Consider the following 57,671-nt stretch of genomic DNA (forward strand, 5'->3'; position numbering starts at 1 on the left):
TTCATCATATCTATTCTCACCCATAATGATTGTTTAACTTACGCTCTCTCAGTATAAAAAAAAACCGCCAACATGATGTTAGATAATTGCGATAATGGCTAAAAAATTTACACAATAAAGTGACACTCGTCATTTTATTGACTAGCTATGTTAGCATTAAATCATTAATATGGCGCTCCATACAGAATTAACACCTGTTAAATAACAAACCGGAAGTGACTCAAGAATGAAACAATTACCACGAAGAGTATCGAGCATTATGCTCATCGCATTAATTGCATTCATATCTGGCTGCTCTACCCTTCCTTTAGCAACCTCATCCGAAGAGCTGAAGGTCAATGCTACTGAGCTGGGAAACTATTGGTTAGTGGAAAATGGGGCATTAGACTGGTCAGCTTTACTTAACGGTACTAACGGCGGGAGTAGCTTTTCAGCTACCTTTACCATTAATACGCAAGGCCAAATAGAGAATTTAAATCTGGAAAAGATTGCTGGCGATTTTAAGACAGATAAACAGATGCATGCAGATTTTTCTAAGCAGACTTTTATCGCAACTAAGACTAATTATCTACGTCAAGCTGTGACCATCACGGCTCTAGTAAACTAACACTCGCCTATTTACGACTCCTTGTTATTTAGATAAGCACAAAAAAGGCGCCGATAAGCGCCTTTTCATTAACGAGTCAACTTATGTAGCGACTCGTGCTACATGTTGTACCCATCCTTCGGGGCCTTCGATATTCCCCTTCTGAATATCTGTGAGCACCTGATACAGGCGACGAGTATTGTCACCGACATGGCCATCACCTACCGTAACAACCCGGTTATCTTCGAAGATGTACGAGCCAACGGGTGACACGACGGCAGCGGTACCAAAACCACCCGCCTCGATGATCTCGCCGGATTCGATATCCGCGATAAACTTATCTAACATCACCGTCTCTTGACGCACTTCACAGCCGAGCAACTCACCCAGATCCAAGATAGATTGCGAGGTGATCGATTTAAGTATGGTATCGGTAAAACTTGGAATGATCACAGTGCCATCTTTGAGGATATGAAAGTGATTCATGGCGCCGACCTCTTCGATCTGCTTGTTGCTGGCATCGAGGTAAAGCACCTGTGCGGCACCATACTCGGCAGCAGCCTTACCGGCTTTCAACGACGCGGCGTAGTTACCCGCGGCCTTAGAAGCTCCGGTACCACCCGATACTGCACGGTGGAAGCGCTCACTGATAAGCAGACGAATCGCCTTATCGAATCCATCAGAGTAATAGGGGCCACTCGGGCTCAGCATCACACAGAAGGTATATTGCTCACTCGGGCTGACAGACAACCTATCTTCGGTGGCAAAGATAAAGGGACGAATATAGAGACAAGCCCCCTCTTGCATCGGGAACCAGAGTCTGTCCACATCGATCAAGGCGTTAATGCCTTCCAGTTGCATAGCTTCAGACAGGCCTGGAATACATAAAATATCGGCAGAACGATTGAGTCGCTCCGCATTTTTGTCTAAACGGAAGGTGTAAATTTCGCCGTCTTCATGCATAAAGGCTTTCGCACCTTCAAACACTGACTGACCGTAATGCAGGGCAATTGCACCGGGTGCAACTTCAAATGGCCCATAGGGAACAACTCTGGGATCACACCACTGGCCGTCGCGATAATCCATTAAAAACATATGATCGGTTCTGAGGTTACCGAAGCCCACATCTGTTTCAGGCTCGAACTGCTCAGTACGGCGCTCTAACGCAGGTTTTAAATTATAATTTATTTGCATTGCTTACCACCTTGATTACTGAATAAGCAGCGTATGGATGCAAGGCAATAAAGTCAAGGGGAATGGGGCTTGTCACTAAGATAAGCCACCTATTGAAGTGTAAAGTTAACGCGTTTTTTCGCTTAGCTATCCGGGCGATTGCCGAACAAGCCGATCGGGTCATTCACTCTACTTATCGTCGCGGCAAGTCAGTTGCTTGCCTATGCCCAAACAGGTCTCACAGCTTCGGATCTTAGTCTTACCTTTATCGAGGAACTCACTGATCAGCAATCTCATACCCTGCATCATCTCCTGAGTAATAGGTCGCTTCCATTGATATCGATTCATCAAACGGCTGATGTGTCGCAGGCTGGTTTCATCATCGGCCGTGAAATACTTCTCGTCCATTAATCGGCTTTCATAGGTCGATGATGCACCACCGAGGAAAAAGTAAAGTGACTGGGTCAGATCGCGAATATCGAGTTCGGTGGCATCAAGCTCCCCCGAAATAACGGCATCTTCCAATGGCACACGAATACAACTCCAGAATAGATTGACCCTATTACGAAGCACCTCTATTTTTTCAGGGCTCGCCATCTGCCAGAACATACTATTTATTGATACAACTCTCAAAATATTAAATATTGGGCTACGCTTAACAACTTCAAAAGTAAATAAAATAGGCAAAACAGATCTTTGGTAAATATCTAACTCTGGATGGTTTTGTATAAAAACAGGTATTTGAGTCGATGTTGTGTTTCTTAAAAATAAACAAACCAACACATCTTCTTTTGACTCAAAATATTTATACAGAGTATTAGTTGAGCACTCAGCCCCCTTAGCTATCTGCGCGAACCTGAACGACACAACACCCTGTTTATCAATAAGATCTTCAGCAACATCTAATAACTGATTACATCTAATCGCATCACAATGACTGCTGGGACAACGCATAATTAAAACCCTTAAATATCATTTCAACATCTATACTATTCCGTTGTTACCAATTAGATACTTAAAAGAAACATTTTCTTGAGCATCACCACAAAAAACTTTCTCCCCAAATACAAAGTGTGATTTCACGCATATTTGGATAAGTCATCCAAGCATATTGTTATCCCAAGTTAACCGGAGGTAACAATATGCAAACAAGACGTTCATTTTTAAAATTTGGTGCGGGAGCTGCAGCCGTTGGTGCACTGGCTCCTCTCACCGTCAGCGCGAATTTATCAGACGTAAAATGGGATGAAGAACACGAAGTGGTCATCGTTGGTTCAGGTTTTGCTGGACTCGCAGCGGCCGTAGAAGCGGGCAAGCTGGGAGCCAAAGATATCGTCATATTCGAGAAGCTCGGCGTTTACGGCGGTAACAGCACACTCAACGCCGGACAGGCCTGCTTCGCCAATACCGATCTGCAGAAGCAACTCGGCATCGAAGATAGCGCAGAACTCATGGTTCAGGACCAACTTAAATCGGGTCGCGGCTATGCCAGCGAAGAGCTGTTGAGACACAGCGCAGAGCTGGGTCCATATATCTATCAACTCACCAAAGATTGTGGCTGTATCTATCGCGACCATATCATCAATACAGGCGGCACCAGCGCAACCCGTAGCCATCAGGTCATCGAACGCAGCGGTGCCGGCTTTATCCGCCCGATGTTGAAAGCGGCACGCGGCTATGGCGTAAAAACTAAGATCCGTCATAAATTTGAACACCTTATCACCGCCAAAGATGGCACGGTACTCGGTATTCAGGTTCGTAAAGGATATCACTTCGGTCACGAAGACTCTGGCAAACTTATCAATATTCGCGCCGAGAAGGGTGTCTTGATTGCAACTGGTGGCTTCGGCGCCAACGTCAAATTCCGTCAGGCACTGGATCCTAACTTAGGGGCTGAGGTGGGCTGTACCAATGCTCGGGGTGCTACGGGTGACGGTCTGATTGCCATGATAGCTGAAGGCGCAATGCCGGTTCACCTGAGTTTCATTCAATCGGGTCCTTGGGCATCACCTGATGAGGGCGGATTCGGATACGGTGCAGGTTTCTCTCTCTATAACTTCCCGCATTCTGTCGCCATCGACCGCAACACTGGACAACGTTTCATGAATGAAACGGCTGATCGTAAAACCCGAGCCGATCTGGAAGTTCTTCGCCGTGATAAAGATGGCAAGCCAAACCCAGCGCTGCTTATCGCACCGAAACACGAAGCGAAGAAAGATCCATCTATGGCTAACGTGCTGAAATATAACGTTGCCTGGGAGTTCGATAGCGTCGAAGCGATTGCCAAGCATTTCGATGTGCCGCTAAAGCCTCTTAAAAAGCAGATTGAAGACTGGAATACCTACGTTAAGGCCGGTGAAGACTCTCAATTTGGTAAGCGTATGAATATGAGCACAGGAATCTATCTGACGGCACCTTTCATCGTTCAACGTCTATGGCCAAAGGTTCATTACTGTCAGGGCGGTATTCAAATCAATACCAAATCCGAAGTGATTGCAGCAAAAACCGGTGAAAAAATCCCAGGCTTATATGCCGCAGGCGAAGTCTCGGGTGGTGTTCATGGCGTCAGCCGTCTAGGTGGGTGCTCGACTCCTGAATGTATGGCATTTGGTGTCACCGCCGTACGCTCAATGATGAAAGCATAAGGACTACAAAATGAAAAAAATTAACACATTACTTCTGCTCATTCTCGGTACCTGTCTGGCGATGTCAGCCCAAGCGCAAAACAAGAGAGAGTATCACGAGATGGTCTATGACTCAGGTTGTAAGTCGTGTCATGACCAAGGCATGAAAGCCTTTCCATCCGATAACTCATGCCTGCAATGTCATGACATGGCTGAGTTAGCAGAGCAAACAAAGCGTGAGGGACACGATGCCAAACAGAATCCTCACGACAGTATGCACTATGGCCAGGAAGCCCCCTGTATGGAGTGCCACGGAGAGCACACACCAAAGAAGGCCATCTGTATGGACTGCCATAACTTCAAATATCCAAAATTCAAGTATGAACATAAATAGTTCAATACTTTAGTAAAAAAGTAACTAACCCGAAGTGCCGCTATTTGGGTTAGTTAAACGATATTTTTAAAACCTTGTTGAGAATAAAGATAAAACTCTCCCCATTAACACAACTTATTTCATTATTTATCAACACTTAAAAAGGATTCATATGATAGCTGCCAGTATACGAAAAACCATGCTCGTGGGTTCACTTTGTGCCATAGCCACTTCGGCTAACGCCGGCTATGAAATTCAATTAGATGATGCCAGCAAATTAACATTTGGTGGTTATCTAAAAGTAGATACTCGCTATGTCGATGGTGACGTGGCCTATAAAGACTTTTGGAGCGGTACAGGAACCCCGTTACCTGAAGCAACTTCACAGTTTAAAATCTTTGCCAAAGAATCTCGTTTCAATATGAAATTTGAACATGATGATGTCACGGCGTTCGTCGAAATGGATTTCTATGGCAGCGGAGGTAACGAGATTATTTCAAATTCTTACAGTCCCCGACTTCGTCACGCCTTCATCAAGTATCAAGGCCTTACCGTGGGCCAAACTTGGACCACCTTCATGAACACCAGTGCGATCCCTGAGTCTGCTGATTTTGGCGGCGCTATGGTTGGTCTGGCATTTATTCGTCAGGGACAGGTACGTTACGATATGGGCAACTTTCAGGTCTCCATCGAAAACCCTGAATCGTTTGGTGGTGACGCCAGCAAAGACAAGCTACCCGATGTCGTTGCACGTTATAACTTTAAGGGTGACTGGGGCAATATCTCGGTGTCGGCCCTAGGGCGTCAACTCAATACCAGCCTCGGGAAAAGTGAAACAGCAGTAGGGGGCTCTATTGCCGGTCGACTGAAAACTTTCGGTAAAGATGACGTAAGGTTTCAGTTCCACAAAGGTGAACTTGGTCGATACGTAGGTGTCGCAGCAGCCAAAGATATCGTCGATGAGCAGGTCGAAGATAGCACCGCCTATATTGCCTCCTACCGTCATTACTGGAATGACACGCTGAGATCGACCTTGCTATACGGAAATATACAAACTGACTTAGGCGATGCCGACCATACTCAATGGAGTATCAACATATTCCAGAATCTAACGCCACAATTAGCAGTAGGTTTCGAATTGGGTAACTTTGCCATGAAAGATAAAGACGTTGATTCTAATTACGCTCAATTATCTGTGAAGTACGTCCTCTGATTCTACCCATAAATTGAGATTACGACGCCACGGTGTTCCCCGGAGTAACGTTCTCATTTTAATTTGGGCCACAAGCAGTACTCATCACATCGACATATTAGGCTCAGCCTTCGGTTATTCAACGAAGGCTTTTTTCTTGAGATGATTTAACCCGCTAACCGCTGTAATGAGTTGCTGTAGCTCTCGTCTTTTTTTTGAGAACAGGCAAGTGCACTACATGCCGCACATGTCATATGTTCACGATAGTGTTTATCGAAAAACTGCGTCGTTTGCGCCTCGAGTGAATCGAACAACGCCTGATTTAGCGGCTTCTCCCATCGGTATTGGCCCATCAGCTTAGATAGATGACGGTAGCAAGTATCACGACGATTCGACAGGTATTCAGGTGCAATGAGCTCGCTCTCAAATTGGGTCAATGACCCCGTCAGATAAAAGGCTATTCCCTGTACCAGCTCTTTAATCTGTAGCGGCGTCGCATCTAACTCTCCGTTATCCACTGCTTCATGAAGAGAGGCGGTAAACCACTCCCAGAATGCATTGATACGCTTCTTAAATCGCTCCACTTTCTCATCGCTGGCCAGCTGCCAAACCATGGTATTGACCGACACAGAACGCAGGGTAAAGAAACTCTTGCTGCGCTTTATGGTTTCGAAGGTAAACAGGATTGGCAGCAGTACTTTCTCCTGGGCCGTCAGCTCAGGGTGCTTATCGATAAAGATAGGTAAGTGGTTTGAAGTCGCACTCCTGAGAAACAGGCAGACTAAGACATCCTCTTTCCTTTCGAAGAACTTATACAGGGTTCCCGTAGAGCAGCCTACCTCTTTAGCCAACTGCGAGAACTTAAATGACACTATACCTTGTGACTCGATCAGCTGCTCTGCGGCATCGAGTATTTGGTTACAGCGTATCATGGGCAATGCTTCAGTAGGACACTTCATCAGTAAAACCTTATTTAGTAATTAAGCCGATTATGCGCTGTTAACAAATATGAATTATAGGTCTCCTTTCACTAATCGGGATTAACTTCACGCAAAAATGAATTTATTAGCAGGCTTTGTGAGTTACCTCATGTAAACATTGCAGCGAGAGTTATTAACCCCATATAGAATCCCTTCACATTTTTAACCTTCTAGTGAACCTGTCTAGTACATCCGAATTTTTTCGAGAGAAAAGATCTTCGAGATCTGCTTCACGAATAAATTTGTCACTGAAAAAAGGGCGTGACTTAGTTCACCTTTACTCCTTCGGGTTCCCTTTATCTTGGTGTCATTCCGATGTTGAGGGTACACAAATGCAAGATAGAAGAAGTTTTTTAAAACTAGGTGCCGGTGCGGCGCTAGGCGGGCTGGCATCGACCATGCCAGGTACTGTTATGGCCAGTGAGTGTGGCGAGATAAAGTGGAACGAATCGGCCGATGTGATTGTTGTAGGTTCTGGTTTTGCCGGGCTTTCTGCGGCGTTAAATGTTAAGCGTAGTGGCGTCGGCTCAGTATTAGTGCTGGAAAAGATGCAGGTCTTCGGCGGAAACTCTGCCATCAATGGCGGCTGGTTAGCGATCCCTAAGAACCCAACTCAGCTAGCCCAAGGCGTGAATGACGACTCACCGGAAGAGCTGGTTAAAGATCAGATCATCTCCGGACGCGGAATGCAGAACGAAGAGATGCTTCGTCAGATAGCGAATCGTGCACTTGATGCCTATGACCTGTGTATCGAAACAGGTGTTAAATTCCGCAAGGACTTTAACATTCAGGTCGGTGGCCATAACAAGGCGCGTGCTATCCGTACCCAACACGGTACCGGTGGTGACATCACCACTAAGCTCTATGAAGCCGGTGTAAAAGAGGGGATCGATTATCGCCTGCAGCATTACATCGAAGACTTCATCATGGATGGACAGGAGATCATCGGTCTTAAGGTTCGTCAAAACTACCGCTTCCCGGATCTAAAAACCGGTAAGAGCATCTATATCAAGGCTAATAAGGCGGTTGTCCTCGCCAATGGCGGCTTTGCCCGCAATATGGAGCTACGCGCCGCAGTCGACCCATCTCTGGATCCGTCCCTCGATGGTACCAATGCCTTAGGCGCGACAGGTGAAGTCACCCTGACGGCTATGGCACATGGCGCACTGCCGGTACATATGAACCTGATTCAAACCGGTCACTGGGGCTCACCCGATGAAGGCGGCTTCGGTTGGTCAAATGCCCTGCTCTCTATCGGCTGGCACGAAGGGATCTCTGTCAGCGTACTGAACGGCAAGCGTTACATGAACGAGAGAGCCGATCGTAAGACCTGTTCGGAAGCCATCATGAAGAACCGTTATCAGGACGGCTCACCGGCTTACCCGATCGTCTTCTTTAACCACAAAGATCATCCGGATGATGACCGTGTCGTTCGCGCACTTCGCGATGATATGGCATGGAAGGTCGACAGCTTCGAGCAGCTGGCCGAAAAATTCAATATTCCTCTGACCCAGTTGAAGCAGACGGTGAAAGAGTTTAATGCACAAGTCAGCACACGTCAGGACCCTCTCTTCGGCCGTAAGATGGATACCGCAGTAGAGCTAAAACCACCATTCGTCGTATCACGCATCTGGCCTAAGGTTCACTACTGCATGGGTGGTTTAAAGACCGATATCGGTGCCCGGGTAATCGATGGTCGCTCCATGAAACCTATCAGAAAACTCTATGCCATCGGTGAAGTGACAGGTGGAGTCCACGGCGAGGCGCGACTGAGTTCTACTTCGTGTCTGGAATGTCTGACGATGGGTATCGTCGTCTCTGAAACTATTAAAAGCGACGTGTAAGGGTGATCAATATGAGCAAATTACTATTGGCTTTACTCGTTGGACTATCCCTGTCAACGAGCGTATTTGCCGGCGATCTGGTGAAGATGAAAGGCAAGACTGAAGGACGAACCAATCATGAGTTTATCTATGAAGATGGCTGTCAGAGCTGCCATCAAGGTTCAGGGAAAAAGAATGCGACTGATAGCGCCTGCGTAGAGTGTCATGGCGACATCAACAGCATAGAAATTGACGAGAGTAAGTTGGCAATCGAAGAAGCCAACCCGCATAAGTCATTCCACTACAACCAGGGCGCCAGCTGCTTAGCTTGTCACGGCGAACACGAGAAGAAGGCACCGGTATGCGCCGAGTGTCACCGTACCTGGTTCGATGTGATGTAACGAGTTCGAAAACTTAAACATAAAACACAAAAATACTAAATGGGTAATGATGATGAAAAAATCCACCAAGTTCATGTTGTCGATAGTGGCGACAGCGATAGCACTAACCGGCTTTAACGCCAGTGCAGAAGAGCAGGAAGACGGGATCAACATAGGCGGCGCCGTACGCGTTAACTATGGCTATAAAGATTACAGTGAAGCCTCGAAGGATAAGGGTGGCGATCTGACTTTTGATATGGCTGCCATCAAGTTTAACGGTAAGAAAGGTGACTGGGGATTAGCCGCAGAGTACCGCTTCACCTCAAGCACCGACTACATCAAATACGGCTACGGTATCTACAATATCGATCCTGAATGGCAGCTACAGTTTGGTATCAACAAGGTGCCATTCGGTAACCGCGAATTTATCTCTAACAGCTGGTGGTTTGGTATTCCTTACTACTTAGGTTTTGAAGACGACCATGATGTCGGTGTTAAGGCCGTTTATAACAGCGGCGGCTGGCATACAGACTTAGCCTTCTACAAGAATGCTGAGTATGGTCCAACAGAAAATAAGCGTTACGCGACCGATCTATACACTGGCACCATCAATGGCACCGAGTATAACAACGAAGAGACAAACCAGGTTAACGTGCGTCAGACCTATACAGCTGAACATGAAGGTGGTCAAACTACCTTCGGTGGTTCTGTTCAATATGGTCAGATCTACAACAACAAAACCGGCAATACCGGCGATAGCTACGCTGCGGCTCTTCACCTGGACAGCAGCTACAATGGCTGGAATCTGCAACTGCAGGCGATGCAATATGAATATGATGCGGCAGATTCGGTCGATTCAAACAAGATTGGTGTATCGGTAGTAAGCTGGCAATATGAGATCGCCTCTAAGGGTCAAGCTTATAGCGCTAATATCGCTAAGACCTTCAAAACGGACTGGGGTAGCGTGAAGTGTTATAACGATTTCGGTCTTATGACCCCTGACGTCGATGACAGCAGCTACGACAACAGTATGCAAAACGTCACAGGCTGTGCAGTTTCAGCAGGTCCAACTTACACCATGATCGACTTCGTCATGGGCAAAAACATGACCTTCTCAACCGCTAACAATGACCATGTCGGTCTGCCAGAAATGGGCGATGACTGGGACAAGCGCGTCAACATCAACTTTGGTTACTACTTCTAGTAATCAAAACCTAAGTACTCGCTGGTTCAGGGCCGCTCCCGCATCTGAACCAGCTCTTACTGCAAACATAGTAGCTCAACCTTCTGATTTTAATACGGATCATGCTTCATATTAGTCCATGACTTTTACTTACTGATTTCCCCGTAGATTATTGAATCAAGCCCTATTTTATAGGGCTTTTTTTTAGACAAATCCCTTCATGTAGAAGATTATGAACATAAAAACAACCTTATCGCTTACCCTACTGCTGACTCACCTTCCGGCCCTTGCTGCCACAGAGACCGAATATGAGCTGGGTGGTTTCCTCAAGGCCAATGCCCGCTACGTCGACGGCACCATCGCTTTCCAACCCAGCTGGAACGGGGATGGAACGATTCAGGAGGAGGCCAAACGCACCCAATTTGGCGCCCAGGAGAGCCGGTTTAACCTCAAGCTGACCCGGGGAGAGGTCACCGGGTTTGCCGAGATTGACTTTGTCGGATCTTCTCAGGGCAACCCTGTCATCTCGAATTCTTACAGCCCGAGACTCAGACATGCGATGATCCAATACCAAGAGTTCACCGCCGGTCAAACCTGGTCAACGTTAGTTAACACCAACACCTTCGCCGAAACGGCAGATCTTGGTGGTCCCTTAGTGGGGCAAGCTATGGTAAGACAAGCGCTGCTGAGATATCAAACAGAGCATTGGCAGATAGCCCTGGAAAATCCCTACACCTATGGCACACAAGCCAGCGATATCCAGGAACAAAAAGAGTGGGTAGAGACAGATAATGACTATATTCCCGATGCCATCGTCCGTTACGACCGGCAAGGTAACTGGGGAAATGCATCACTGTCAGGTTTAGTCAGGTACCTCGATCCAAGCGATACGGCGCAGCTGGGCCTTGGCGGTTCACTGGCGGCTAAGATAAATACCTTTGGTAAAGACGACCTGAGATTTCAACTGCACTACGGTAATCTGGGGCGCTATGTCGGAACCGATGCGGCTAAAGATATCATTCAAGGTGAAATCGAAACAACGAGCTCGGCGATGGTCGCCTATCGGCACTTCTGGAGTGAGACGACCCGTTCAACTGTTTTCTATGGTCACACCCGTACGGAGGTGGAACAGACGGATCGCGCTCACTTCGGCGTGAACCTGTTCACCAGCTTAACACCGGGGCTCAGAGTCGGAGTTGAACTCGGTCGTTATCAGATCGACGATAGTCAAGACTCTTGGTCAAACAAGCAGGTACAAACGGGGCAATCTAACTATGCTCAGTTCACCCTGCAGTTTCATATTTAATTAGCAATGGGAATGAGAACCTAAGCTCAGATGAGTTTTCAGGTAAGAATATTCGCGAGCTCTGTCACGAATAAGTTTGCTGCTAAAAAGAGTGCGTGATCCAATTCACCTTTACAGCACCATTATCACTTTATTGTTAGTTCAAGCCCAAAAGAACAAGCACAATATCGCAGCTTTCGGGCACCAAGCCATAACAGGATATGAATGATGAAACTTAAAATGATGTTCGGCCTTGCCGCGCTAGCTTCAACCACAGCATTGGCTGCGGGTCCACAGTGTAACCATGCACAGCTACCATTCCAGCAGATGACGCCGGTTCCTTATGACAGCACTCCATATTCGCCAGAAGATACTATGCCAGCCCAGTGTAGCGACCCTATGGTCGAAGCCTATATTGCCGACTGGGAAGCGGGAAAAATCGATTTTAACAGCATCAAGTCAAATGACAGCATTGCCGTAGATCAGCGCTTCTGTAAGACCATGGACGACGAAGGCAACATCATGGAAGCCAAGAACTGTGACCTGAAAAATGCTCCGGTTGGATATCTGTGGAAAGAGCTTTCAGACAGCCCAATGGTAATGGGTATCACAAATGGCGGTAAGTCAGATCACGCACCACACTTCCACGGTCAACCAGAGTGTTACTATGTGGTTAACGGTGAAGGCAAGACCCTTGCCGACAACAAGTTCCAAACCTTAGGAACGGGCCAATACTTCTACATTCCCGGGGCCACTATTCACAACACTCCTATCATGAGCGATAAAGGTTTAGGTGTGATGTACTGGTATCCAAAGAATGCACATTTCGATGGCTTCAAGTACTACTGGCGTAAAGACGTGAAGAACCTTCGCGTTGCAGAAGAGGCATTCGATCGTGTGGATGAGATCCGTAAACGCGATCTAAACTTAGGTCCATATGGTACCAACGAAGCTTTCTTCAAGAAGTAAATCGTTCATGATCCGCGGCCGGGAATCATCGGCCGCAATATCTTCAGCTTACCCGTACACTATCTAATAACTGCCGGTACTCACACCGTTCAGATAACTTCTCCGGCTCCTCCTCTATTGAGTCAGTTTAGGCACATAATATATTGGTTAGACTCTCTGAACTAAGTCACTTCATTATTCAAATCAAGCCAGTTAACAGATATAGAACAAATATCCCACTCAAACGAGACAAACCAGAGGTAAAATTGCAACACCATAAAAACAAAGAGATATTTTATGTGGTGGAGAGAGGAAAAATCAAAACTTAGCTGTATTTCATACGGTAATACCATTCAGTCAGCGTTCAGCTAATGTCACTTAATATGCCCTCAACGAAACAAAATAACGATTAATTCTGAGAGTGAGAGCATATTATGAAAAACAGATCTTTAGTTCTGGCAGCAGTAGCAGCAACAGCAATTTCAGCCCCTACCTTCGCAGCAGATTGGTTTGTCGGTGGTACCGTCGGTGCACAGCAAAACAAGTATGAAGGTTCAGTCACTGTAATCGATCCAATCGATCCAGGCTTCAATGTTCCTATGACTGGCTCAGAGAAAGAAAACAATGCTGTATACGAACTACGTACCGGTGTTTACTTAAACGACCAGAACCGTGTTTATGGTACTTACTCTTACAACTCAGATGACTTCGCAAAGCAGCAGAGCTTATTGATGTCATATGACTACCTGGTCGGTTTAGGCGATAGCAATAAGCTAAACTGGTTCATCGGTGCAACAGCAGGTGTTAACCACGTCAGCCCAGATACAAGCGTGGTCGGCTCGAGCAACAACTTCGTATGGGGTGGTCAAACTGGTTTGATGTATAAAATCAATGACAAACTAAGCACAGAAATTGGTTATCGCTACCTTAAGCAAGATTACGATGTATCACACTTTGAGAGTGCAATTTCACCAGCTGCGGCAACGGGCCCAGGCATTCAAGCTAACATGTCACTCAATGACAGCCAGCAACTGTACCTGGGTGTTGACTACCGTTTCTAAGCTAATCGCTTAAAAGAGCCCCGCAAGGGGCTTTTTGCTATGAGAAATATAAAAACTTATCCAACCTCAATTCTTCGTTCAGCCCTCTTCCTGTAAAGCCTCTCTTCGAGAAAATTTCCCATTGAACCGAGTCAATAACAAGAAAAGCCCAACGGCTGTCATTCCAACGATAAGCCAAACGGCATAGCCAGGCAGATCCAGATTAATCAATTGATAACCCAAGAGGGACGTGAGAGCTGCGATCATTGCAAAAGGGAGTTGAGTGATAACATGAGAGTGAGGCTCACAACCGCTGCTGGTTGCGCTCAACACGCTGGTATCTGAGATGGGAGAGCAGTGATCGCCAAAAACGGCTCCGGCCATTACGGCGCTGAGCCCAGGAATCAACATAGTCACATCGACTGCAGAGGCAATTTCGCCACCGATGGGGATCATTATCGCAAATGTCCCCCAGCTGGAGCCCGTCGTAAACGCCATCACGGCACACAATAAAAAAGTGCCGGCGAGAAGAAAGTGCACAGACAGAAACTGCTCGGCCCAGCCAGCCAATAACTTAGCGACACCTAAATCCTTAATAACGGCGCCGATCATCCAGGTAAAGATTAAAATACCGATAGCAAAACTAATGCCCTGAATACCCGCCAATATATCTTTCATCAGCTGACTTAAACTTCGCCCGGAGTGTTTAAGCAATAGGACACAGGTGAGCGTTGCCAATATACAGGCATTTCGCATCGAACTACCGATATCGGCATTCGACAGCCAATCGGTGATGCTCCAATGTTCGGACGCCGCGCCTCCCGACCATAGTGTGAACCCAATCGAAGCGATGAGCAGTGTTGCCATAGGGACACCTAATAACCAGGGGCTGCCTACCTGCACAGACTCTGAAACCGTATCGGTATTCTTAAGTGACTTAAAGCCGCTACCAAACCAGGCGGCCAGCAATGACAAACCGATGACAGTAATCGCATAAAAGTTAATTTGAGCCATCTCCATAAATGCCTGTAATGGAGAGACTGGCAACAAGGTGATCCCAGCCAGTATCGCCATCACATAAGGCCCCCAACTTGAGAAAGGCAGCAATGAACATAAAGGGGAGGCATTGGAGTCAACTAAATAGGCGATCTGCTCTTTGGGCATAGCGTAACGTTGACTCAGTGGCTGACAGACATGGCCCACGGCGATACAGCTAAAGATCCCGTCGATAAATACCACCCAGCCTAAGAAAACGACACCCAACCTCGCCTGCCTGCCGTTTCGAATACGGTGATACAGCCAATCGGCAAACGCATTGACGGCTCCGCCTCGTGCCAGCAGTTGAGTCATCGCGCCAAGCAGCACCATCGCAATTAACACATTCAAGTGCCAGGATTGCCAACTTCCATCGGCATAGATCTGCTTACCTGCCGTTACTGCTAAATATTCCAGCGTCATGAAGGGATTAAACAAGGCAATCATAAGGGCCCCGGAGAGTATTCCAACGCCTAAAGCCAGGAGCGTTCGCCTAAGTGTCAGGGCTAAAATGAGGGTAAGAGCCAAGGGTAAGAGTACGGCAACACTCGTTGTCATTGAAATGTTCCACGAGAAAATAAAGAAGATAATAAGAACAACATCATAACACGTACAAAAAAAACACGATTCATACTAAATTTTTGAACATTCAGCATAATTAACTATTCACTACTGTATCTGCACTGATAGAATCACACTACCATCCAGAAACTACTAGGACTCCCCATGAGCCTTGAACTACTGTCCAAACTGGAGACAAAAATCCAGGCAGCACTCGAAACTATTGAGCTACTAAAAATGGAGCTTGAAGAAGAGAAGCAGAAAAGTAATAGCCTGACAGAGCAAAACCAACAGTTGAGCCAAGATCTAAATTCTTGGAATGAAAAAGTCACCGGACTTGTTGGCTTGCTCAATGAAGAAGTGAACTAAAAAACATCTATAGCATTGGCGAAGATCTAAGCAATCTTCGCTTCGCTACTTTGAGCTTCGATAAGCTCATTCAGCTCCAGAATTGCCAGTTTCACATTCGGTTGTGTTCGCCTCGGTAATAAAAATCTCCCTTTCTCAAACTCTAATCGACCTAAGTCTTTAACCCAGATCACCCCAGATAGAAAAATACGCGCGTGCTTAACGATAAGCTTTGGTGCATAGACAGGAAAAACTCTCACATAGCCTCCGACCGCTTTATTATTAATATTTGGATAATACTCTGTCTTCGACAAGTCTTTTACCCTTAGAGTTTCATTAAAAATAATTTTTTTTTGGAAAGTTGTAAACCAAGCCTTACTACAGAAAAAATCTCATTGTCTATCAGACCAATAGCTAGCGAATAACCTTAAATTGACACTTGCCAATAAATTGACTCCCTGTTAAATTAGACTCGTTACTCAGGGTAAAACTGAGCCTGATGGCTCGATGACCGTATTTCTTGCGACCAGGAAATACGGTTTTTTTTATGGCTTTCAAAGACAGCATAATCAAATTCACGACAGTAAAGCAGTAAGACAACGATTGCCTGAAACATTCGCGGCTAAAGCCGCTCCTACATTTCAAAGACATGTCCCATATGGGGCAGAAGACGGAATGCCGCAACGATGTCGGGAACATCATTGGCCATGGCCAATCGACATAGCTCTCAGTTACAACTTTTTGTGACAACTCTTTGTTACAAGAAGTCCAGACATAAAAAAGGAGCCATCAGGCTCCTTTGATCGATATAACAATATACCGTTTACTTCATTACAAGCTTACTTCATCGTAGTCAGGTAGTAAGCGATATCGAGAAGCTCATCATATGACTTGATAGCGCCGGTCTCTACACGGTACTTACCATTAACTACCAGAGCTGGCACACCAGAGATTTGAGCATTGGATGTAGCGCGCTTCATCTGTGACATTTGAGCACTCACCATAAACGAATTTGCCGCGGCATCGAAATCTTTTCCATCCACGCCATTGGCGATAAATAATAGACGAATGTCGTCACGATTAGTGAAACGTTGTTTCTTGTCATGTATTGCGGTGAACAGTGCATGCTCAATTTTTGCATCGACTTTTAGCTGATGTGCAACGGCGAAGGCACGTGACATCTCGATACCCATCTCTTTACCGATAAACTCGACATGGTTCTGCTTAAACGTGACACCTTCAGGCTTATTCGCTTTGATCTTTGGCACTTCAGTCTTAGAAAAATTGTAGCAGTGGCCACAATAGAATGAGAAAAACTCTGCAATTTCAGGCTTCGCCGTCGCAGGACCCTGGTTGATTACGGTGTAGTGAACACCCTCTTTGTAATCGGCTGCAATGGCAGCAATGGGGGCTATCAACATAGCAACGGCAATAAGTAATGCTTTTTTCATGCTTTTATCCTTTATAACTCTAAAGCGAATTCTATTTAATTCATCGGAGACTAACATAATCTATATTTTGAGAGTATCTCAAGCTTAAAGTTCAATTTTCTGTTACAAAATGAGTTGCTCATGATTAGTAATTGGGTATCAGGCTCAACACCGGCTCATCGAGCACGGCTAGCTGCTCTTTAAAAGAGAGGATCTGCTGCTCCCAATACTTCTCTTCCGCATACCAGGGAAAGTTCATCGGGAAGGCGGGGTCATCCCACCTGCGACTCAACCAGGCATTATAGTGCAGCATTCTCATCGCCCTCAGGGGCTCAATAAGGGTTAACTCTCGGATATCAAACTCACAAAACTCTTCATAGGCCTCAAGTAAGATCTCGAGCTGAAGTAATCGCTGCGACCGATCGCCGGTTAACATCATCCATAGATCCTGAACCGCAGGCCCCGTACGTGCATCATCGAGATCGACAAATCCCGGACCATCTGGCGTCCACAGGATATTACTGGGGTGAAGGTCGCCATGAAGTCTGATCTGTTTATGAGGCTGCTTAAACCAGATCTCTTTAGATTTTTCTAATACCTGTTCCACGATAGTGAAATAAGGGACGACCAGCGATTGAGGTACATGGCCAGACTCTTTAAGCCAGAGCAAGGATTCGTCACCCAACATTTGTGGATTAACCACGACTCTATGTTCAAACTTTGCCTGCTGTGAGAATTGATGAATACGGCCGATGAAACGACCGGTCGCCTCCAACTGCTCCAGGTTATCCACCTCAAATGAGCGACCACCTATCGATGGAAACAGCGCGAATCTGAATCCCTGATAATGGTGCAGTGAACGCCCATCGATAATCATCGGCGTCGCAATGGGGATCTCTTCATCGACCAACGACTGTGAAAAGTCATGCTCCTCCTGGATCTGCTCATTGCTCCAGCGCTCTGGACGGTAGAACTTAACCACATAACGAACACCGTTATCACATCGAAACTGGTAGACACGGTTCTCATAACTATTAAGCGCCAATAAACCCGTTTCCGGGTATACACCCAGACTCTCAATCGCATCTAAGATCAGATCTGGGGTTAACGCCCGAAAGTGAAAACCTGAACCTTGATTAACTTGACTCATATTTGAGACTCCAACAGGCCAGCTAAGTATTCCAGCACTTCAAATTCGTCATCGTTTTCAACCGATAACCAGCAGATATCACCATAGAACTCATAATTAAGCTGCATATGCGTACCTTCAAACTCCAGTAACCACTGATGTCTATCGGCTCCCCACTGTCGGTCTAATACACGCGAGTCGCTCGCCAGAGCCAATGACTCGGCAAACTGTTCAAACTGCTCAAAATCAATAGCGGCCTGAATAGACAGACTCTTAGATTCTGGATTGAGCTGTAATGAATCTAACTTCATTAAATATGATCTCTTTTAAATCTCTAATACAAATCGGTAAAAATGGGGAGGTTAATGACTAAAAAGACTCGAGTATACTATCGCAAGTCAAGCCGCCGTCCTCGGTAGCAACACACAAGTGACCGCATTGAAAGCTGCCAACACCGGAGTCACTTAACCTAATCAAGCCTTTTCCCTTGGCAATGCATTGCTCCGATGTCGCATAGTAGCCCGAAATATTTTCACTCAAGGTTACCGACTCGGGGATCTCTTTCGAGTCAACATAATAAAACAGTGTCCACTGCGGATCTTGGGTACAAGCCGTCAAGCTTGAAAGCGACAGAAACAATAATACCAACCAACGAAAACGCATAAACTCTCCACTCATTCACGAACTCAGCCCAATAAAAAAGGCGAAACTTAGTTCGCCTTATTTTACACCGCTTACGCTAATATACCTAAACCACTTAGAATCGCTTGAGTATATTAACTATCTACCTAATTACTTCGCCGCTTTGGCCTTGGCCTTTTCGATTCGGGTTATTCGCCCTTCGAAACCGGTAACGGTACCGTCGAGCACACCATATTCGATCGCCTTCTGGCAAACGCCAATGGCACTGTCGAACCGGCCATTATCATTGAGAAGTGTAGATAAATGCATGAAGCCCACCCCCTTCTCCGAAGATGGTGATTCGAGTTCTGCAAATACCGATAGGTATTCGGCCGTTAATCCCGCCCCATATGCGCTGTACTCAAGTTGTTTGCGTTGCTTATAACATTCAGCAATCGCCCCCAATAAAGCCTGATGTTTAACGGCTTTCCCGGTAGAGCCTCGATAATCTGATAGGGCTTGAGATAACTTAGCGTTCTGCCAAGATTCATCAGTGGCTACCACAGGAGTATCCTCCACAGCTGGCTCTGGCTCTGGCTCTGGCTCTGGCTCTGGCTCTGGCTCTGGCTCTGGCTCTGGCTCTGGCTCTGGCTCTGCAGGAGTATCAGTCTCTGGTTCACTCTTTACAACTTCAGCCTGCACCTTAGGCGCTTCTTTAGTCTCAAAACTGATCCCTTCATCTGCTGGAGTGGAAACCTCTTCCACTTCAACCTTTTCCGCCTTAGCCGTGTCCCCAGAAAAGGCATGGCTCTCATCCTGAATATCTTCGGCTGAAGCGCTGTCGAAAATCTCTTTTTCAACAGGAGTATTCAAATCCTGTTTCAGTTCCTCTTCGGCCAGTCGCTGAGCTCGTTTATATAGATAAACCCCTAAAGCAACTAGCAAAATAATGGCTATATATTTCATTGTCGTCCACCAGTGATTGACTTTAATCCATAATACCTGACCGACTCATTAACGCGAGTTTCAGACCACCTCAAAAACAGCTGAGTAAGACAGTGATTGAATGAGTCGGTATAAATAATCAGGCTATATCTATTCCATCTGTATATGTACAGATAGTAACCGATATTATTAATTCATTCTCTTGCTTTAAATCAAGTATTTATATCTCTTTTTCAAATATGTATCAAAATAAAACGACTTTTATGCCTATTTCGTCCTTGTGACAAGCCTTCCACTCCATAAATCTGAATTTTGCTACACTGCGTTTTTTCAGATATCGACAGCAAAGATGCAAAATATCCTCATCGTAGCCCATGAAAGCCCCTATGGAAGTGAAAAACTTTTTAATGCCTTACGTATAGCTATAGCGCTCAAAGAGCAGGAAACTGAAGTTATTAATTTAAAAATATTTTTAATGTCAGATGCTGTCTATGGCGCAGTGAAAAACCAGGTAACACCAGATCTGAGTTATAACATCCAGCAGATGTTGGACATTCTGATGGCACAGAGTGTCCCGGTATCCTTATGTAAAACCTGTACCGATGGACGCGGAGTGTCGCAAGAGATGCTAATCGAGGGGGCAATCATAAGCACCTTAGGCAAGCTAACTCAATGGACGCTGGATGCAACTAAGATCATGCATATATAGATAGCACACCATGAGTCACTTTCGCCCTTGTCATCGATTAGAGAAAAGGGCTACCAAAGATAAACTATCCGCCCTTTTTGTGCAGCTCTTCATACTTTACACATTCTATTTTGTTTCAAGTTGCCTCAAACGCTAAAGTACCCTAGTAATTTACTAGGGTATTAGACGCCTGACCTATTTAAAGGTTTAAACTTAAACGCTAAAATAGTGCCCATAATATATTTATAGTTTCAGTTAGAAAATTAGGTGTTGGAGAATAATAATGGCAGAGCATCAACTACTCAGTGGCAAATTATTACGTGAGTACAACACCATCCTTGCTATGGTTGAGATCTACTGTAAGGCGCATCATCATAATAAGCTCCCAGAGTGTCAGGAGTGCCAGGAATTTCTGGAGTACGCCCACACACGCTTGGACAGATGTCCCTATGGTCAAATTAAACCTACCTGTAATAAATGCCCGGTACATTGCTATAAGCCTCATATGAAGGCAAAGGCGAGAGAGATCATGGTTTTTTCGGGGCCTAAGATGCTGCTGCCACACCCCATCATGGCTATTCGGCACCTGTTTTCTGAACGTACTCCTGTACCTGAGACGGTACCGGTCGAGTTTTCTAATCGACATATTCGAAAAAACAGAAAAAATCACGCCTAACCAGCTCTGGATATTCGCCTAACAACCGCTCTAATCGACGATGACATTAGAGCAACTCTCCCCTGTTAAGTACTTAACTCACCGATAACTCAGATTGCCATTTTGAGCAGACTTGTGTGACATGCTTAAAATTTATTCTATATCTCTTGCATCCGGGTATCTCTTGCCATGACAATGAGTTGTTATGAATGAATTAAGTACCTTTCTCACTCAAGGTTATTGGTGGTTGTCTCTGCTCGGCGGTATTCACTGTATCGGGTTAGGTCTCTATATTCGCTATATTTACAGAGACAGCAGTGGTAATCACAAGCTACTGGCTGGTCTATTTAGTCTGATGGCACTCTATTTTTTTACCGGTATGCTTAACCGGGATAACTCCCCGGCACCGATACATTTGCTCTTTACCTTAATCATTCCAGTCTATTTTCTCCTTATGCCTCTGCTTTATCTTTATTGCTATCGCAGCCTGCATAATATTCGTGTCCCCATAAGCCTATCTAAACACTTTTATCTCCCAATTCTGATCGCCATTGTCATCTTTGTCGTATCACTATTAAGTTATGACTTCGCTCCCGATGGCGAGTTATTACAGAACAGTGCCGGCCCTGGCCTCATGGATTTCAAAATAGGGGCCGCTTTACCCGCGTTACTTAGTCTGCAGACCGGTTTCTATTTCATACTCATTATTCAGATGCTGAGAAAGTATCGGGGGCGTTCAGGCAGGGTACATCTGGAGAGTCTAAAGGATATTAAGTTCCGCTGGCTGTTAGTGCTCACCCTAGCCATGATGAGCAATTGGCTGGTACGTACCGTCTTAGTCATCTTGCCATTTTATATGGGCGACCAAATCTCTGAGGTCACCCAGGCGTTTACCCGATTAATACTGCTGTTGACCGTCTATCTGCTCGCCCTCTATGGGCTTCAACAAATAACCAAAGCGGCCTACTTACGGGGACGATTCATGCGTCAATCCGAGCAAAATCCTACGAGGACTAAAGCCAGTAGTCAGCTCCTCAACTCCGAAGAGCTCAACTACCTGCAACAGTTGATGCAGGAGGATAAAAAGCACAATTAACGCAATTAGCTGACACGACGGGAGTCGACCTAAGCCTTGGTTTCATAACCCTGTAAGAAACACCTTACCGCCTGAACTGAGTATCGCATCATCTCTTCATCGGACGGGATATCCATGCCCAACACCACATCCTGAAAATAGTTTCCTCTGAGCAAGCCCATAAGCTGAGCGCTTGTCAGTGCAGGATCCTCAAGGACTATCTTTCTCTGCTGTGCTTTGCTCTGTAAAAATTCGCTGAGTCTGTTATAGAAGCGATGGGGACCACGAGACAAGAAAAATTCGACCAACTCTTTGTCGCGGCGCGCTTCCGCCACTATGATGCGATACATATCGATGATAGGTTGCGAACATAATGCTCTGAGATAGTCGTAACCGAACAGGGTCAGCTGTTCCGACAGACTAGAATCACTATCAGTATCAAACTGAAATACGTTGCCAACCTCTTCGGTACAGCAGGAAATGACCTGAATCAATAATCCCCTCTTGCAACCGAAGTAGCTATAGAGGGTCTGTTTCGAGCCGCCACAGACCTCGATGATCTGATCTAAACTGGTCTCGGAGTAACCTTGTTCGAAAAATAGCTTAGTCGCTACCTCTATGATTTTTTGTTGCTTTTTCAGCGTGGATGGACGCATTCCAGTACCTCTTGTTCTGAGCCTTAATTAAAACAGTTCTGCGCGTTTCATGCAATTTATGCCCGGACTTTCACCTCCAAATGCCCGTTCCCCAACGACTACCCGCACTCGTGATGAACACTATTTCGGAGTCGGTGGTGAAAAAATAGCTTGATCTAGTTATAACAAATCACTTATCGTACTGTCCAGTACGGTACAGTAAGTTAAGAGAGAGATCATGAATACAAAAATTAAGGCGCTCGTTATTGCGCTGGCACTGATAACCACCACTGGTGCCTCCGTTAACACTTTTATGGCCAACGCAGATAGTATCAAGACCGACAATGCTTATGTCCATGGCGAGATCACTCAGATAAGTGCCGAAGCCTCCGGAAGGATCACCGAGATTTTTGTCACCGATAATCAACTCGTTCAAGCCGGAGACCTTCTGGCCACAATCGATCCCCGGGATTACCTTGCCCGCCGAGAGCAAGCCCGAGCAGCCCAATCCATGGCAGCTGCATCCTTAGAGAACAACCGTAGCCGAACCGAGTTGCAGCGGGTCAAGATCGACGAAACCGCGGCCTATCTGGAGGTCGCTCGTGCAACCTATGAATTGGAACAAAGAGAGTTGCGACGCTATTCGGAACTGGTTAAGACCGGAGCGGTCAGTAAGACACTTCACGATGCCCAAACCAATAAGGCAAGAATTGCCGGCGCCAATCTTGAGGCGGCGAAGCTCAAGCTCACTGCAGCAAAATATCAGCTAATCACTTTACAAACCGAGCGCGCACAAATTATCGCACAAGAGCAGCAAACCCGTGCGGCGCTGGAGCTGAGTGAACTCGAATTACAAGACACGCAAATATTGGCTCCCATTACGGGGCTTGTCGGTAATCGCTCACTACAGCTTGGCAAATTCGTCAAGGCAGGCTCAGGAGTGCTGGCCATAGTGCCTATCGATAATTTATGGGTGCAAGCCAATTACAAGGAGACTCAGCTGACTCATATAAAGCCCGGACAAGAGGTCGAGGTATTATTGGATATGTTTCCCGGCACTGAGTTTAAAGGCAAGGTAACCAGTACCTCCCCCTCTACCGGAGCCCAATTCAGCCTGCTGCCACCCGATAACGCCACCGGCAACTTCGTTAAGGTGGTTCAACGCGTGCCGGTAAAGATCCAACTCGAGATCCCCGCGGAGCTTCATGGGCGTGTCGTACCCGGACTTTCGGCAGAAGTGACAATTGATACCGAAAGTGACTCTGGCGCGCTTGGTCTGGAGGAGTAAGCGATGAACCGCCGCCATGAACTTATACTACTGGTCACCCTGGCCATGATCCCCTTCGGCATTACCTCGGCAGTTTATAATGCCAGCGCAGCCGAGATAGCCGGAGCACTCGGGTTATCTGCCGACGATACCTCTTGGCTGAATATTCTCTATATTCTGGCTCAGCTGCTCGTCCTGCCACTCGCATCCTGGCTGGCATATCGTATAGGTGCCGTTGCGCTGCTCATGGGCGGGGCCATGTTCGGCCTGATTAGCACCCTGATACTGGGATTTACCACTGAGGTGCCGGCGCACTTTCTGGCATGGGTCGGACTGGGAGTGGCTGCCAGCGCTATGCTGGTTGCAGTACAGGTACTTGTACTACGCAATCTATCCCTCAAGGAGATTGCACTGGCAGAAGGCTGCATGTTGCTGATGACGACGCTGTTACCTATGGGAGTTTATCCCTGGATATTGGCGGAGCTGGCCGAAAGTGGGCTCTGGCAGCTATTATTCGCCGCTCAAACGAGCCTATATATCATCTTGCTGGCCTGGCTATGGATGCGTCCCTTCCATGGCGAAGACAAGGTGCTCCCCATCAGGTTCAATCTGCTTCAGGCAGGTCTTATGGCGGGGGCCATCACGGGAGCGGTTCTTCTGCTGATGCGTGGCCAATTCTATAACTGGTTTGACAGCCAGATCATCATTAATCTGGCCCTGAGCACTACAGCCCTCTCACTTCTGTGTGCACTCGCCATCAAGAAACAGTGGGGACGGGGTGAATTTATCCGCTCCGACGTATTAAGACCCAATAAAAACAAGGTCTCCATGTACAATGCCGCCCTCGCCGGGTTCGCCGTACTGGGCACCTCTATGCTGATTGGTGTTTATCTCGGCAGCGTGCTCAAATACAGCCACAGCGAACAGGGGTGGGTTCAGCTGCCCGCCTTCTTCAGCATGTTCCTGGGGCTTCTGGTCAGTATCTGGGTCAGCAATCACCCAAAAATAAAGGCCGATGCCGTAGTTCCCATCGGGGTCTTGCTGATCGTAATTTCCAGCGTGTTCCTCTCCAGCAGCAATGCGGCAAGTGGCGCCAGCGACCTGCTACCGGCGCTGATATTACGCGGTTTTGGGGTCGGCTTGCTCAATGTGACGGTAACCATCTCTATTCTTTCCAGCTTCAAGAGAGAACATATTCCCCAGGGCGTAGCTTACTTCTATCTTTTCCGAACCCTGGGCGGCATAGGAGGAATGGCATTCTTCTCTCGCATGATGAGCCAGGAGGCCTCGGGAGTGCTAAGTGTACTGGGGGAAAACTTTAATCCGGAAAAACCGGCCTTCATCCGGCAACAGGCAGCCATGATTGAGGTTCTCAACCACGGGATGCTTGAAGCGACACCGGCTCGTGTCGCCAGCCTGTTGGCTGGTCAGCTACAGACCCAAACCGCAGCCGTCGCCGGAGGCAATAACTTTCACTGGTTCATTATCTCCCTTTTCGTTCTCGCCCCGGTCTTGATTCTCGGCAAGAAGTGGGTGGCCAAAAACGCCTGAACCCAAAATGCGCCATGCCAGGGGCAGGTTTACAGCCCCAGGCCTGGGTCTCGAAAACCTGCCAGAGCACGCTTTTTATTTAGGGCATGATCTATGACCCTATATCGGCGAGTAAGACTATCTGTTTTAACCCTTTTCAGCATCACGAAAAATACTAATTATCGTAGCAATGAGGATGAAGTTTGCGCTAATGTATTGACCCAAATAGTTATGATACCAATCGGCATAAGATTTGAATCTCCGACCTGAGAGTCAGAATTTCAACATCAAAAATAAAATGAGAGGGATGAAGATGGGAAGGGCAAATAAACTCACCGTGTTGGCCGTGATTTCGGCTGGACTATTTTTAGGTGGTTCGGCAAACGCGTTAGCCTCGCAGCGAACTCATCAAATCACCACCGATGATTTTTTCGATATTGGGGGGATGAGCAGCGTACAGTTAAGCCCCGATGGAAAACGAGCTGTCTGGCTCGAGGCGCGTTGGGATAAAGAGCTGGATAAATCCCAGCGAGATCTATGGCAGGTTAATACCAAAAACAAAAAAACCACCCGCCTAACCTTCACCAATGAGAGTGAGTCCAGTCCACAGTGGAGCCCAGATGGTCAGTATATCTACTATATTGGCAAGGTGACCCATGAAGACAAGAAGGCCCCTTACAATGGTAAGAGTCAGGTCTTTCGTATCAACCGAGATGGCGGCGATGCCGTGCCCGTGACCAAAGAGGTTGAAGGAGTCAGTTCTTTTTCACTCAGTCCCGATGGTAATACCCTTTACTTCTTAGGAAGTAAGACGGTCAAAGACAAAGATGAGTGGGCTTCAATGCGTGCAGACCACAGCGCGCCCAAATACGCTCATGGTGAAAGAAAAACCAACCCTCTATATAAATTAGATCTTCAACACTTCAAACAGCAACTCATTCTGGATGATGACAAGGTCGTATGGAATTTCAGTGTCAGCGGTGATGGCAGTAAAGTTGCCCGAATTACGACATCCGATAACGAGCTGGTCAATCTTGAAGGTTGGTCCGATATCGAAATTTATAATACCCAAAGCAAGACCAATGAGGTGCTGGAAGATACGGCATGGCGCGAACAGGCTCCGTCGCCCTATGGCTGGCTACTCGGGCTCGATTGGCACTCAGATAACCAACAGCTCGCCTTTCGTATCGACTTCGATGGCCACCCGGGTAAGCTGTTCGTCTCAGATACTAAGACTAAGTCACTGACTGAAGTGACGCGCATCGATGATGTGACGCTAAACTCATCAGATATTCATTGGCGCCCAAACAGTGATGAACTCTGTTACCGCGGTGCGGATCACGCCCGGGTAAAGCTCTTTTGTACTGAGGTCGAAGACGGCGAACAGGGCGATACCAGAGCGGTAGTGAATGGCGATCTTGTGATCGGTAGCTACAGCTTTAGCCACAACGGCAAGAAGTTAGCGTTTAGCCATAATGGGCTGGACCACTTCTCAGATATGTTCATTGCCGATGCCGATAGCAGGCGTGCCAAATTTAAGCGCATTACCAATATCAATCCTCAGGTCGATAGCTGGATGTTGCCGCAAATATCTGTCGTAAAATGGAAGGCCACCGATGGCAGCACAGTCGAAGGTATCTTAGATCTCCCGGCGGGATATAAGAAAGAAGATGGCCCACTGCCGTTAATCGTGCAGATCCATGGTGGTCCCACCTCGGCAACGCCTTATGCCCTGCAACACAGGTCTTACGGCCGCTCTACATTTACCGCAAATGGCTGGGCTCTACTGTCGCCAAATTATCGTGGCTCGACCGGGTATGGCGATAAGTTCCTCACCGAACTCGTGGGTCAGGAACATGTCATCGAGGTCAATGACATCATGGCTGGCGTCGATCACTTGATTGGCGAAGGGATTGTCGATGGTGACAAGATGGCTGTCATGGGATGGAGCAACGGTGGCTACCTTACCAATGCTTTGATCAGTACCAATGAGCGCTTCAAGGCGGCAAGTTCCGGCGCCGGCGTGTTCGATCAGCGCTTGCAGTGGATGCTGGAAGATACCCCTGGCCACGTAGTCAACTTCATGGAAGGCCTCCCATGGGAAAAACCGGAAGCCTACACCCACGGTTCATCACTCACCCATGCAGACAAGATCAAAACACCAACGCTTATCCATATCGGTGAGAATGATCAACGCGTTCCAGTCGGACATGCACAGGGTCTATATCGTGCACTCAAACACTATCTCAATGTACCGGTAGAGTTGATCGTATACCCGGGCGAAGGTCATGGACTGAGTAAGTACCAGCACAGAAAAGCTAAGATGGAGTGGGACCAGAAATGGTTCAATCACTACGTCCTCGGCAAAGCTATCGATTAATGCTTTGTTCAATGAATCACTGAACCTAAGCTGACCATCAAGTAAAAAAGCGCCATAACTGGCGCTTTTTCATTTCCGGCCATTCATTTCTCACACTTTGATGCGTATGCTAAATACACTAAACGCACTAAATGTATGCTTTTTGAAACGGAGTCCAAAATGAAAAAATTCATCTCAGCTATCTCTATCGCAACCTGTTTTATCGCCACTGTTTTCGCTACCCAAGTTGCCGCTGCCGATGACAGTTATTCAGAAGCTATCGCGAATTTTAAACAGGCCAGTGACACCCATAAATTTTTCAATAACGCCTACGGTTACGCCATATATCCTACAGTAGGAAAAGGTGGATTCGGAATTGGCGCCGCCTACGGCAAAGGGCGTGTTTATAAGGGTAATAGTTACAAGGGAGATACCAGTCTCTCTCAGCTATCTCTGGGCTTTCAGATTGGCGGTCAGGCCTACAGCGAGATCATCTTCTTTAAAGATGCCAAAGCCTATAACGAGTTTACCAGTGGCAGCTTCGAATTCGGTGCTCAAGCCTCTGCAGTGGCAATAACCATTGGGGCTAACGCTCAGGCCGGAACCACAGGTAACTCCAGCAGCGCAGGTAAGGCAGCGGCCAAAGCGGCCTACATCAACGGCATGGCAGTATACACCTTAGCTAAGGGTGGCCTGATGTTTGAAGCAGCCCTTGCAGGACAGTCATTTACCTTCGAAGAGAAGTAGATAAAGAAGGTTCTAGTTACTAGAACCTAGGGACTCGAACCTTCTTCTATTTTGTTGTCGGATAACGCCTGCATTTGCGGCAAATTTGTTGTGGATGTTTGTGCTAGCGTAGCGTGAGCACAAAAAAGCCACGGAAAATCTCTCCAGCCAGCGAGGCTGACGAGGCAAGATGGCCTTGTTAGGCTTTGCCACTGATTAAGTGCCAACGCTGTTTTAGGCCTAGTGCGTATGTTAAACCTAGGAGTAAACATATGCCCGAACTAATGAGCCAAAAGGTTAACGAGTTATCTGGAAAAGCTGGCATTATGAAATAAAACCCCAGCGCTCGGGCTAACAATACAACTGAAATTAGTGCTAAACCAAGCCGAACCAACGGCAACTTAATAATTAAACCAGCACCTGAAAACGCGTAGGTAGCCCAAAGCAATAGAACAGCAGAAATTATGCTAGTGACAGTAGTTGGGTAAGAGTGCCCGCTTTCAGCCATTTGAGCCATCTGTTCACCAGCACCGAGAAAGCGATACCAATCACCACCAAATACTATGCACCCGATATGAATTAACGCAGCGAATACAGTAAGCACTCCTGCTATTTGTAAAAGGTTTATTCTTTGATTTTTCATCTACACTCCTTGTGAAGCCTATCCTTATTAGTTAGCTGTTTTTGACCCTACGTTTTACAGTAAACTTTTTAACAGCCAAATCAGCCAGTACCCAGAGCAAAACAAATACACCCGTATCTATAAGAAAGTTAATCAAATCAAAGGGGGCTGTAATGAAGTTATAACTAAAGTTGAAAAAGCTGAAAATCAACTTAGAGCCAATATAGGCTACTAAGAATGGAATGATGTAATTCATGTTTAACCTCATGAAGCACCTTAGATGCTGACAGTGATTTATATACAAAACTTGGTTGTCGATATGATAGGCCGATCTATAGGCAAGTTTCGTGTTTTATAAAGCTCACTACCCAAGTTTTAGATGGACTACGCAAACTTTAATAACCTCACACTTGGTTTTCACGTAAAAATGGCAGCCAAAGAACAGCTAACAGCTTATTCAATAGCAGCATGATAACGCACTTGGCTGCTTGCTTAGTTAGATAAAGCTATCATCTACAACTCATTGCCGCAAAAAGATTACTTTTTATTTGGTGAGGAAAAACACTCAGAACTGTCCGGTAAAAAGAGGTGTGGAGGGGTTATGAGGTTTGCATAATGCTTTCCCTGGTTTCACAACAAGCTGATATTTAACGGATAAAGGCTAATCGAAGAGAGAAAATAACCTAGTGTAGATGCGGCTGTGACCGTCCGTGACAGGGATGTCACGGCCGAGACTATAGGGATATACTCGTGTCGTGTCACAGAAGTAGCTACACATCCTCCGCCGGGCAGGCGTTAGATAACAATGAAAATCAAAGTTATAAACACACTACCCAATACAAGTAGACCCAAACAAAAAAATGTAATCAGCCTTCATTCGAAGGCGAGCTACTCATGTCCCCAAGGCGCCGGCGGCAGCGCCACAGGTTTAGTCAGATCGAAATCCACCCTGAAATCACGCTCTTCACGAGTCAGCCTATAGGTAAACTCCTGTGGCTTGATATACATGTGCCACACGTTGGTGACTGACACATCTAAGCCATTCTCTCTGAAGTTATTAATCGAGTAGGCATCAACCGGGAAAGACTGCTCAGTCGCGCTGCCCATATCCGATGTCATACCACCATACATGGTCACCTTGTCTTCCGTGCCGTCTTGATGACGATGATCATGAGCTAGATGCAAACCATACTTAGTCTTGGTGATAACCCAGGTACGGGAGTGGTCATCACCCACATGAAACGGCACCTTAAGTTCACTGTCACTGCACTCACGAACATGCATGATCAGTGATTTTCCACTAAACGCCGAATCAGCACTGTTGCCAGCGGTGACTCTTCCCTCAAATGCTTTACCACAGTGCGCAGCAATACTATCGAAAAAGGCATCTTGCTCTGGTGTCGTTGCCAACGCAGGCAATGAGAGCAGAGATACCGAAGCAGCCAACAGACCAAACGTTGAGTGTTTTGTTGTTTTCATTATTTTCTCCGTTAATTTGTCTATCTTTCTATCTGTCTATTCATAAGTCAAAGAGACTAGCACAGAGAGATAAATTAAAACTGAATACTCTTTAACGATTAAAAGGTGAGCGACTCAACAGTTTATCTGACGCTTTGGTTCAATGAGCTTACTGGATAGAGATTGATGCAGAGTGTGATGTTCTTAAAAAAAAGACCCTCTATAACAAACGTTATAGAGGCAACCAAATATGGTGATGTGGTTAGGTTTGATGAACTTGGAATGCTTGTTTACAACCTTTAGCGGCACTATCCATTTTGTGCCCCTTCAAAGTCGTGGTCTCTTTGCAGGAAAACCTGCAAAGAGTATGTCGATAATGATTAAAACTATGCTGACTATAAGTTTGAGAGATGACTATCTGTAACGAATCACCCTCCCAACAGGCTCGTCTGAGGGAGGGTTACTTCTCATTTACCGTTATGCCTTCTCTACACGCACCGGTACACCGTGACGGCAGTTAGCACCAGTCCAGTAGTCGTTGAGCATGCTGGCCTTAGCGTTACGGGTTGGATCCGACGGGATCATTTGATTGATCGCGACGCCACCCGCACGTTCCTTAAGTCCTGGCACCGACTTGCCATTGATGACGCGGTCATCACCTCCAAAGCCTTGTGAGTGTCCAAACCCGTGGGATACACATACAGCCCCTTTAGCAACTCCTGAATCGGTCTGCAACAGACCAACGGCAGGCTTGCCGTTCGCCGTTATCAGCTTCACGCTATCGCCGTCGCTTAAGCCCTGCTCACTGGCTGTATCTTGATTCATGTAGACAAAGTTAGTCGGGCTAATTTCGGCGATACGCTTATAGGCTACCGCGTAGTTAGAGCGCACTGTTGCCTTGTAGCTTGAGAACAACAGAGGATACTCAGACTTTGGCCAATGACTCTCCCAGGTATCTCCATTCCAGAATTTATGCTCCTGATAGGTGATAGTGCCTGGATAACGCTCTCCGGAATAGGCATGACGCAAGTGTGTAACGGCTTCATGATAGATCTGCAGACACTTAGCACCCGCACCTTTTATAAACTCACCGTCATAGCGTTCATCCGCCACATAGTAGCCACCGCGTGACAGTAGAGACTCGACCTGACTAGATTCAGCTGGAGTCAGTCTTGGGGTCAGCGGTTTCATCGCATAATCCAGCCCGGCCCACTCTCTGTCCTCAGCCGTCACCTTAGGCAGGCCTTCACACTGAGCCGCCACGTTAGCCAGATATTTAGCATGCCAATCTTCGAAACATAGCAGATCAGCCTGATGGCCATCCGCGTGAGCGATAGCACCTTTACCGAAGCCAGGTAGCTTCATCTCTAAGGCGATATCGATCAACAGCTGCTCCATACACACATGCTGACCACGTTCGTTTTTAACCGTTCTCGGTGTGACCAATGGCGCTGCGGCTACGACACCCAGCATATGGGATCCCCACATACGATCGGCCGCATACTCTTCCAGCATTGAACGATCCGGAATGAAATAGTCCGCATAGCGGTTAGTTTCATTCATGTGACAATCGATGCCGACAATTAACGGCAGACGCTTAGGATCGGCGATGCTCGCCACCACTTCCTGGCTGATCGATGCCGCACTATAGAGGAAGTTGTTGCGCCAGTTGAACAGCACCTTGGCCCGATATGGATCGGCATTGGCATGACTGGTCCACTGCTCGGCCGCATTCATGGCCGGAAGTGCCTCATGCCATGGCGTGCTCGCAGGATATGGATTTTGTCCCTTGGCGACCTTCTGTTGATACTCGGTAGAAGACTCGTAGGCACCATCACGACAGGCATTAACTACGCCATCTAAACTGACACCATCGGCGATATTAGCCAGATCGTAGCGACCTTCCATGCCACCGATAGGCCCGTTGCCATAACTCGCGCCGCCTTTGGCGTCATGAGAGCCGACTAAGGTATTCAATGTTGCCCAGATCCAACCCATCACGAAACCATCGGAAGAGTTAGTACCACCGTTACCCGCGATACAGGCCTTACGACCATAATGACCCAAGTCTTTCGCCACCTGACGCATATCTTCGATGCCGATCCCCGATTGCTCGGCATAGACCTTCATGCTAGTACGCTGTGCTTCCTCTCGAAGCAGAGAGAGGGAAGAAACCAGTTTAACCCTACGGCCCTTGCCATCTTTAAAGGTTTTACTGACAAACAGCTCAGCCTTATCACCCGATTCGGCAGACACCAGAGTCTGACTACCCGACTTGACGATTAATGCTTCATCGCCACCGAGGCCGAAATCAGCCGCTTTCGCAAACCCTTTGTAGTTAGGATGCTTAGGATCCATCACCACCAAGTGACCGGCATTGGTATAGTTAAGCTCGCCTGCCGCCTTTGCCGCCTTCTCACTCGCCCCTTCAAGGTGGACCTTATTGAACCAGCCCTCTTCGAGCATGGTGCGAATAACACCAAACGAGAATGCCGCATCCTGGCCCGGTTTAACCGCTAACCACTTGGCATTGGTATCTGCAGCAACTGTGGTACGTAGTAGTGGATCGACACACACATATTTGAATTTTCTATCGACTCGGCTGTCCGCAAGGCCACGTCCGGCCCGGTTGAGACTGTTACCCGATGACCCTGGGCTGGTGCCCATAAACAGGCCGTACTCGACATTTTCCCAATCAACATCGTTGAGCCACTCTTCGAAGTCCGGCGACATACCCAAGGAAAAACCCGTCACCTGCGCCGCGCCACAATAGGCGTGTTTAGTGCCTAAGTTACTGGTACCCCATGACTGCTGCATAAAGCGCGCGTAGAAGCTGCCGCGCAGTGTATCTTCGGCGCAAAAGGTAGCAAACAGATGGTTAGCCGCAGTGCCAAACTCCGGGTAACCAGGTTTCACTTGCTTATCGAGCTGACGTACCGTCTTTAGCCCTTCTACATGGCCTTCGCCAAACAGATCACCACCGTTTACGATCTCTGACAGAGCCTGCTCATAGCTGATACTGACCCACTTACCTTCGCCACGCTTGCCCGCGCGTTTAAGTACTTGCGTCACACGACGTTCATCATCGACCGAATCGGCACAACTTGCGCCCTTCGCACAGGTAGTTGCACGGTTTTCGAGTCCGGCCTCACCCGCTAAGGCAACATAGCTTTGCTTTACGGCCGTATCTATCGGCAGTGGAGAACCTGAGTTATTCTCACAATAGGGGTTACCACCCACTTTAAGCACTTTGTCATTGGCTTCGTCGATGCGTACCCGCAGACCACAGATGTTGTAGCAGCTAAAGCAGCGTGAATAGGCGGTACGAATACCCGGCGTTCTCTGCCACTGACCGTCACTGCCCTGCTGACACTCGGGAGGAATAGGATGACCAAAATGTGCCACATCCTGACTATGTTGAGGCCCACTGGTATGACCTTTATCACCACAGGCGACTGTCGCAGCGCCGGCAACAGAAACGATACCCGCTCGGGTTAAAAATTTACGTCTGTCCATCATCTGCTCCTAGCGTTGCCATTCGAGAAAGTTAAGCGACAAGATCTCTTGATCGTCTGTCTGCTCGGGTAAACCGATATAGAAAATATTGGGCTTAGTGCCTGACTCAGAGAGCATGGCATACACCTTGTTGTCTCTGACTAACTGAGAAACCTTACTCTGCGGATCATTAAGGTCGCCGAAGCTTCTGGCCTCACCGATACAAGTCTCTACACAGGCTGGAAGCAGACCCGCTGAAACGCGATGAATACAGAAGTTACATTTCTCCGGAGGTGTTTCTAAAGTTTCATCTTTGCGTCTTGCCCCATAAGGACAGGCATCGACACAGAGCTGGCAATGAATACACTCTTCGTGATCGATAACCACGATACCGTCCTCTTCACGCTTATAAGTCGCCCCAACAGGACAGACATATACACAGGCTGGGTTATCACATTGATTACACTGATTAGGTACGGCCAGAGTCACAAAGCTATCACCTTGCTCTATACAGGCCTGATTGACACGAGTTCTGCCTCTTCCCGCCTCAGTCTGATTTTCCATGGCACAGGATACGGTGCAAGATAAACAACCGGTACAGCGGCGCACATCAAACACCATGGCCAAGCGTTTTCCTGGAGTCTTAGCTTGCAGCTGTGCACTAGGTACGATTGCAAGCATGGCGCCGCCGGCCGCCATTTTTAATATGGAACGTCTATCTAACATACATTTCCCTTAAATATGAGAGTGAAAAGCGACCGCCTTTACTCCATACATTTATAGAAGTCTTATTATTAAAATACACGTAACTAGAATTAATATATAACACAAGACATATTTAAAGAGTGACAATTAAATAAAGATCACATTTACAAAATAAATTGAAATACTTTGAAATAAAAAAAGCATAAGGTATTTGTGAACTAGATAGTTATTCTTGCACTGGGTCACATCTAAAAAATAAATATAAAAACGGTGAAATTTTTTCAAACTTAACATTTTTGCAGCATATATCAATGATTAACTCGAGAGTCTGTTTTTTCATATAAAACAGCAGGATACGTAAAAGTAGAACATTCGTACCATAAGTTTTAAACCTTTCAAAACAACAACTTACAAATACCTTAATATTCAAGCGCAAATATCGACATCTGATTTTTGCAATTATTAATAACTGCAATTCGGGAGTTGCGTCAAAGTTCTAATAATGCCCATATTAAAAGTGTGACATATAACACTGAATACTACTCAACATATATAGATGATACTCACACCGACAAATAACAAGCCATGCATCATGAATAAAATTGATCAACTTAATTACAATCAATTAAAAGTATTTATTGCTATATACGAGCATGGACAAAATCACCAAGCTGCGAATGAATTAGGCATGACAGCTTCCGGCGTAAGTAGAACATTAAAAATATTACGAGATATATTTAATGACTCACTCTTTATCCGCCGATGCTCCGGCTTCGTTGCAACCGAGAAAACCCATCGGTTAATTCCCATGGCTAAAGCTCTGGTCGAGCAATATCAAGAAATCGAGATGCAGCATTCAGTTTTCACTCCCGCAGAGTCAGGAGGCCAGTATACGATTCACGCTTACGATGAATTCGTCTACGCCGTCCAGAAAGTGATACGCAATGACATCCTATTGGAAGCACCTAACTTACGCTTCGATGTCCGTGTACTCACTCGTGATTGCAGCACCGAACTTGCCAATGGCGAGATTGATTTCGTAGTTGTCTACGAGGGGTTCAACGGCAAGAAACTCAACTACGAGATGTTCGCCGAAACCGATAGCCTCTATATCTTGGCGCGTCGAGGCCACCCGCTACTGACTCAGGCACTCACTCTGGAGAATATCTCCCACTACTCCTGCCTGGAGATCGACAACTATGACGACCTTAGCAGCCCGCTGCTGGTGAACCTATGCCGCGAACAAGATCTATGCATGGAAGTCGAGGGCTACACGGACAGCCTGGCATCGGCCATGAGGCTGTTAAGCGAGACGGATGCCATCACCCTGAGCTGTAATCAGTTTACACGTCAGTTTGTCAACATGATCCCAGCGATCCAATACATCAAACTGCCCCCGGAATTAGCTCAGAAATGTCGTATTCGTCGCCGGGAAAACCGTGAAATAGGCAACTATGTCCTCCACGGTGACACCAATAATTCCGCCGCCTTCAACTGGGTCAAATCAAAGCTCATCTGCGGGTTAGAGAGAGAGTGGCGACTCGCAAGTGAAGAGTAATAAGTTAACTATGCCGTGGAAAGAAAGCTTGGTCTCCCTGCAAGCTGACAGCTTTGTTTCCCTGGCAGATCCACTTTAACAAGGAGCTTTAAAATATAAACACATAGATGTGAGTAGTAAATGTGAGCAGTAAAAAAGCAAGAGATGATACTTAAAGCTACGTCTGAAACCGGTATCAAACATTGCTCGAAATATAAAAAATGATCGAACTTTGCAGATAAAAAATAAGTAGTGAATTAACACTACCAAGATGGGGAACACATATGAAGATTAACAGACGCACATTCCTGCAGGGAGTCGGAGCCAGCTCCGTTGTTGGCTCTCTGTCAGGCTTGATGCCCGGCATTGCCAGTGCTACGGAACAACGTGGCGGCGCGCCTGATAAGTTACTCAAGCGTGAAGGTAAAATTGTATATCACACTTGTCAGCGTAACTGTGCAGACCGATGCTTACTTAAATTTACCGTACAAAATGGCCGTATGACCTATGTTGAAGGTGCTTCAGAGATGAAGAAGATGGGCACCTCACCATGCGTTAAGGGTCATGCTTACGTACAGTATACCTATGCAGCAGACCGTATTTTACATCCGATGGAGCGCGCGGGTGAAAAAGGCGAAGGCAAATGGCGTCGTATTTCATGGGATCAAGCCTATGCAAAGATCAGCGCTCGCTTAAAAACGATCATCAAAGAACATGGCGCCGATTCGATTCTGCCATACAGCTACTCGGGTCATGAAGGTGTTATCGGTAAATACGGCGGACCAAGCCGCTTCTTCAACGCCGTTGGTGCACGTAAACTCGACCGTAAGGTTTGTGTATTCGCCGCCTATGAAGGTCTTAAATCTGTGACCGGTACTTACCAAGGTCCAGATCCATACGACAATATCTACACCAACTGTTATATCTCTTGGGGTCAGAACGAAACGGCAACTAACGTTCACGGCATCAAGTTCATCAACCAGGCGCGCGACAAAGGTGCAAAGTTATTGGTAGTGAACCCAATACGTACGCCTATCGCGTCTCAGGCTGATATCTGGTTACAGCCAAAACCAAGTACAGATACCCATCTTGCTACCGGTATCATGAAGTACCTGATTGAAAACAATTTAGCCGATACTAAGTTTATCGAAGCTAACACTATCGGTTACCAGGACCTGCTTAAACGTATAGCCGAAATGAGCTATGACGAAATTGAGAAGGTCACAGGTGTACCAAGAGAGAAGATGTTCAAGTTCGCCAAGGTCTACGGTGAATCAGAGCTATCTGTACTGCGTCTGGGTTATGGTATGCAGCGTAACTACAACGGTGCACGTATGTCTCGCGCTATCGCGATGATGCACGCCGTTGCGGGTCAGTACGGTAAGATTGGTAACGGTTTCGTTTACGATAACACCCAAGCCGATGACAGCTTAAACTACTCTAAGGGTCGTGCGGATCATATCCATCCACATGGCGATACGGTAGGTCATGTGAACATGACGGAGATCGCCAAGGCGATTCACCCGACTAACCCGACTGCCTATGGCAAACCAATCAAGCCTATCAAGGCGGTGATTAACTACAATGGTAACTTCGTCTCTGTTGCGCCAGATTCGAATGCCTGTCGTCGCGGCGCGATGCGTGACGATCTGTTCTTAGTCGTTCATGATTTCTTGATGACAGATACGGCCGAGTTAGCAGATATCATCGTACCGTCGACGACACAGTTCGAGTTCCCTGATATGGGTACCGATTACAACTGTTACCACATGCAAACGTCTGAGAAAGTGATTGAGCCTTTAGGTGAATCTAAAGATAACTGGATCTTCTTCAAAGAGTTAGCCGCTCATATGGGATTAGATCATCACCCAGAGATGCGTGTCGATTATGAACAGATTCTTCGTGATTTCTTAGACACCGAAGAGCCAGCGTTCAGACAAAACAACATCACTTACGAGCAGATCATCGAAGAGAAGTTCGTCACCGTTTACGATCAACGTCCTTACTTCGGTGATGGCAAGTATAAGACTGACAGTGGCAAGATTGAGTTTTATTCTCAGATGATGATTGACGCAGGTTACCACCCAGTTCTTGACTTTGGACTGCCGGAAGATGAGATGATCCCGGAAGAGAAAAACTTGCCTTTCCGCATGTTATCGCCTGCGATCCCTCAACGTGCCAACAGCTCTTTCTACAACGTGAAGTATATTCGTAACTTCCCGGCATATTTCGCCAAGGTCAATAACGAAGATGCCAAAGAGCTTGGGATTAAGAATAATGACAGAGTCAGACTCAGTAACCACCGTGGAGAAGCTTTCTTCATCGCACAGGTTTCGAGTCAGGTTGGCCGCGGCACCGTGATGGCGCCCAAGAACAACTGGCGTCGCATGGACCCACAGGGCAAAGCCAGTTGTACCAACAACCTCACCACCGACAAGTTAACCGATATGGGCGGCTGCTCTGCCTACCATTCGACTAATGTCGCGATAGAAAAAGCCTAAGGAGTAAAAGATGTCAATTAATCAAAAAGTGGGCTTTGTCTTCAGACAAGAGAACTGTGTTGGTTGTGGTGCCTGTACCGTTGCCTGTCAAATTCACAACGAGCTGCCTGAAAACCACAGATTCCGCAAAGTCGATCGCTATGAAGTAGAACGCGAAGATGGCGCGATTGATGTGTGGCTATCTCACTCTTGCATGCACTGTGAAAACCCTGCCTGCTTGATGGTCTGCCCGGCAAAAGCCTACCACGTCAGAGATGACGGTATCGTGGTCCTGGATCGTGAGAAATGTACCGGTTGTGGCCTGTGTGCCACCGCCTGTCCATACTCTGCCGTCAGCATCCGCGAAGACGATGGCAAGGCCGACAAGTGCAACATGTGTGTTGAACTTCTGGACCGCGGCATGAAGCCTGCGTGCGTAACGGGTTGCCCTGTGCAGTGTATTGAAACCGGAAACATCGATGAGGTGTTGAAAAAGCCTTCGGCAAGTAAAGAAGGTGTCGGTTACGGCGATTGCATCACAAAACCTAACATGGTGATTATTAAGGAACGCGCATAATGACGGCACAATATGGTCCGATGGCAACGGCTTACTTTGCCTATAAATCGATGATTTTTTCGCCCTCAGGGACAGAGGCGTTAACTGGCATGATCGCATATCTCGAAGCGGATCGCCCGGATAGCCCTTTGCTCGCAGAAGCAAAGAAATTTGTCGATGACTCATCGGAATTGGAGTTTGACTTCAACCGCATGTGTATCGGTCCATATAAGTTGCTGGTTGCTCCTTACGAGGGCGTTTATCGCAGCGGCAACCACGTCATGAATACAGACGAAACCGTCAGAGTCGCCGAGTTTTATCAAGAGATTGGCTTGGTCATTGATGAAAAATTCAATGAGCCTGCCGACTTTATCGGTAACGAACTCGAGTTTCTCTACTGTGTTCACGCGTTAGCGAGTGAGCAGAAAGCGGCAAATAATATCGAGGCCTTCGAGGAACTCACGGCCATTGCCGACGAGTTTCTCACTAAGCATCTTGGCACATGGATCACCCCCTTCTGTGAAGGGATAAAAAACCATGCCCAGCAAGCTTTTTGGCGCGAATTTGCTACCGAACTGCACCTTTTGATCACACAGCAAATGCAGTGATGCGTTGACTTTATACAAGATAAGTTAACGCACTATGTACCAAGTGAAATGGTGATATCCGTCGATACCTGAATCTACAATCCCCTCAGGTATTCGGCGGGTAGAACCGAATAGGCGACCTAAAATCGCTAAAGGAGTTATGAATGAACAGAGCAATAAGATTGTTTAGTTTTATTGTCATCAGCCTGTTTGTCTCGACGGCAGCAATGGCCGCTGACGTTGCAACACTGCAGCCTCAGCAGTGGCAAACTATCCAGGAACACGTTATTGAGGGTGACATCCCAGAACTGCGTGGTATGCCAACACAAGTTGAGTTATTGATGCCTGCATCAATACCGGAAGAGGCAGATGAAACTGTCTTAGGTTACTTAGGTGCCACAGATAGCATCGCATTTCTGGTTTTTGCCAGCCTGTTTGGCGTCATCGCCTTGTTTATCATCTTCATCATGGTGAACGGTATCTCACGTCTGGATAACGGCTTCTCGGGTAAGATGATCAAACGTTGGTCTGGCTTAAGTATCAGTGTGCATTGGCTGGGAGCGATTGCCTGCATCCTGCTAATGCTAACGGGTCTGGTCTTAGCGGGCGGTCGACACTACTTCGAGCCAAGCATGAATGCATCTAGCTGGACATCGCTCGTCGGTCTGTCAAGCAGCCTGCATGAGCTAATGGCATTCCCCTTCATCTTAGGTTACATCCTGATGATATTGATGTGGGCACCAAAGCAAATTCCAGCAAGCTATGACTTGAAGTGGTTTGCCGTATTGGGTGGCTACCTGAATACAGGTAAGAAGCATCACCCGGATGCGGGCTTTGCCAATGCCGGTGAAAAACTGTGGTTCTGGGTATTTGCACTGTTTGGCGGCCTGATGGTGATTTCAGGTCTGACAATGATGTTCCCTGAAACCTTCGTCGTCACTAAGAATACCGCTAATTTGATGCTGGTAATGCACATTGCCTCAACCATCATCATCAGCGCCTTCTCAGTCGTACACATCTTCATGGCAACTGTCATGTCTGAAGGTGGCATGTCTAACATGACCTCTGGCTACTGTGACGAAAACTGGGCGAAACAGCACCATAACCTTTGGTTCAACGAACTGAAGTAAACGGGCGACTCTCAGGTATCAACTCATGCTCACCAACGATTGTATATGGTGGTGAGCATTCTCAAATAGAGCTTAGGCTCTGACAATAAAACTATTCAGCTTTGCACCCACCGACTCTTGCCCGCAAGAGGATGGCGGCTGGTTGCATCCTGAATAATAAAAAAAGAAGATGAATACGATGAATACACTAAAATCACTCGTGGCTATTGCCGTTGGTCTATGTAGCTACAACGCCTATGCCGATGATGCACAATCTCTAGAGCAGCGCATTGCGAATCTCGAAAACAACGCCGCACCATCACAGTTTAAAAACAGCCAGGTAAGCCTGTACGGTTCAATCCGTCCAACCCTTAGCTACCTGGATGATGATCAGGATAAAACCTGGGATGTTCGTGACGCCCTGTCTCGCGTCGGCATCAAAGCCAGCACAGAATTTGCTGATGGCTGGAGCGCTATCGCTCAAGGTGAGTGGAGCGTCGATATTGCCAACTCAGGTAACTTTGGTAAGGCACGTCAAGCCTATGCCGCTATCGCTTCACCTTACGGACAAGTAGGTATTGGTAAGCAACGTCCGGCTCAATACACCTTAGTTGCCGAGTACGTCGATATCTTTAACCATGGTAACAGCCCATACGCTTATGACCATGAAAGCCCATTCTTCGTAGATAACTTCGTGACCTATAAGCTGGTCACAGGTGGTTTCACCTTGATGGCAGGTGCACAAGTTGACGGCAATAGCGGTGACACTGGTGCCGATATGGTCAACTTAGGTGTCGGTTACGATTTAGACCAACTACACCTTGGCTTAGGTTATGTCAGCCAAAACACACAGACCGATGCCGGTGTCGAAGGCGATGACCAGACTATTGGCGGCGTTGTCGCTTATAGCTTCAGCAATGACCTCTATGTCGCTGTCAGCTATCAGGATAAGCAATATAACTTCGATGCCTTAAGCCAAGACCGAAGTGGCAGCACATTTGACAGTGCACTGGCCTACCCTATTGCTAAAAACTATAAGGTTAAACTGGGTTACTTCCAGTTTAAAGATGGCATCAAAGACAACACATCAGCCGACTATGATGGCTTCAACACGACCCTTGAGTGGAACCCAATCTCAAATGTGCGTGTTCACCTAGAGTACTTAGCCAAGAACTCTGACAACCGCGCCGATGATCAAGCGTTGACCTTAGGCTTCAGATACGACTTCAACCTGAATTGGAAAGGCTAAGTCGCTATTGAGCGAGCCGTAAAGCAAAAGAACTAACCCACCTAAAAGAGGCCTACTAGTGGCCTCTTTTCATTTCTGTCACTGTTGTGGAGATAAGCAATTGTTAGGATTTAGAAAATCGCTGATAGCGTCAATGGTGACCCTGGTCGCCCTCTGCCTTTTAATCTCAAATTGGCTCTCATATATCGAATTAAAAGAGAGCACCATAGCCAATACCAATGAAAAACTCAGGAGTATTGCTAAATATGAATCGAACAACATCGAGGAGTGGTTTACAGAGAAAGCCAAATCCATCGATGCACTAGCCGCCCACTACCAACAGGGCACCTACAAGGACAACTACGCCCAGGCAGCCCGGCTCTCTACCGATGTTGGCGGCGTCGCCCGTATCTATTTCGGCTTCGACGATGGTTCGGCCTACTCGACGGAAACCAGCAGCAAGTGGCTCGATGGTAAAGCTATACCCGAACAATACGATCCGCGTACCCGTCCCTGGTACCAACAAGGCAAAGCCACCACAGCCCTGGATGTTACCGATATCTATGTCGATGACGGCACCGGCCACGATGTCATCTCTATCCTGAAAAACCTCGGTGACGGTGTAGTCCTCGGCGATATCGAGCTCACCTTTCTGGCAGATGCGGTTAAGGCCGTGGATTACCCCGGCGCCGTAGTATTAATTACCGATCAGACGGGTAAGGTACTGGCATCTGAATCCAAACGTCTGATCTCCGGCACTCACTTCTCCGATTTTGGCCTACCCGAAGTAGAACGAAATATGCTGTCACAAGATGAGGTTATGCAGGAGTACACCTTAGACGGTGTCGATAAAATCGCGTTTTCCAAGGCAATAAATCTGGTTAACGGTAAGAAGTGGTATCTGCTCATCGGCCTGAAAAAGTCTGTCGCTTATGCGGCCGTAGACAAGGCGCTCAGTAATGCCATGATCTCATCTCTGATCATGTTGGCGCTGGCTATCAGCGTATTATTGAGCGTGTTATACGTGATCTATAAACCCATATTACTGCTCAAGGAGATGGTTACAGATCTGTCTAAGGGTAATGGTGATCTGACCCGTCGACTGGAGGTCAAGAACCTCGATGATCTGGGAGAGATATCTCAAGGGATCAACCAATTCATCGCCAATTTACAATCTATGATGTTGGAAGTTTTGCAATCATCGACACATATCGGTAGCAGCGTGGAACGCCTTAGGTCAGAAACCGAAGCCAACAGCCATATCCTTGCCGCGCACACCACGGAGACCGAGCAGATCGTCGCCGCTATCGAGGAGATGAGTGCAACTGCCAATGATGTTGCCAGAAATGGCGCAGAAACCGCCTCTTTCACTCAGGTCACCAATAGCCAAACACTGGAATCTAAGGCCGTCGTGGGTCAAGCCACCGACACTGTCGCACAGCTGGTCAGGGAAGTTGAAAATACCTCCGCCAATATTGCCGAGATAGACAGAGATACGGTCAACATCACTCAGGTATTAAAGGTGATAGGTGAAATAGCCGATCAGACTAACCTGCTGGCGTTAAATGCCGCGATTGAAGCTGCCAGAGCCGGAGAGCAAGGTCGGGGTTTTGCGGTGGTCGCCGATGAGGTGCGCGCTCTGGCCGCCAGGACTCAGTCGAGCACGGCCGAAATCGAACAGACTCTCACAAAGCTGAGAGAAGCCTCGAATGCGGCCATCACAGCGATGAACGTCACTAAGACAACCTGTCTGAAAACGGCCGAGACGACGGAGCGAGTCGCATCGGATCTCGATAACATTGGCAGTTCGGTCAATCAGATCAATGACCTCAACACCCAGATCGCCACGGCCGCAGAGGAGCAAAGCTCGGTATCGGGCGAGATCACCCGCAATATGTCGGCCATCCGAGAGATGGTAAACGAGCTTTCCACCAATGGTGAAGCCACCAGCAATGAAACCGTAAATCTGGCCACCGCAAACCATCAGCTCAGGTTGATCGTGGAACAGTTTAAGCTGTCTTAATAAAAGTCATCAATACGGGTCGTCCAGCCAAGTGCCGGACGGCCACAATTTACTTATCCACCCGGTTCAGCGCCAGTTTCAATTTATCGACAAATCGCCTTAACACCAGCGAGGCAACGTCAGAATATAGTGGTTAATCGAACCAGGCGGATGACTTCTCTGCGGCCTGCTGCTCCACGTCATCATCGACATATACGCTAACCATGGCCAGAGCCGCGGCCAGTGCGCCTAGGTCGTCGGTAAATCCTACAAATGGTGTCAGATCGGGAATGGCATCGAGAGGGGCAATAAAATAGGCCAAGGCACCAAAGATCACCGTCTTGGCCCATTTAGGCGTATCGGGGCCTTGAGCCGCATAGTAGAGGCATAAAGCATTGTCTATCACTTCGCGGCCCGCTTTCTTAGCAAACTGTTTTACCTTGAGCCAGAAATCATGGTCACTGTAATCATCACTGTTTGGCTTATTCAGATCACTCATAGCACTTTCCCATACGTAAAACTAAGGCAATAAAGATAGCATAATCCGTAAACGAATCATGCTATCACTCGACCTATCTTTGGTGCTTAGGCGTGGTTCCCCAGACATTCTTCTTTGCCGGACGTTGCTTTGATGACCCTGAGCTACTCCCTTTTCCAGCGCCAGCTTTGCCTGCGCCTTGCTTAGATGATGAGTCACTCTTGCCCTTAGCACCTGCACCGCCCTTAGGTTTACGATCGGAAAATTGATCTTCAGAGAAGCGGGTAAAGGCTTTCTTGCCCCCTTGCTCTTTATTCGTACTCGCCCCTTTGCCCGCACCACCGCCTTTACCTTTGCTACGGTTCGCTTCACGCTCTTGGCGGGACTCTGCCGGCACTAAACAGTTAGGGCCGTTACCGATAAGCTTCTCTTTGCCCATCTCAATCAGCGTCTCACGGATCATCGGCCAGCCGACAGGATCATGATAGCGCAGCAGGGCTTTGTGCAGTTTACGTTGACGTCCACCTTTAGGCACCGCTATCTGCTCGCTGGTGTGCTTCACATTTTTCAGTGAGTTCAGCTCGGTATGATAGATAGTCGTCGCGTTCGCCATGGGCGATGGATAAAAGTTCTGCACCTGATCCAGCTTGAATTTCTCACCTTTCAGCCATAGCGCCAGATTCACCATATCTTCATTGGTCGTCCCCGGGTGAGCCGAGATAAAGTACGGGATAAGGTACTGCTTCTTACCCGCCTCTTTCGAATATTTATCGAACAGCTCTTTAAATCTGTCATAGCTGCCCATTCCCGGTTTCATCATCATATCGAGCGGCCCTTTCTCGGTATGCTCCGGAGCAATCTTGAGATAGCCACCAACATGATGGGTTGCCAGCTCTTTGACATAACGAGGGTCTTCGGATGCCAGGTCATAACGCACGCCCGATGCGATTAAGATCTTCTTAATGCCGGGCAGATCTCGCGCCGCCCGATACAGGTCGATAGTAGGTTGATGGTCGGTATCCATATGGCCACAAATATCGGGGAAGATGCAGGAGAGTCGGCGACAGGTTTGTTCTGCCTTCTCACTCTTACAGCCTAAGTGATACATGTTGGCCGTCGGCCCACCAAGATCTGAGATCACCCCGGTAAAACCAGGAACCTTGCCCTGAATGTCTTTGATCTCGTTCACAATCGACTCTTGTGAACGGCTCTGAATAATCCGTCCCTCATGCTCGGTAATAGAGCAAAATGAGCAACCACCGAAGCAACCGCGCATGATGTTGATAGAGGTCTTAATCATGTCGTAGGCTGGAATATTCTCTTTACCATATGAAGGATGGGGAACACGCTGATACGCCAGATCAAACACTCCATCCATCTCATCGGTATTTAACGGTAACGCCGGTGGATTGACCCAAACAGCACGCTCCGCATGAACCTGAAACAGCGCTCTGGCGCAGCCAGGATTCTGCTCTTGGTGCAAAATTCGGGATGCATGAGCATAGAGAAATTTGTCTGCTGCCACTTTTTCATAACTTGGAAGTTGTATATAACTCTTCTCCCAAGGCTTAGGTTTGGGTGGCTGTACACTGATAGCCTTAGGGGCATCGTTATCGAATATCTTCTCATCCGTTGGTCCCGACAGGTTTTTGCAGCCGACATCATCGGCACCATAGGGATTCGGGATTGGATCGATCTTATGAAGTTGATCTATTTTGCGCGAATCTACCCCCTTCCAGCCAGGTAAGGGCTCTTTACGAATAACCGTAGTACCACGGATATCATGCAGTTCAGAAATAGGCTCACCGCCGGCAAGACGATGGGAGAGCTCTACCAAAGGGCGCTCGGCATTGCCGTAAACCAGAATGTCAGCCTTGGCATCCAATATTACACTGCGGCGCACTTTATCGGACCAATAATCGTAGTGAGCGGTGCGGCGAAGACTAGCCTCTATGCCACCGATGATCACGGGAACCTGTTTGAAGGCCTCTTTACAGCGCTGGGTATAGACGGTTACCGCACGATCGGGGCGCTTTCCACCAATGTCACCGGCGGTATAGGCATCGTCATGGCGCATACGACGCTCGGCAGTGTAACGGTTGATCATCGAATCCATATTGCCGGCGGTGACACCAAAATAGAGGTTGGGTTTACCCAGCTTCATAAAGTCGTTTTTGTTAGACCAATCCGGCTGAGAGATAATCCCCACTCTAAAACCCTGAGCTTCCAACATGCGCCCGATGATCGCCATACCGAAGCTTGGATGATCCACGTAAGCGTCACCTGTCACTATGATGATGTCGCAACTATCCCAACCCAGCTTATCCATCTCTTTACGAGACATAGGTAAAAAAGGAGCAGGACGCTTCAGCTCAGAGCGGTGCTTAGGGTAAGTAAATAATGTGGATTCAACTTGCATGAGTTTTACAGCCTGACTATCAAATATGGAAAAGATAAAACATTCGCGCCCCCGAAAGGGAGGCGGAGTATAACAGGGGACAGGGGGTGAGTGCGAACAAAAAACAACCAGCCAAGCAATAATGCTCAGATAAAATGGCTCAAATTTGATTCACCCTATAAAGTGTAGGGATGCTTATCCACACTCAGATAGAGGGTACTAGCTTACGCTAAGCTAGAGAAAAAATAGCCTAAGTTAATACCGGCGAGGCTCAGTATAACCAGCCAACTCAGTAACCCTCCCCAAAAACGGCCCAGATGATAACCTCCCCGACCTTGCGTCAAACCTATCGCATGCAAGATTCGACTTATGATCCACACGATGCCCAGAATATGCAAAAACAGGTCCGGTAGATGATTCTGTTCTGCCACCAGCAATAAAATCATGGCTATCGGTGCATTTTCCACTAGATTGGCGTGCACCCGATTAGCCAGCCTTAACTCTTCATTACCAGAACTGCCCAAACCAATTTTATGCGTTCTACGTAGTTGAATTACTCGCATTGCAAACATGACGACTAAAATTGCAGTAATACTGATATACAGGCCTGAAATGGCAACTGACATAAGGCTTCCTTTTATTGTAGTTTCACCCAGCATTACAACTTCTGGGCAGTAATACCAATCAGTATAAAGATGTGATCGCTCAGCGAGAGTTTAGCGCTTCTGAGGCAAGGTCATCAATTGCTCCTGCATAAATGACATTTGCAACATCCATGTTGCTCGCAGCGAGTGAAGAGCATAGTTGTTCTACGTTTAAGCTCGTTAACGCAGCATCAGAAGCACTAAAACTCGCCTTTCAGGAGTATTTTTTGGCTGCCTACTTCTTCGTTGAATAGCTTCACAAGGGATCACCATTGCATCACCTACTTCGCCTTGAATTAGTTTGCCAAAAATAACTCTGAGTAGATCACTTTCTTATACTGATTGGTATAAGTAAATATTTTCCATCTGATTAACCTTTTTCCCACAAACTAGGTTAATATGCGCTCGTTTGGCATTCCCGAAAACTAAAACTACATTGGACCCTGCTTGTGAACAACGAAGAATTTCTAGAGAAACGTCGATTTATCATTAAATTAGGCAAGTCTCTGCACAAGTTTGGCACCCCGGCTTACCGGCTGGAAGCTCACCTTCAAGCCGTCTCTGAATTATTGGGGCTCGAGGGCTATTTTCTTATCTCTCCCACCGCCATGACCTTCGTGCTGCAACACGATACCGATCAAGAGTACAACCATGTAGCCAGGGTAAAGCCAGGTGAATTAGATCTCGGCGCTCTGGCGCGTACCGATGAACTGGTCGAAGAGTTAGTCTCCGGTAAACGCACTCTTCAGGAAGCCTTAGAACGACTGGACGAGATAGCCAATAAACCCAATGCCTATGGTCCACTGTTAACTTTACTGGCTTTTGGCAGCTCGGCAGGAGCCTTTGCCATGCTTATGGGAACGAGCTGGAACGATGTTTTCTGGTCTGCCCTGCTTGGCTTCATGGTCTATGGGCTGGTCTATCGCGCCGAACGTTCTAAACGTATGGCCGAAATGCTCGAACCCTTAGCAGCTATCCTATGTGCCATAATCGCCAGTGGCATCGCTCAACTTGATCCCCATATCAACCTCCCTGTGGTGATCTTATCCGGCATCATTATCTTTGTTCCCGGCCTCGCGCTCACCTTAGGCTTAGCTGAGCTCGCCGCCAGAGATCTGATATCCGGGACGGCCCGTGTCATGGATGCGTGCATGCTGCTGTTTAAGCTCTATTTTGGGGCGATTTTCGGCATGGTGGTTGGCAAGGCGATATTTGGTGAAGCCATCTACTTTGAACCCGAGCCGGTACCACAAGTCGCCATCTGGTCTGCAGTGCCAATCCTCTCGATGGCACTAGTGATTATATTTAAGGCCCGCATGAAAGACTCTCCCTGGGGAGTACTCGCAGGCATCGTCGCCTTCTTCTCATCTATGCTGGGCGGCATCTACTTAGGTGACTCTATCGGCATCTTCTTTGGCGCATTCGCCGTGGGCGTCTACTCAAACCTGTTTGCACGCTGGATGAAAGCCCCCGCTTCTATCGCCCTACTACAGGGTATCGTTATTTTAGTTCCGGGTAGTAAAACTTATATTGGACTGAACACGCTTATCTTAGGCGAAACTATGCTTAACCAGTCACACATTGGTAGCCAGATTTTCCTGATATTTATGTCACTCGTCGCCGGATTAATTTTTGCTAACGTCGCGGTTTCACCGCGAAGAACGCTATAAAACCCATCTATACTAGCGAACAACTCTGTAATGGTGATGTTTTTTCCCGAAAAGCATCACCGCTACATCTGCATTTGCTTAAGTAAAATCATCCACTTATTTTCCTTTTTTTCTTGACTAACTCACCACTGGAGTGTGTTATTAAATTGTAAGGAAAATGTTCACTTCCTCATCAGTCAATCGAAAGGTACTCATATAAGGCGAACCTATGCAGGGTAATAAGTCGTATCTATCTCTTTTCATTGCCAGCCTTTTAGCCTCTACGGCTAGTTGGGGAGAAGAGGTAAATTCGAAGCAAGGTGAGCTAACCTGGAAAAAAAAGCTGAGTAAGATAGTTGTCACCAGCAACCCCATTTTCGATGAATCAGATCCCGATAGTTTTTTCATTCACCGCTGGGCCAACTACCTGCATATCAATACCAGAGAGACGGTGATCTTAAATAAGCTCACCTTCTCAGAAGGCAGTCGTATTAGCCTAAAAGATCTGGAAGAAGCACAGAGAAACTTAAGAGCAGAGCCCTATATACGAGATGCTAAAATCAGCTTCTCTGAGAGAGACCCACAGGCCGATACTCCCGCTGAAGGTGAAACAGTATTGGTAGAAACCTGGGATAACTGGTCATTGCTCCCAACCTTTAGCGTGGGACGTAGTGGAGGAGAGAGTAAGTTTTCGATTGGAATAAAAGAAGATAACCTGCTGGGATATGGCATAAGAACAAGGTTAAAGTATAAATCTGACGCCGATAGAACCGGCTACAAGCTTGCCTTCGAGGCGCCACTGGATAACGTCATCAAACACTCTAAAGTCGCTGTCAGCTTTCAAGACAACAGTGATGGCCAGGCGACACAGTTTTATTTTAACAAACCCTTTTATACCTTAGATACCAAAGATAGCTATTCCGTTACTTATGTAGACGAACTACGTAACGATACCCTTAAACAGAATGGAATGGATATCAATGAATTTGAGCACAAACAAGACTATTTTGAGATTAAATATGGCTGGCGCATATCAAAAAACGATAATGCCAGATCTCGAATTATCACGGGTATAACTCAAAATAAAAATGAATTCTCTCATCTCGACACCTACCCGGACTCGGAGCTTCCTCAAGACAGAGACTTTCTTTATCCTTGGGTCGCCTATGAGTTTCTTCAGGATGATTATACCGTCCTCAACAATGTTCACCTGATAAATTACAACGAAGACTTTAACTTAGGCTGGCACCACTATCTGAAGTTTGGCTTAGAGACCAATGATACCGATAGCAGTTCATCCCCGGGTTACCATATAAACTGGAAAACGACTCGTGGCTATCAAGATGAAGAAGAGTTGCTTCTATTGGCATTCGACGGGACGGCTGCCTTAGCCACCAGTCAGGATGATTTCTACCGGCTCAATGCATCGGCCGAATACTTCTATCAGATAAATCCTAAGTGGACCGCATACACAAAAACAAGGATCAGCACCTCAAAGAATAACTATCTTGATCAGACCTTCGCCCTGGGTGATGACACCGGGCTCAGAGGCTATCCCAATGATTATCAACATGGTGATAATCAATGGTTATTGACGACAGAGATCCGCAACTATCCAAATATTAACCTCTACCAACTCGCAGAGCTAGGCTGGGCCGCTTTTGTCGATGTAGGTCAGGCGTTTGGTGGCCCGGATGAACATAATGAAGTCTCCGGTCCCATTGGCAGCTTAGGTATCGGTGCTCGAATTTACTCATCCCGCTCAAGCTATGGCAACGTGGCTCATATCGACTTCAGTGTGCCTTTCACCTCCGGAGAAGAGGTCAATAGCTGGGAGTGGCGCTTCCAGGTTAAAAATCATTTCTAACCGACTATAATTCAGTTCAGTGACCTAAACTCATAGGAGTTCAGACTGATAACATCCATGGTGAACTCAACCCTCCTATACCTAACCTTGCTATTTACTTGCCTCATTAGCGGATGTCTGGCGGCTCAACCATTGAAGATCGTCTGTCATGAATTTGCTCCATTCAGCTTTCAAGATGTAAACCAGACGACTGGGATTCTGGTTGAAATAGCACAAATAGCTTGTAGAAGTTGGGAGGATGGATGTGAGATCGAGTTACTACCCAATCGGCGGGCCAAACAGACCTTTAATCATGGACTCGCTAATGGTCACTTTATGGGGTGGAATGAAGACCGAGCAAAATCTATATGGTTCTCTATTCCACTCCTGCAAACAGAATATGGATTCTACTCGCTACAAAATAAAAGAATCAGTAAAGTTGAACAACTCGCAGAAAAAAATGTAGGCGTTTTAGCTCCTTCAAATACCTATGAGTCACTGTTAGAAATAGACAAAAGCCTCCAACAACTTGGGCACTTACCCATGAATATCATTCAGCTTGCATCTGCTAATGAGCAGCCTATAAAAATGTTGGCTATGGCTCGCTTTAATGCTTATTTTGTCAATCGGGATGTCGGCGCTTATTATGCGGACAGACTGGATATTCAGAACCTGCACTATCTGAGTAGCGGAAAAGTTATTCAATATCATCTTGGCTTTAAAATACAATTTAACAAGTATGAAACGATCAAGTCTTTCAACCATCATCTGGAGTCACTCTTCCAACAGGGGGTGTTCGACTCACTTTTTCATAGTTGGAATATGTCCCCCCCTAAACTCAATCAGTCAGAATATCTGGGGCTCAATATTCCCTATTAAATTTTATGCTTCAGCGACACACTATAAATATCAGCATCATTGATCCCCAGCATGCTCACAACCACTCTATCTTCAGTGGCTATAGCGAGTGCACGTTCATTTCTTATCGACAGTGCAGGCAAGCTAAACGCAACATGCTCCCCCCCTTCAGCATCTATACGAACCACAATATCTTCATTATCGGTTCGCTTTAAAAAGTACAATTCAGAGTTGTGATAAAAAAAGCTGCCCCAATCTCCAGCAGCCAACTCGTCAGTAACTAGAGACTCACGGGCTTCATCGGCGGGAAGGTAGAATATCCCCGCTAGATTATCTTTGCTGTAATAGAGTCCACCTTGTTGATCTTCGATGGCATATTTTCCATCTTCAACGACCGCTTCAACCTTCTCGCTGGCTAAGGTATAGCGATATATTCCCCATTTCCCCGCCATATTAGATGAAAAATACAATTGAGTTCCATCTCGTGAAAATGACGGATTTCTTATATCTCCGTCTATACCTTCCAGGCTCATTAATTTTCCACCAGGCAAACGGCCTAAAAACAGCTCATAGTTGAGACTCTGCGCTGGCTTCATGGCGATTGCAAATTGATTATTTACCGGAGATACCGCAGGAATACTCACCAAACCTTGTTCACGGGTTAACTGCTTGCTGTCTGTTTCTTGCTTGAGCCATAGCTCCCATGTCCCGCTTCTATTGGAGAGGAAGAGTATATCCCCTGTAGACATAACCGCCTGACCAAACATATCCCTCGATGATGAGGCTAACTGGCGATGTACCTGGCCATCGGTTAATGAACGGATAGTGATATGTTCCTGAGCAATGTGGCGGGAATAATATAACTCTTGGGTTCCATAATTCAGAGCTAAGCTACTGATCGTATCGTCATGGTGAAAATCCATCAGCTTTTTGCTTCCCATATCAAAAATCTCAATCACAAAGCTGCCATCACGCAGGGCGTTGAAATAGATCTGATTGGCTTGTTGATCCCACTCCAGCCCTATCACCATAGTCTCACCATCAACCAACAACTGGGCATCCTGAGTTAAGGATTTAACGAACACCTTAGCCTTCATCTCCACCGACCGAACAAAGACTAACTGCTGACTATCGGCAGACCAGCTCATCAGCAGGTCTTCCTCGCCGGCAGCAGGAAAGGTAAACGGGGAGATCTCTGCCGACTCAAAACGATAAGTAACAATGGATACTCGATCCTCCTGAGATTTCGCATAAGCGAGTCGTTGACCATCGGGTGACCACTCCAAACTATGCAGATAACCGATACTCATACAACCAGTATCAATTTTATTATCTCTATTGGTGATGAGCTCACGGACATGTACCGAGCACTCACCCGATTCATTAAATCGAAAATAGGCTAATGAGAGACCATCCGGTGACCAGGTCGGTGATGTCTCCCTATCTGAAGTCATGGTTATCTGCCTAAGTGGCGCATCTTGATCACTCAGGTCTTTAATATATAGCTGTCCTTTGCGCTTTTCACGACGCCACTGAAATGCCATGTAACGCCCATCAGGGGAGATAGCGGCCTGCTCCTCCACCCCTTCAAAATTGGTTATACGGGTTGCGAGCTTTTCAGTATTGGGTTGAGCGGAGTCATGGGTAAGTTCGATAACAGCAAACATGACAGAGATCAGAGTGAATATGATCCCAGCTAAAAGGAAGGGTGTGTAACGATTATGAGTTTTTGAGTTTTTGGTGTTAGAGCGTAATTGAATATCTGGGGTCTCTTCAATACAGGTTGGAGTAATAAGCAGTTGATAACCCACTTTGGTAATCGTTTTAAAATAGGTTTCCGGCTCTATGCCAAGCTCAGTTAGCGACTTTCTTAACTGCCATATCGCATTACCCGTTCCACGCTTGCCGACTTCAATATTTCCCAGCCACACCTCATCGATTGCCTGCTCTTTAGTGACAGTTTGCCCCGCATGCAAGATGAGAAGCTTGAGAAACTCGAATACCTTGGCAGGAAGTTGAACCGATTTATCGCCAACTGAAATTGTCATATCATGGCAATTAATCACGCATTCGCCGAGTTGGTATTTTTGATATGGCAATGAGATCATGATCTAGGGGCGAACTCCGGGGGTGAAAATGGGATCGCTAAGAAAAATTAACTCACCACAAACACACACTAAGATGTTAACGTTTTATTAACACCCATCATAAAGCCCCTATTCACTTTGTCTATAGCAAGGCTGAGATGCACACGCTCACAATGGAAAAGTGACAATACACTAATGCCTGCACTAATGTAGTAATCACATAAACTAATTTAATTAAAGCAGCTATTTAGTATTAGGTTCTTCTATTACATCAAGTCAGTTGTATCAAATTGTACAAAGAGAGCCCTTGCAGGGCTCTCTTATGTATATCCCTATATTAATTTCTTAACCAAAGGTTTTTCGACGAATAGTCAGAAGTGCAAGCAGACCCAACAGTCCACCACCTAAACTACCGCCGCTATCACTGCTCTCTACTGGCTCTTCCACAGGAGCTGCTGGCGCATTCAATGTCATCACAAAACTGGCTTGCGTTTTATTGACTGAATCATCCGCAGTGACAACCACGGTATACTCGCCAGCGGCACCTGAGGCAGCGCTACCCGTAATCATGCCTGACACGCTATCAATGCTCAGTCCTTCAGGTAAGTCTGTTGCACTAAACGTCAATGCATCGCCCTCCGCTTCGTTAAAGTACATTGAAGCATCAATCTCAACTGCATCCGTTTCGCTCATAGAAACCGCAGGCATTTCACCAACAAGCTCAGGGGCAACATCATTAACGTTGTTTATCATAATATTAACGTTAGATACCGCAGTGTAGGTATTACCTTGACGGCCGATAACCTCTAAGTTATAGCTCATATTGCCTGCATCGTAATCCAGAGCGGCTGGATTATTGACGATGATCTCACCTGAACCACTAACCGTAAATGGATCGCCTGGAATCGCATTTGCTAGGCTCAAGGTGTATGGATACCATTCAGAGTCAAAGTTAGCTGTCGCAAAGAATGTTGCAGCATCGAGCTCAACTTGCGCCACTACGCTGCCCATTTCAGCATCTTCATCGACACTGTGAGTTTGGCCATCCAGCGGATGGGCTATAAACGCGTAGCTACCTTGACCCATAGGAGAGGTCATACCCCAGTTATCTTCTAGGCTAATCAGCATCATACCGTGATTATCACAGCCCCCGCCCCCAATGTTGAAACTGAAGTTACACTCACTGGCCATACCTAGTTCAGCCGTTTCACCCGCAGCTAAGGTCACCATAGGGCTGTACTCTTTGGTTTCCCCCTCTTCCACTAGGCGAGAAATTAACGGTAAGCCACCCGCATTACTTTCAAACTCCTTCATCTCACCGGTGAACCAGTCAAAGTAAGCTTCTTTCTTCACTTTGCCGTATTTAACAGGATTGAATTGGATAATAGGTTCACCCAGATCGGCAATCGCATCGCGGTCGGTGGCAAAGATCCAGCCATGGTTTTGATCAAAGTCTTCGATGCTATCCATGTCTTCACCATGGTAGAGATCTTCCAGACAATACTGAGAGACAAAGTTCTGCCCATGACCGGTCATATACGTCGGTAGCTTAGACTTAGTGTAACGCTTACGTGGCTGAGTCCAGTCATACTCTTGCTTGTAATCGATGAACCACGACGCTGGTGAACCATTTTCGTCGGGCTCAATAAAGCCACCCATCACCATCTGAGTCGCCTCATCCCATGCATATGGTTCGCTATTTACCCCTTTATCAAACTCGTTATCGAGGACGAACTGCTCCTGATAGACATTCCACCAAACAAGCGCTGCACCCCCCTTATCAAAGTGGTTAGCCATACCTGCATCGTTAGGCTTAAAAAAACGACCCGCTACCACGAGCTTCTTTCCCGTAGAACACATGGCCTCGTCATAAATACCACCACCGACTACATTCGGCATATTGCCTTGAGTGTTTTCTTTGCCTTCAGGTAGTTGTTTTTGATGATACATCGCAGGAAATACCGCAAATGTGGTCTCCGTGACACTGGTATTGGTAAACTGCTGAACATAGGCGCCTGCTTCGACGCTAAATTTATTACTTAGCTCAGAGCCATACTGCTCTTCAAATGTACTAAAATCTCGAGTAATTTCAGTACTTGCCCTTGGTTTAACTAACCAGCTCATGCTTACCGTTGGCTTCTCTTCCGCAGTAAGATGAAGCTGACCAGAAAGCTCTACCTTCGACCAATTTTCTGATGTAAAGTCACTCGCCATCTTAATCGGCCAGTTATCTAGCTTAGTAAAATCAATCTCTAATACTACGGGGAAGATAACGGTTTGCCCTGCGGGTACGCTAACACTGGTTGGGACGTCCCAAGTTAATGCCGCATCACCCGACTTACCCATTGAACTCATCACGACTTGGTAGGTAACGGTTTCCTCGGCTAAGTTCTTTAGTTGTACCTCTTTCACAAAGCGCTGCACACCTATGCCTTCTTCAAAGCCAAAACTAAGGTTAGGTTGATAGCTATTTTTCTCCCAAGCAACGACTGAAGAGTTCATGGCAGCATCGATGTTCTCAACGCCATTACCTATCAATACAAGCTCAGCTTGCTTATTGGCAAGATCCATTACATTGTTATCAGCGGTATTCATCAATAACGCTTTGATCTCAACCATAGACAATTCTGGACGCTTTGATTTAAGCACTGCTGCAGCCGCCGCAACCCGCGCGGCCGCCATCACGGTGTGTGACTCGGTATCGGTTTGATCGCCACCGCCAACCACTGCTACATCAATGTTTTCTGCGTAGCTGACCATATCTGGCTTTGAGTATCCATTCGCACCACGAACTGGTCCATGTGGTGTACTTTCAGTAACCATCATCTTGTCTTCAGCATCCGTTGTCATGCCGCCAACAGTCAGCGCGCTCGGCGCAGCTCCACGCCAAGTCATATTGAATCGATTATCAAACCATTCACCACCCGTTCCGGCATTCACCACGACAAGGGCGCCTAATCCGGATGCCATCTCTATCGCGTGGGCTTCTGCCACAGGACCTGAGATACCATTATCTGATGGTGCGTAAAACGCACTCCCACCAAGCGCATCGACCACTATGATGTCGGCTCGGTCATCAAAACTACCATCTTGATTCGGATCAAGCGCATACTCTAATGCCAACATAAATGTGCTGCTTGATTCAGCGCTTAAGCTATATCCATTACCGTATGGGTCGGATACGTTTGAGGTTTTGAAGGCAGCTATTTTAGCCCCAGGCGCGAGTGAATGAACCACGCTGGCGAGTCGAGTACCATGGCCGGTATTGTGGGTTGATCCATCATAATCGCGAGTGTAATAGATATTTTGGTCAATTGGATTTGGATCTAAGCCCCAACCCG

The 57,671-nt window shown here is 46.9% G+C and carries 49 protein-coding genes (1 of these 49 only partly in view); 29 read left to right on the top strand and 20 right to left on the bottom strand.

What is annotated here, in order from left to right:
- The first annotated feature begins 226 nt into the window (after positions 1-226).
- Positions 227-607 carry a hypothetical protein gene (locus EKG38_RS19850; RefSeq protein WP_126522315.1) on the top strand — a complete coding sequence of 127 codons (381 nt, stop codon included), beginning with the start codon at positions 227-229 and terminating at the stop codon, positions 605-607.
- Between the two features lie 81 nt (positions 608-688).
- Here EKG38_RS19850 and EKG38_RS19855 read toward each other — a convergent pair whose 3' ends face one another.
- Together EKG38_RS19855 and EKG38_RS19860 are read right to left on the bottom strand one after the other, a co-directional pair.
- Complete coding sequence (locus EKG38_RS19855; RefSeq protein WP_126522317.1) at positions 689-1,780, bottom strand: branched-chain amino acid aminotransferase; 1,092 nt, start codon at positions 1,778-1,780, stop codon at positions 689-691.
- 168 nt (positions 1,781-1,948) lie between these two features.
- Positions 1,949-2,713 (bottom strand): TetR/AcrR family transcriptional regulator, encoded by a 765-nt coding sequence (locus EKG38_RS19860; protein WP_126522318.1) that lies wholly within the window; start codon positions 2,711-2,713, stop codon positions 1,949-1,951.
- A 188-nt stretch (positions 2,714-2,901) separates the two neighbouring features.
- Between EKG38_RS19860 and EKG38_RS19865 the strand changes: the two genes are divergently transcribed.
- From EKG38_RS19865 to EKG38_RS19875, 3 genes are all read left to right on the top strand, one after another.
- Complete coding sequence (locus EKG38_RS19865; RefSeq protein ID WP_126522320.1) at positions 2,902-4,404, top strand: flavocytochrome c; 1,503 nt, start codon at positions 2,902-2,904, stop codon at positions 4,402-4,404.
- A 10-nt stretch (positions 4,405-4,414) separates the two neighbouring features.
- Positions 4,415-4,777, top strand: a complete 363-nt coding sequence (locus EKG38_RS19870; RefSeq protein WP_126522322.1) for a cytochrome c3 family protein — start codon at positions 4,415-4,417, stop codon at positions 4,775-4,777.
- A 151-nt stretch (positions 4,778-4,928) separates the two neighbouring features.
- Positions 4,929-5,969, top strand: coding sequence for a DcaP family trimeric outer membrane transporter (locus EKG38_RS19875; RefSeq protein WP_126522324.1), 1,041 nt, complete (start codon positions 4,929-4,931; stop codon positions 5,967-5,969).
- A 146-nt stretch (positions 5,970-6,115) separates the two neighbouring features.
- Here the strand turns inward: EKG38_RS19875 and EKG38_RS19880 are convergent, their stop codons facing one another.
- Complete coding sequence (locus tag EKG38_RS19880; RefSeq protein WP_126522326.1) at positions 6,116-6,907, bottom strand: TetR/AcrR family transcriptional regulator; 792 nt, start codon at positions 6,905-6,907, stop codon at positions 6,116-6,118.
- A 353-nt stretch (positions 6,908-7,260) separates the two neighbouring features.
- Here EKG38_RS19880 and EKG38_RS19885 point away from each other — a divergent pair, with 353 nt between their 5' ends.
- The 6 genes from EKG38_RS19885 (at position 7,261) to EKG38_RS19910 (ending at position 13,608) form a co-directional block, all read left to right on the top strand.
- A complete protein-coding gene (locus EKG38_RS19885) occupies positions 7,261-8,772 on the top strand; it encodes a flavocytochrome c (protein WP_126522328.1) in 1,512 nt (503 codons plus the stop codon).
- An 11-nt stretch (positions 8,773-8,783) separates the two neighbouring features.
- Entirely contained in the window at positions 8,784-9,152 is a 369-nt protein-coding gene (locus EKG38_RS19890; protein ID WP_126522330.1) for a cytochrome c3 family protein, read from the top strand.
- Between the two features lie 49 nt (positions 9,153-9,201).
- A complete protein-coding gene (locus tag EKG38_RS19895; protein WP_126522332.1) occupies positions 9,202-10,335 on the top strand; it encodes a hypothetical protein in 1,134 nt (377 codons plus the stop codon).
- Between the two features lie 211 nt (positions 10,336-10,546).
- On the top strand, positions 10,547-11,620 hold the full coding sequence (locus EKG38_RS19900; RefSeq protein ID WP_126522334.1) for a DcaP family trimeric outer membrane transporter: 1,074 nt from the start codon (positions 10,547-10,549) through the stop codon (positions 11,618-11,620).
- A 204-nt stretch (positions 11,621-11,824) separates the two neighbouring features.
- On the top strand, positions 11,825-12,568 hold the full coding sequence (locus EKG38_RS19905; protein WP_126522336.1) for a cupin domain-containing protein: 744 nt from the start codon (positions 11,825-11,827) through the stop codon (positions 12,566-12,568).
- A 413-nt stretch (positions 12,569-12,981) separates the two neighbouring features.
- The gene (locus EKG38_RS19910) at positions 12,982-13,608 is read left to right on the top strand and encodes an outer membrane beta-barrel protein (protein WP_126522338.1); all 627 of its coding nucleotides are present in this window, start codon (positions 12,982-12,984) and stop codon (positions 13,606-13,608) included.
- A 78-nt stretch (positions 13,609-13,686) separates the two neighbouring features.
- On the opposite strand, the gene EKG38_RS19915 is transcribed toward EKG38_RS19910, so the two are convergent.
- Positions 13,687-15,180, bottom strand: a complete 1,494-nt coding sequence (locus tag EKG38_RS19915) for a Na+/H+ antiporter NhaC family protein (RefSeq protein WP_126522340.1) — start codon at positions 15,178-15,180, stop codon at positions 13,687-13,689.
- 168 nt (positions 15,181-15,348) lie between these two features.
- Between EKG38_RS19915 and EKG38_RS19920 the strand changes: the two genes are divergently transcribed.
- On the top strand, positions 15,349-15,552 hold the full coding sequence (locus EKG38_RS19920; protein WP_126522342.1) for a cell division protein ZapB: 204 nt from the start codon (positions 15,349-15,351) through the stop codon (positions 15,550-15,552).
- A 26-nt stretch (positions 15,553-15,578) separates the two neighbouring features.
- Here the strand turns inward: EKG38_RS19920 and EKG38_RS19925 are convergent, their stop codons facing one another.
- From EKG38_RS19925 to EKG38_RS19950, 6 genes are all read right to left on the bottom strand, one after another.
- Positions 15,579-15,791, bottom strand: a complete 213-nt coding sequence (locus EKG38_RS19925) for a DUF1107 domain-containing protein (RefSeq protein ID WP_012144525.1) — start codon at positions 15,789-15,791, stop codon at positions 15,579-15,581.
- A 579-nt stretch (positions 15,792-16,370) separates the two neighbouring features.
- Positions 16,371-16,982: a thiol:disulfide interchange protein DsbA/DsbL gene (locus EKG38_RS19930; RefSeq protein ID WP_126522344.1), complete on the bottom strand. Its 612-nt coding sequence runs from the start codon at positions 16,980-16,982 to the stop codon at positions 16,371-16,373.
- A 124-nt stretch (positions 16,983-17,106) separates the two neighbouring features.
- Positions 17,107-18,111 (bottom strand): serine/threonine protein kinase, encoded by a 1,005-nt coding sequence (locus EKG38_RS19935; protein ID WP_126522346.1) that lies wholly within the window; start codon positions 18,109-18,111, stop codon positions 17,107-17,109.
- Complete coding sequence (locus tag EKG38_RS19940) at positions 18,108-18,401, bottom strand: DUF3630 family protein (RefSeq protein WP_126522348.1); 294 nt, start codon at positions 18,399-18,401, stop codon at positions 18,108-18,110. The genes EKG38_RS19935 and EKG38_RS19940 overlap by 4 nt, the downstream gene beginning before the upstream one ends.
- Positions 18,402-18,459: 58 nt before the next feature.
- Positions 18,460-18,753 (bottom strand): hypothetical protein, encoded by a 294-nt coding sequence (locus EKG38_RS19945; RefSeq protein WP_246033229.1) that lies wholly within the window; start codon positions 18,751-18,753, stop codon positions 18,460-18,462.
- 129 nt (positions 18,754-18,882) lie between these two features.
- Complete coding sequence (locus EKG38_RS19950) at positions 18,883-19,677, bottom strand: hypothetical protein (protein ID WP_126522353.1); 795 nt, start codon at positions 19,675-19,677, stop codon at positions 18,883-18,885.
- A 328-nt stretch (positions 19,678-20,005) separates the two neighbouring features.
- Here EKG38_RS19950 and EKG38_RS19955 point away from each other — a divergent pair, with 328 nt between their 5' ends.
- From EKG38_RS19955 to EKG38_RS19965, 3 genes are all read left to right on the top strand, one after another.
- Complete coding sequence (locus tag EKG38_RS19955) at positions 20,006-20,365, top strand: DsrE/DsrF/TusD sulfur relay family protein (RefSeq protein WP_126522355.1); 360 nt, start codon at positions 20,006-20,008, stop codon at positions 20,363-20,365.
- Positions 20,366-20,627: 262 nt separating this feature from the next.
- Complete coding sequence (locus tag EKG38_RS19960; RefSeq protein WP_126522358.1) at positions 20,628-21,020, top strand: nitrous oxide-stimulated promoter family protein; 393 nt, start codon at positions 20,628-20,630, stop codon at positions 21,018-21,020.
- 184 nt (positions 21,021-21,204) lie between these two features.
- Entirely contained in the window at positions 21,205-22,095 is an 891-nt protein-coding gene (locus EKG38_RS19965; RefSeq protein WP_126522360.1) for a hypothetical protein, read from the top strand.
- A gap of 29 nt (positions 22,096-22,124) precedes the next feature.
- On the opposite strand, the gene EKG38_RS19970 is transcribed toward EKG38_RS19965, so the two are convergent.
- Entirely contained in the window at positions 22,125-22,730 is a 606-nt protein-coding gene (locus tag EKG38_RS19970) for a TetR/AcrR family transcriptional regulator (RefSeq protein WP_126522363.1), read from the bottom strand.
- A gap of 217 nt (positions 22,731-22,947) precedes the next feature.
- Between EKG38_RS19970 and EKG38_RS19975 the strand changes: the two genes are divergently transcribed.
- The 4 genes from EKG38_RS19975 to EKG38_RS19990 all read left to right on the top strand — a co-directional run bounded on the left by EKG38_RS19975 (position 22,948) and on the right by EKG38_RS19990 (position 28,612).
- Positions 22,948-23,997, top strand: a complete 1,050-nt coding sequence (locus tag EKG38_RS19975; RefSeq protein ID WP_126522366.1) for an HlyD family secretion protein — start codon at positions 22,948-22,950, stop codon at positions 23,995-23,997.
- A gap of 3 nt (positions 23,998-24,000) precedes the next feature.
- Positions 24,001-25,527, top strand: coding sequence for an MFS transporter (locus EKG38_RS19980; protein ID WP_126522369.1), 1,527 nt, complete (start codon positions 24,001-24,003; stop codon positions 25,525-25,527).
- Between the two features lie 292 nt (positions 25,528-25,819).
- Positions 25,820-27,886, top strand: a complete 2,067-nt coding sequence (locus EKG38_RS19985; RefSeq protein ID WP_126522371.1) for a S9 family peptidase — start codon at positions 25,820-25,822, stop codon at positions 27,884-27,886.
- Positions 27,887-28,045: 159 nt separating this feature from the next.
- Positions 28,046-28,612 carry a lipid-binding SYLF domain-containing protein gene (locus EKG38_RS19990; RefSeq protein ID WP_126522373.1) on the top strand — a complete coding sequence of 189 codons (567 nt, stop codon included), beginning with the start codon at positions 28,046-28,048 and terminating at the stop codon, positions 28,610-28,612.
- 178 nt (positions 28,613-28,790) lie between these two features.
- On the opposite strand, the gene EKG38_RS19995 is transcribed toward EKG38_RS19990, so the two are convergent.
- From EKG38_RS19995 to EKG38_RS20015, 4 genes are all read right to left on the bottom strand, one after another.
- Entirely contained in the window at positions 28,791-29,234 is a 444-nt protein-coding gene (locus EKG38_RS19995; RefSeq protein WP_126522375.1) for a hypothetical protein, read from the bottom strand.
- Between the two features lie 867 nt (positions 29,235-30,101).
- Entirely contained in the window at positions 30,102-30,692 is a 591-nt protein-coding gene (locus tag EKG38_RS20005; protein ID WP_126522380.1) for a hypothetical protein, read from the bottom strand.
- Between the two features lie 456 nt (positions 30,693-31,148).
- The gene (locus EKG38_RS20010; RefSeq protein ID WP_126522499.1) at positions 31,149-34,187 is read right to left on the bottom strand and encodes a molybdopterin-dependent oxidoreductase; all 3,039 of its coding nucleotides are present in this window, start codon (positions 34,185-34,187) and stop codon (positions 31,149-31,151) included.
- Positions 34,188-34,196: 9 nt separating this feature from the next.
- Positions 34,197-34,892: a 4Fe-4S dicluster domain-containing protein gene (locus tag EKG38_RS20015; protein ID WP_126522382.1), complete on the bottom strand. Its 696-nt coding sequence runs from the start codon at positions 34,890-34,892 to the stop codon at positions 34,197-34,199.
- Between the two features lie 571 nt (positions 34,893-35,463).
- On the opposite strand from EKG38_RS20015, the gene EKG38_RS20020 reads away from it, so the two are divergent.
- The 7 genes from EKG38_RS20020 to EKG38_RS20050 all read left to right on the top strand — a co-directional run bounded on the left by EKG38_RS20020 (position 35,464) and on the right by EKG38_RS20050 (position 44,391).
- Positions 35,464-36,429 carry a LysR family transcriptional regulator gene (locus EKG38_RS20020; protein ID WP_126522385.1) on the top strand — a complete coding sequence of 322 codons (966 nt, stop codon included), beginning with the start codon at positions 35,464-35,466 and terminating at the stop codon, positions 36,427-36,429.
- A 263-nt stretch (positions 36,430-36,692) separates the two neighbouring features.
- Positions 36,693-38,909 (top strand): molybdopterin-dependent oxidoreductase, encoded by a 2,217-nt coding sequence (locus EKG38_RS20025; protein WP_126522387.1) that lies wholly within the window; start codon positions 36,693-36,695, stop codon positions 38,907-38,909.
- A gap of 10 nt (positions 38,910-38,919) precedes the next feature.
- A complete protein-coding gene (locus tag EKG38_RS20030) occupies positions 38,920-39,465 on the top strand; it encodes a 4Fe-4S dicluster domain-containing protein (RefSeq protein ID WP_012144545.1) in 546 nt (181 codons plus the stop codon).
- Positions 39,465-40,052, top strand: coding sequence for a TorD/DmsD family molecular chaperone (locus tag EKG38_RS20035; RefSeq protein WP_126522390.1), 588 nt, complete (start codon positions 39,465-39,467; stop codon positions 40,050-40,052). Before EKG38_RS20030 ends, EKG38_RS20035 begins: the two co-directional genes overlap by 1 nt.
- 143 nt (positions 40,053-40,195) lie before the next feature.
- Positions 40,196-41,161 (top strand): formate dehydrogenase subunit gamma, encoded by a 966-nt coding sequence (locus EKG38_RS20040; protein WP_126522393.1) that lies wholly within the window; start codon positions 40,196-40,198, stop codon positions 41,159-41,161.
- 169 nt (positions 41,162-41,330) lie between these two features.
- Complete coding sequence (locus EKG38_RS20045) at positions 41,331-42,389, top strand: porin (RefSeq protein WP_126522395.1); 1,059 nt, start codon at positions 41,331-41,333, stop codon at positions 42,387-42,389.
- A gap of 133 nt (positions 42,390-42,522) precedes the next feature.
- Positions 42,523-44,391, top strand: coding sequence for a methyl-accepting chemotaxis protein (locus tag EKG38_RS20050; RefSeq protein WP_246033233.1), 1,869 nt, complete (start codon positions 42,523-42,525; stop codon positions 44,389-44,391).
- A 133-nt stretch (positions 44,392-44,524) separates the two neighbouring features.
- On the opposite strand, the gene EKG38_RS20055 is transcribed toward EKG38_RS20050, so the two are convergent.
- From EKG38_RS20055 to EKG38_RS20065, 3 genes are all read right to left on the bottom strand, one after another.
- A complete protein-coding gene (locus tag EKG38_RS20055) occupies positions 44,525-44,869 on the bottom strand; it encodes a YkvA family protein (RefSeq protein WP_126522401.1) in 345 nt (114 codons plus the stop codon).
- 73 nt (positions 44,870-44,942) lie between these two features.
- Positions 44,943-47,267 carry a YgiQ family radical SAM protein gene (locus tag EKG38_RS20060; protein ID WP_126522404.1) on the bottom strand — a complete coding sequence of 775 codons (2,325 nt, stop codon included), beginning with the start codon at positions 47,265-47,267 and terminating at the stop codon, positions 44,943-44,945.
- A 203-nt stretch (positions 47,268-47,470) separates the two neighbouring features.
- Entirely contained in the window at positions 47,471-47,872 is a 402-nt protein-coding gene (locus EKG38_RS20065; protein WP_126522407.1) for an MAPEG family protein, read from the bottom strand.
- A gap of 131 nt (positions 47,873-48,003) precedes the next feature.
- Here EKG38_RS20065 and EKG38_RS25260 point away from each other — a divergent pair, with 131 nt between their 5' ends.
- The 4 genes from EKG38_RS25260 (at position 48,004) to EKG38_RS20085 (ending at position 52,264) form a co-directional block, all read left to right on the top strand.
- Positions 48,004-48,144 (top strand): hypothetical protein, encoded by a 141-nt coding sequence (locus EKG38_RS25260; protein WP_246033230.1) that lies wholly within the window; start codon positions 48,004-48,006, stop codon positions 48,142-48,144.
- Between the two features lie 195 nt (positions 48,145-48,339).
- Positions 48,340-49,560, top strand: coding sequence for a threonine/serine exporter family protein (locus EKG38_RS20075; protein ID WP_126522410.1), 1,221 nt, complete (start codon positions 48,340-48,342; stop codon positions 49,558-49,560).
- A 208-nt stretch (positions 49,561-49,768) separates the two neighbouring features.
- Positions 49,769-51,406 carry a BamA/TamA family outer membrane protein gene (locus tag EKG38_RS20080; protein ID WP_246033231.1) on the top strand — a complete coding sequence of 546 codons (1,638 nt, stop codon included), beginning with the start codon at positions 49,769-49,771 and terminating at the stop codon, positions 51,404-51,406.
- A gap of 57 nt (positions 51,407-51,463) precedes the next feature.
- Positions 51,464-52,264 carry a substrate-binding periplasmic protein gene (locus EKG38_RS20085; RefSeq protein WP_126522413.1) on the top strand — a complete coding sequence of 267 codons (801 nt, stop codon included), beginning with the start codon at positions 51,464-51,466 and terminating at the stop codon, positions 52,262-52,264.
- Here the strand turns inward: EKG38_RS20085 and EKG38_RS20090 are convergent.
- Both EKG38_RS20090 and EKG38_RS20095 read right to left on the bottom strand, forming a co-directional pair.
- Positions 52,261-54,291: a winged helix-turn-helix domain-containing protein gene (locus EKG38_RS20090; protein WP_185826914.1), complete on the bottom strand. Its 2,031-nt coding sequence runs from the start codon at positions 54,289-54,291 to the stop codon at positions 52,261-52,263. The genes EKG38_RS20085 and EKG38_RS20090 overlap by 4 nt on opposite strands.
- A gap of 384 nt (positions 54,292-54,675) precedes the next feature.
- Positions 54,676-57,671, bottom strand: partial view of a S8 family serine peptidase gene (locus EKG38_RS20095; RefSeq protein WP_126522419.1) — the 3' portion only. It continues 661 nt past the right edge of the window; the window shows 2,996 of its 3,657 coding nt (coding positions 662-3,657); its start codon lies off the right edge, out of view; its stop codon occupies positions 54,676-54,678.

The sequence above is a fragment of the Shewanella canadensis genome, from assembly GCF_003966225.1.
Lineage (GTDB): Bacteria > Pseudomonadota > Gammaproteobacteria > Enterobacterales > Shewanellaceae > Shewanella > Shewanella canadensis.

Coding starts and splice junctions, on each gene's coding strand:
- EKG38_RS19945 (WP_246033229.1), bottom strand. CDS start 18,753: ATGCGTTTTCGTTGGTTGGTATTATTGTTTCTGTCGCTTTCAAGCTTG.
- EKG38_RS20065 (WP_126522407.1), bottom strand. CDS start 47,872: ATGTCAGTTGCCATTTCAGGCCTGTATATCAGTATTACTGCAATTTTA.
- EKG38_RS19960 (WP_126522358.1), top strand. CDS start 20,628: ATGGCAGAGCATCAACTACTCAGTGGCAAATTATTACGTGAGTACAAC.
- EKG38_RS20030 (WP_012144545.1), top strand. CDS start 38,920: ATGTCAATTAATCAAAAAGTGGGCTTTGTCTTCAGACAAGAGAACTGT.
- EKG38_RS19935 (WP_126522346.1), bottom strand. CDS start 18,111: ATGAGTCAAGTTAATCAAGGTTCAGGTTTTCACTTTCGGGCGTTAACC.
- EKG38_RS20055 (WP_126522401.1), bottom strand. CDS start 44,869: ATGAGTGATCTGAATAAGCCAAACAGTGATGATTACAGTGACCATGAT.
- EKG38_RS19980 (WP_126522369.1), top strand. CDS start 24,001: ATGAACCGCCGCCATGAACTTATACTACTGGTCACCCTGGCCATGATC.
- EKG38_RS19850 (WP_126522315.1), top strand. CDS start 227: ATGAAACAATTACCACGAAGAGTATCGAGCATTATGCTCATCGCATTA.
- EKG38_RS20050 (WP_246033233.1), top strand. CDS start 42,523: ATGGTGACCCTGGTCGCCCTCTGCCTTTTAATCTCAAATTGGCTCTCA.
- EKG38_RS20015 (WP_126522382.1), bottom strand. CDS start 34,892: ATGTTAGATAGACGTTCCATATTAAAAATGGCGGCCGGCGGCGCCATG.
- EKG38_RS19965 (WP_126522360.1), top strand. CDS start 21,205: ATGAATGAATTAAGTACCTTTCTCACTCAAGGTTATTGGTGGTTGTCT.
- EKG38_RS19870 (WP_126522322.1), top strand. CDS start 4,415: ATGAAAAAAATTAACACATTACTTCTGCTCATTCTCGGTACCTGTCTG.
- EKG38_RS19895 (WP_126522332.1), top strand. CDS start 9,202: ATGATGAAAAAATCCACCAAGTTCATGTTGTCGATAGTGGCGACAGCG.
- EKG38_RS19915 (WP_126522340.1), bottom strand. CDS start 15,180: ATGACAACGAGTGTTGCCGTACTCTTACCCTTGGCTCTTACCCTCATT.
- EKG38_RS19955 (WP_126522355.1), top strand. CDS start 20,006: ATGCAAAATATCCTCATCGTAGCCCATGAAAGCCCCTATGGAAGTGAA.
- EKG38_RS20010 (WP_126522499.1), bottom strand. CDS start 34,187: ATGGACAGACGTAAATTTTTAACCCGAGCGGGTATCGTTTCTGTTGCC.
- EKG38_RS19855 (WP_126522317.1), bottom strand. CDS start 1,780: ATGCAAATAAATTATAATTTAAAACCTGCGTTAGAGCGCCGTACTGAG.
- EKG38_RS20090 (WP_185826914.1), bottom strand. CDS start 54,291: ATGACAATTTCAGTTGGCGATAAATCGGTTCAACTTCCTGCCAAGGTA.
- EKG38_RS20025 (WP_126522387.1), top strand. CDS start 36,693: ATGAAGATTAACAGACGCACATTCCTGCAGGGAGTCGGAGCCAGCTCC.
- EKG38_RS19975 (WP_126522366.1), top strand. CDS start 22,948: ATGAATACAAAAATTAAGGCGCTCGTTATTGCGCTGGCACTGATAACC.
- EKG38_RS20020 (WP_126522385.1), top strand. CDS start 35,464: ATGAATAAAATTGATCAACTTAATTACAATCAATTAAAAGTATTTATT.
- EKG38_RS19875 (WP_126522324.1), top strand. CDS start 4,929: ATGATAGCTGCCAGTATACGAAAAACCATGCTCGTGGGTTCACTTTGT.
- EKG38_RS19995 (WP_126522375.1), bottom strand. CDS start 29,234: ATGAAAAATCAAAGAATAAACCTTTTACAAATAGCAGGAGTGCTTACT.
- EKG38_RS19865 (WP_126522320.1), top strand. CDS start 2,902: ATGCAAACAAGACGTTCATTTTTAAAATTTGGTGCGGGAGCTGCAGCC.
- EKG38_RS19930 (WP_126522344.1), bottom strand. CDS start 16,982: ATGAAAAAAGCATTACTTATTGCCGTTGCTATGTTGATAGCCCCCATT.
- EKG38_RS19890 (WP_126522330.1), top strand. CDS start 8,784: ATGAGCAAATTACTATTGGCTTTACTCGTTGGACTATCCCTGTCAACG.
- EKG38_RS19990 (WP_126522373.1), top strand. CDS start 28,046: ATGAAAAAATTCATCTCAGCTATCTCTATCGCAACCTGTTTTATCGCC.
- EKG38_RS19860 (WP_126522318.1), bottom strand. CDS start 2,713: ATGCGTTGTCCCAGCAGTCATTGTGATGCGATTAGATGTAATCAGTTA.
- EKG38_RS19905 (WP_126522336.1), top strand. CDS start 11,825: ATGATGAAACTTAAAATGATGTTCGGCCTTGCCGCGCTAGCTTCAACC.
- EKG38_RS19970 (WP_126522363.1), bottom strand. CDS start 22,730: ATGCGTCCATCCACGCTGAAAAAGCAACAAAAAATCATAGAGGTAGCG.
- EKG38_RS19880 (WP_126522326.1), bottom strand. CDS start 6,907: ATGAAGTGTCCTACTGAAGCATTGCCCATGATACGCTGTAACCAAATA.
- EKG38_RS19885 (WP_126522328.1), top strand. CDS start 7,261: ATGCAAGATAGAAGAAGTTTTTTAAAACTAGGTGCCGGTGCGGCGCTA.
- EKG38_RS19950 (WP_126522353.1), bottom strand. CDS start 19,677: ATGAAATATATAGCCATTATTTTGCTAGTTGCTTTAGGGGTTTATCTA.
- EKG38_RS20035 (WP_126522390.1), top strand. CDS start 39,465: ATGACGGCACAATATGGTCCGATGGCAACGGCTTACTTTGCCTATAAA.
- EKG38_RS20080 (WP_246033231.1), top strand. CDS start 49,769: ATGCAGGGTAATAAGTCGTATCTATCTCTTTTCATTGCCAGCCTTTTA.
- EKG38_RS20005 (WP_126522380.1), bottom strand. CDS start 30,692: ATGAAAACAACAAAACACTCAACGTTTGGTCTGTTGGCTGCTTCGGTA.
- EKG38_RS19940 (WP_126522348.1), bottom strand. CDS start 18,401: ATGAAGTTAGATTCATTACAGCTCAATCCAGAATCTAAGAGTCTGTCT.
- EKG38_RS20060 (WP_126522404.1), bottom strand. CDS start 47,267: ATGCAAGTTGAATCCACATTATTTACTTACCCTAAGCACCGCTCTGAG.
- EKG38_RS20085 (WP_126522413.1), top strand. CDS start 51,464: ATGGTGAACTCAACCCTCCTATACCTAACCTTGCTATTTACTTGCCTC.
- EKG38_RS20045 (WP_126522395.1), top strand. CDS start 41,331: ATGAATACGATGAATACACTAAAATCACTCGTGGCTATTGCCGTTGGT.
- EKG38_RS19910 (WP_126522338.1), top strand. CDS start 12,982: ATGAAAAACAGATCTTTAGTTCTGGCAGCAGTAGCAGCAACAGCAATT.
- EKG38_RS19920 (WP_126522342.1), top strand. CDS start 15,349: ATGAGCCTTGAACTACTGTCCAAACTGGAGACAAAAATCCAGGCAGCA.
- EKG38_RS20040 (WP_126522393.1), top strand. CDS start 40,196: ATGAACAGAGCAATAAGATTGTTTAGTTTTATTGTCATCAGCCTGTTT.
- EKG38_RS19900 (WP_126522334.1), top strand. CDS start 10,547: ATGAACATAAAAACAACCTTATCGCTTACCCTACTGCTGACTCACCTT.
- EKG38_RS25260 (WP_246033230.1), top strand. CDS start 48,004: ATGACATTTGCAACATCCATGTTGCTCGCAGCGAGTGAAGAGCATAGT.
- EKG38_RS19985 (WP_126522371.1), top strand. CDS start 25,820: ATGGGAAGGGCAAATAAACTCACCGTGTTGGCCGTGATTTCGGCTGGA.